This is a genomic window from Clostridium sp. YIM B02500 (assembly GCF_022324665.1).
In the GTDB taxonomy this organism is placed as follows: Bacteria; Bacillota; Clostridia; order Clostridiales; family Clostridiaceae; genus Clostridium; species Clostridium beijerinckii.
Genome location: NZ_JAKGTE010000014.1, coordinates 1 through 57,671 on the forward strand (window position 1 = coordinate 1; position 57,671 = coordinate 57,671).

46 protein-coding genes, 1 tRNA gene and 2 riboswitches (1 of these 49 running past the window's edge) are annotated in these 57,671 nt (G+C 29.0%); of the genes, 39 read left to right on the forward strand and 8 right to left on the reverse strand.

Features of this window, described 5'->3' with window-relative positions; genetic code table 11:
* Positions 1-143 precede the first annotated feature (143 nt).
* The gene (locus L1S46_RS13020) at positions 144-608 is read right to left on the reverse strand and encodes a peroxiredoxin (protein ID WP_238860553.1); all 465 of its coding nucleotides are present in this window, start codon (positions 606-608) and stop codon (positions 144-146) included.
* A gap of 232 nt (positions 609-840) precedes the next feature.
* Positions 841-954, forward strand: a riboswitch (SAM riboswitch).
* Between the two features lie 199 nt (positions 955-1,153).
* Here L1S46_RS13020 and L1S46_RS13025 point away from each other — a divergent pair.
* A complete protein-coding gene (locus L1S46_RS13025) occupies positions 1,154-2,443 on the forward strand; it encodes an O-acetylhomoserine aminocarboxypropyltransferase/cysteine synthase family protein (RefSeq protein ID WP_017211732.1) in 1,290 nt (429 codons plus the stop codon).
* 208 nt (positions 2,444-2,651) lie between these two features.
* Here the strand turns inward: L1S46_RS13025 and L1S46_RS13030 are convergent, their stop codons facing one another.
* Both L1S46_RS13030 and L1S46_RS13035 read right to left on the reverse strand, forming a co-directional pair.
* A complete protein-coding gene (locus tag L1S46_RS13030; RefSeq protein WP_011968111.1) occupies positions 2,652-3,422 on the reverse strand; it encodes a response regulator in 771 nt (256 codons plus the stop codon).
* On the reverse strand, positions 3,400-5,277 hold the full coding sequence (locus L1S46_RS13035; protein ID WP_238900228.1) for a sensor histidine kinase: 1,878 nt from the start codon (positions 5,275-5,277) through the stop codon (positions 3,400-3,402). The genes L1S46_RS13030 and L1S46_RS13035 overlap by 23 nt, the downstream gene beginning before the upstream one ends.
* Before the next feature lie 171 nt (positions 5,278-5,448).
* Between L1S46_RS13035 and L1S46_RS13040 the strand changes: the two genes are divergently transcribed.
* The 19 genes from L1S46_RS13040 to L1S46_RS13130 all read left to right on the forward strand — a co-directional run bounded on the left by L1S46_RS13040 (position 5,449) and on the right by L1S46_RS13130 (position 27,075).
* Positions 5,449-6,777: an ABC transporter substrate-binding protein gene (locus tag L1S46_RS13040; protein WP_026885528.1), complete on the forward strand. Its 1,329-nt coding sequence runs from the start codon at positions 5,449-5,451 to the stop codon at positions 6,775-6,777.
* A 66-nt stretch (positions 6,778-6,843) separates the two neighbouring features.
* A complete protein-coding gene (locus L1S46_RS13045) occupies positions 6,844-7,722 on the forward strand; it encodes a sugar ABC transporter permease (RefSeq protein ID WP_011968114.1) in 879 nt (292 codons plus the stop codon).
* Positions 7,722-8,549, forward strand: a complete 828-nt coding sequence (locus tag L1S46_RS13050; RefSeq protein ID WP_011968115.1) for a carbohydrate ABC transporter permease — start codon at positions 7,722-7,724, stop codon at positions 8,547-8,549. Before L1S46_RS13045 ends, L1S46_RS13050 begins: the two co-directional genes overlap by 1 nt.
* A 129-nt stretch (positions 8,550-8,678) precedes the next feature.
* Complete coding sequence (gene yicI / locus L1S46_RS13055; protein ID WP_238900229.1) at positions 8,679-11,036, forward strand: alpha-xylosidase; 2,358 nt, start codon at positions 8,679-8,681, stop codon at positions 11,034-11,036.
* A gap of 178 nt (positions 11,037-11,214) precedes the next feature.
* A complete protein-coding gene (locus L1S46_RS13060; protein ID WP_238900230.1) occupies positions 11,215-12,990 on the forward strand; it encodes a M3 family oligoendopeptidase in 1,776 nt (591 codons plus the stop codon).
* 88 nt (positions 12,991-13,078) lie between these two features.
* Complete coding sequence (locus L1S46_RS13065) at positions 13,079-13,837, forward strand: EFR1 family ferrodoxin (protein ID WP_238900231.1); 759 nt, start codon at positions 13,079-13,081, stop codon at positions 13,835-13,837.
* A gap of 196 nt (positions 13,838-14,033) precedes the next feature.
* Positions 14,034-14,801, forward strand: a complete 768-nt coding sequence (locus L1S46_RS13070) for a hypothetical protein (protein WP_238900232.1) — start codon at positions 14,034-14,036, stop codon at positions 14,799-14,801.
* Positions 14,802-15,071: 270 nt separating this feature from the next.
* Positions 15,072-15,380 carry a thioredoxin gene (trxA, locus tag L1S46_RS13075; RefSeq protein ID WP_011968120.1) on the forward strand — a complete coding sequence of 103 codons (309 nt, stop codon included), beginning with the start codon at positions 15,072-15,074 and terminating at the stop codon, positions 15,378-15,380.
* A gap of 132 nt (positions 15,381-15,512) precedes the next feature.
* Entirely contained in the window at positions 15,513-15,992 is a 480-nt protein-coding gene (locus L1S46_RS13080) for a glutathione peroxidase (protein ID WP_238900233.1), read from the forward strand.
* Between the two features lie 126 nt (positions 15,993-16,118).
* The gene (locus L1S46_RS13085; protein WP_017211742.1) at positions 16,119-16,985 is read left to right on the forward strand and encodes an NAD(P)/FAD-dependent oxidoreductase; all 867 of its coding nucleotides are present in this window, start codon (positions 16,119-16,121) and stop codon (positions 16,983-16,985) included.
* A gap of 174 nt (positions 16,986-17,159) precedes the next feature.
* Positions 17,160-17,600: a MarR family transcriptional regulator gene (locus tag L1S46_RS13090; protein ID WP_011968123.1), complete on the forward strand. Its 441-nt coding sequence runs from the start codon at positions 17,160-17,162 to the stop codon at positions 17,598-17,600.
* 54 nt (positions 17,601-17,654) lie between these two features.
* On the forward strand, positions 17,655-18,335 hold the full coding sequence (locus L1S46_RS13095; protein WP_011968124.1) for a Crp/Fnr family transcriptional regulator: 681 nt from the start codon (positions 17,655-17,657) through the stop codon (positions 18,333-18,335).
* A gap of 146 nt (positions 18,336-18,481) precedes the next feature.
* Positions 18,482-19,174: a Crp/Fnr family transcriptional regulator gene (locus tag L1S46_RS13100; RefSeq protein WP_238900234.1), complete on the forward strand. Its 693-nt coding sequence runs from the start codon at positions 18,482-18,484 to the stop codon at positions 19,172-19,174.
* Between the two features lie 80 nt (positions 19,175-19,254).
* Positions 19,255-20,022, forward strand: coding sequence for a formate/nitrite transporter family protein (locus L1S46_RS13105; RefSeq protein ID WP_238900235.1), 768 nt, complete (start codon positions 19,255-19,257; stop codon positions 20,020-20,022).
* 12 nt (positions 20,023-20,034) lie between these two features.
* On the forward strand, positions 20,035-21,045 hold the full coding sequence (gene asrA / locus L1S46_RS13110; protein WP_238900236.1) for an anaerobic sulfite reductase subunit AsrA: 1,011 nt from the start codon (positions 20,035-20,037) through the stop codon (positions 21,043-21,045).
* A complete protein-coding gene (asrB, locus tag L1S46_RS13115; RefSeq protein ID WP_238900237.1) occupies positions 21,038-21,832 on the forward strand; it encodes an anaerobic sulfite reductase subunit AsrB in 795 nt (264 codons plus the stop codon). The genes asrA and asrB overlap by 8 nt, the downstream gene beginning before the upstream one ends.
* Positions 21,833-21,844: 12 nt before the next feature.
* The gene (asrC, locus tag L1S46_RS13120) at positions 21,845-22,810 is read left to right on the forward strand and encodes a sulfite reductase subunit C (protein WP_017211747.1); all 966 of its coding nucleotides are present in this window, start codon (positions 21,845-21,847) and stop codon (positions 22,808-22,810) included.
* Positions 22,811-23,301: 491 nt separating this feature from the next.
* Positions 23,302-24,939, forward strand: coding sequence for a hydroxylamine reductase (hcp, locus tag L1S46_RS13125; protein WP_238900238.1), 1,638 nt, complete (start codon positions 23,302-23,304; stop codon positions 24,937-24,939).
* A 297-nt stretch (positions 24,940-25,236) separates the two neighbouring features.
* The gene (locus tag L1S46_RS13130) at positions 25,237-27,075 is read left to right on the forward strand and encodes an APC family permease (RefSeq protein WP_238900239.1); all 1,839 of its coding nucleotides are present in this window, start codon (positions 25,237-25,239) and stop codon (positions 27,073-27,075) included.
* Positions 27,076-27,215: 140 nt separating this feature from the next.
* On the opposite strand, the gene L1S46_RS13135 is transcribed toward L1S46_RS13130, so the two are convergent.
* The 4 genes from L1S46_RS13135 to L1S46_RS13150 all read right to left on the reverse strand — a co-directional run bounded on the left by L1S46_RS13135 (position 27,216) and on the right by L1S46_RS13150 (position 31,167).
* Positions 27,216-28,640: an amino acid permease gene (locus L1S46_RS13135; protein ID WP_238900240.1), complete on the reverse strand. Its 1,425-nt coding sequence runs from the start codon at positions 28,638-28,640 to the stop codon at positions 27,216-27,218.
* Positions 28,641-28,791: 151 nt separating this feature from the next.
* Positions 28,792-28,966, reverse strand: a riboswitch (Lysine riboswitch).
* Between the two features lie 256 nt (positions 28,967-29,222).
* On the reverse strand, positions 29,223-30,026 hold the full coding sequence (locus tag L1S46_RS13140; protein ID WP_017211749.1) for a hypothetical protein: 804 nt from the start codon (positions 30,024-30,026) through the stop codon (positions 29,223-29,225).
* On the reverse strand, positions 30,020-30,724 hold the full coding sequence (locus L1S46_RS13145; protein WP_238900263.1) for an ABC transporter ATP-binding protein: 705 nt from the start codon (positions 30,722-30,724) through the stop codon (positions 30,020-30,022). Before L1S46_RS13145 ends, L1S46_RS13140 begins: the two co-directional genes overlap by 7 nt.
* Positions 30,725-30,798: 74 nt before the next feature.
* Positions 30,799-31,167, reverse strand: coding sequence for a GntR family transcriptional regulator (locus tag L1S46_RS13150; protein WP_011968135.1), 369 nt, complete (start codon positions 31,165-31,167; stop codon positions 30,799-30,801).
* 223 nt (positions 31,168-31,390) lie between these two features.
* On the opposite strand from L1S46_RS13150, the gene nadA reads away from it, so the two are divergent.
* The 8 genes from nadA to L1S46_RS13190 all read left to right on the forward strand — a co-directional run bounded on the left by nadA (position 31,391) and on the right by L1S46_RS13190 (position 38,111).
* Complete coding sequence (gene nadA / locus L1S46_RS13155) at positions 31,391-32,314, forward strand: quinolinate synthase NadA (RefSeq protein WP_343217259.1); 924 nt, start codon at positions 31,391-31,393, stop codon at positions 32,312-32,314.
* Positions 32,315-32,321: 7 nt separating this feature from the next.
* Positions 32,322-33,629 carry an L-aspartate oxidase gene (locus tag L1S46_RS13160; protein WP_238860532.1) on the forward strand — a complete coding sequence of 436 codons (1,308 nt, stop codon included), beginning with the start codon at positions 32,322-32,324 and terminating at the stop codon, positions 33,627-33,629.
* Positions 33,604-34,449 carry a carboxylating nicotinate-nucleotide diphosphorylase gene (nadC, locus tag L1S46_RS13165; RefSeq protein ID WP_238860530.1) on the forward strand — a complete coding sequence of 282 codons (846 nt, stop codon included), beginning with the start codon at positions 33,604-33,606 and terminating at the stop codon, positions 34,447-34,449. The genes L1S46_RS13160 and nadC overlap by 26 nt, the downstream gene beginning before the upstream one ends.
* Positions 34,450-34,624: 175 nt before the next feature.
* Positions 34,625-35,359, forward strand: coding sequence for a 4Fe-4S binding protein (locus L1S46_RS13170; protein WP_023974031.1), 735 nt, complete (start codon positions 34,625-34,627; stop codon positions 35,357-35,359).
* Between the two features lie 220 nt (positions 35,360-35,579).
* The gene (locus tag L1S46_RS13175) at positions 35,580-36,014 is read left to right on the forward strand and encodes a universal stress protein (protein WP_011968140.1); all 435 of its coding nucleotides are present in this window, start codon (positions 35,580-35,582) and stop codon (positions 36,012-36,014) included.
* 314 nt (positions 36,015-36,328) lie between these two features.
* Entirely contained in the window at positions 36,329-36,574 is a 246-nt protein-coding gene (locus L1S46_RS13180; RefSeq protein WP_011968141.1) for a TIGR04540 family protein, read from the forward strand.
* A 30-nt stretch (positions 36,575-36,604) separates the two neighbouring features.
* Positions 36,605-37,624: a tryptophan--tRNA ligase gene (gene trpS, locus L1S46_RS13185; RefSeq protein WP_023974030.1), complete on the forward strand. Its 1,020-nt coding sequence runs from the start codon at positions 36,605-36,607 to the stop codon at positions 37,622-37,624.
* Positions 37,625-37,655: 31 nt separating this feature from the next.
* Entirely contained in the window at positions 37,656-38,111 is a 456-nt protein-coding gene (locus L1S46_RS13190; protein WP_077829347.1) for a DUF3284 domain-containing protein, read from the forward strand.
* Positions 38,112-38,164: 53 nt separating this feature from the next.
* On the opposite strand, the gene L1S46_RS13195 is transcribed toward L1S46_RS13190, so the two are convergent.
* Positions 38,165-39,391 carry an aminopeptidase gene (locus L1S46_RS13195; protein ID WP_238900242.1) on the reverse strand — a complete coding sequence of 409 codons (1,227 nt, stop codon included), beginning with the start codon at positions 39,389-39,391 and terminating at the stop codon, positions 38,165-38,167.
* A 313-nt stretch (positions 39,392-39,704) separates the two neighbouring features.
* Here L1S46_RS13195 and polA point away from each other — a divergent pair, with 313 nt between their 5' ends.
* The 11 genes from polA to L1S46_RS13250 all read left to right on the forward strand — a co-directional run.
* Positions 39,705-42,308, forward strand: a complete 2,604-nt coding sequence (polA, locus tag L1S46_RS13200) for a DNA polymerase I (RefSeq protein ID WP_238900243.1) — start codon at positions 39,705-39,707, stop codon at positions 42,306-42,308.
* 36 nt (positions 42,309-42,344) lie between these two features.
* Positions 42,345-42,944, forward strand: coding sequence for a dephospho-CoA kinase (gene coaE, locus L1S46_RS13205; protein ID WP_077829350.1), 600 nt, complete (start codon positions 42,345-42,347; stop codon positions 42,942-42,944).
* Positions 42,945-42,958: 14 nt separating this feature from the next.
* On the forward strand, positions 42,959-43,594 hold the full coding sequence (locus L1S46_RS13210; protein WP_077829351.1) for a lytic transglycosylase domain-containing protein: 636 nt from the start codon (positions 42,959-42,961) through the stop codon (positions 43,592-43,594).
* 97 nt (positions 43,595-43,691) lie between these two features.
* Positions 43,692-43,777, forward strand: a tRNA-Leu gene (locus L1S46_RS13215).
* Positions 43,778-44,173: 396 nt separating this feature from the next.
* Positions 44,174-45,883 (forward strand): methyl-accepting chemotaxis protein, encoded by a 1,710-nt coding sequence (locus L1S46_RS13220; RefSeq protein WP_238900244.1) that lies wholly within the window; start codon positions 44,174-44,176, stop codon positions 45,881-45,883.
* Positions 45,884-46,170: 287 nt separating this feature from the next.
* Positions 46,171-48,468, forward strand: a complete 2,298-nt coding sequence (locus tag L1S46_RS13225; RefSeq protein ID WP_238860520.1) for a YhgE/Pip domain-containing protein — start codon at positions 46,171-46,173, stop codon at positions 48,466-48,468.
* A 34-nt stretch (positions 48,469-48,502) separates the two neighbouring features.
* Positions 48,503-50,794, forward strand: coding sequence for a YhgE/Pip domain-containing protein (locus tag L1S46_RS13230; protein ID WP_238860518.1), 2,292 nt, complete (start codon positions 48,503-48,505; stop codon positions 50,792-50,794).
* A gap of 170 nt (positions 50,795-50,964) precedes the next feature.
* Complete coding sequence (locus tag L1S46_RS13235) at positions 50,965-52,875, forward strand: PAS domain-containing sensor histidine kinase (RefSeq protein WP_238900245.1); 1,911 nt, start codon at positions 50,965-50,967, stop codon at positions 52,873-52,875.
* Positions 52,876-52,877: 2 nt separating this feature from the next.
* Positions 52,878-54,893, forward strand: coding sequence for a HAMP domain-containing sensor histidine kinase (locus L1S46_RS13240; protein ID WP_238900246.1), 2,016 nt, complete (start codon positions 52,878-52,880; stop codon positions 54,891-54,893).
* Positions 54,894-55,071: 178 nt separating this feature from the next.
* The gene (locus tag L1S46_RS13245) at positions 55,072-55,572 is read left to right on the forward strand and encodes a TspO/MBR family protein (protein ID WP_238900247.1); all 501 of its coding nucleotides are present in this window, start codon (positions 55,072-55,074) and stop codon (positions 55,570-55,572) included.
* 311 nt (positions 55,573-55,883) lie between these two features.
* Positions 55,884-57,671 carry the 5' portion of an AAA family ATPase gene (locus tag L1S46_RS13250; protein ID WP_238900248.1) on the forward strand. It continues 519 nt past the right edge of the window, so the window shows 1,788 of its 2,307 coding nt (coding positions 1-1,788); it begins with the start codon at positions 55,884-55,886; its stop codon lies off the right edge, out of view.

Below are 57,671 nucleotides of genomic sequence, written 5' to 3' on the forward strand. Positions count from 1 at the left end.
GAAAGTTAAGGTCTATAGCGCCGATGGTACTGCATGGGAGACTGTGTGGCAGAGTAGGACGTTGCGAGGTAAGCAAAAAAAGATAGTTGTAATAACTATCTTTTTTTATTTATTATCATACAATATTTTAAATAATTAAATTATTATATAGAACATTTTAATTGTTCTATATGTCCTGTAACTTTAACTTTCCTATAAATCTTTGATATAATCCCATTTTCATCTATTACGAATGTACTTCTTTCAATACCTATGGATTTCTTCCCAAACATATTTTTTTCCTTTAATACGCCGTAGAGATTACATACCTCCTCTTTTTCATCTGAAAGAAGAATGAAGGGCAATTCATATTTTGCAATAAATTTATCATGAGACGCTAGAGAATCTCTGCTTATACCTAAAATAACAGCATTTTTCATTTCAAAATCATCCAAACCATTTTTAAAATCTTGTGCTTCTTGTGAACAGCCAGGAGTATTATCTTTAGGGTAAAAGTACAAGATGACTTTTTTATTTAAATAATCACTTAATTTATGTTCTTTTTTATCAGATCCTACTAATGTGAAATCAGGAGCTTTCATTCCTTCTTCTAAAGTTAAACTTTCCATTTTATTACCTCCATGTCTTTTATAATAATTATTATCTATCAAGATTAAATATTTGTAAAGTAGAAAAGAAACATTGCGACTGGGTTTATTTAGAATATATGACTGTGAATTCTAGATAAAATAACTAATTAATAAAAAATACATACAAAATTTAAAATACTGTTGACATATATAGCAATAAAATGTATACTTTATATCATAGTAAACAACTAAGAATAATATAATATAATAATTTTTATCAAGAAAGGCGGAGGGACTGGCCCTATGATGCCTAGCAACCTGAATTAAAAATCTATTTTAATTTAAGGTGCTAATTCCTGCAGATATTTTATCTGAAAGATAAGAATGTACATATTTTTTTGCTACTTTCTTATCTAGAAAGTAGCTCTTTTATTATCTAAATGTCTAATTATTTGTATATTTCTCTAGGGTCGTGATAAAAATCAAATTCAAATCTAAATATAATATCTAGAAAATTAGGGTAACGTACAAATCATAGTAAATATATTAAAAATAAAAATTATATAAAATGGGGGCAACAAATTATGAGTAATCAAGAAAGAAAATTAAAATTTGAAACACTTCAACTTCATGTAGGGCAAGAACAACCTGATTCAGCAACAGATTCTAGAGCAGTACCAATTTACCAAACAACTTCATATGTATTTAAAAATTCTGCACATGCAGCAGCAAGATTTGGATTAGCTGATGCTGGAAATATATATGGTCGTTTAACAAATTCAACACAAGATGTTTTTGAAAAACGTGTTGCAGCTTTGGAAGGCGGAGTGGCAGCTCTTGCGGTAGCATCTGGAGCAGCAGCAATAACATATGCATTGCAAAATATAACTAAAGCTGGTGATCACATAGTTGCAGAAAAAACTATATATGGAGGATCTTATAATTTGTTAGCACATACGTTTCCTACAAACGGTGTTACAACAACATTTGTAGATCCATCTGACCTATCAAATTTTGAAAATGCAATTCAAGATAATACTAAAGCAATTTTAATTGAATCACTTGGAAATCCGAACTCAAATATTTTAGATGTTAAAGCATTAGCAGAAATTGCACATAAGCATAAAATACCACTAATAGTGGACAATACATTTGGAACACCATACTTATTTAGACCGATTGAACATGGGGCAGATATAGTTGTTCATTCGGCAACTAAATTTATTGGTGGACATGGTACATCACTAGGTGGAGTTATTGTGGACTCAGGAAAGTTTGACTGGATAGGTTCAGGAAAGTTCCCACAATTATCAGAAGCAGATCCAAGTTATCATGGAATTAAGTTCGCAGAAGCAGTTGGGGCTGCCGCATATGTGACAAGAATTCGTGCTATTTTATTAAGAGATACGGGTGCATGCATAAGTCCATTTAATGCATTTATATTATTACAAGGTTTAGAAACTCTTTCACTTAGAGTTGAACGTCATGTTGAGAATGCTTTAAAAGTTGTAGAATTTTTAAAGAATCATCCAAAGGTTGAAAGTGTTAATCATCCATCGCTACCAGAGAGCGCTGATAATGCTTTATATAAAAAATATTTTCCTAAGGGAGCAGGTTCTATATTCACATTCGAAATTAAAGGTGGAGCAAAGGAAGCACAGGAATTTATTGATAAACTACAAATATTCTCACTACTTGCAAATGTAGCTGATGTTAAATCATTAGTAATTCACCCAGCGAGTACAACACATTCTCAAATGAATGAAACTGAACTAGCAGAGTCAGGAATTAAACCAAATACAATCCGTCTTTCAATAGGAACAGAACATATTGATGATATAATTTATGACTTATCTCAAGCATTTGAAAGTTAGGAGTCATTTAGTTAATAAAGAAAATAATTATTCAGCTTAGTTCTAAGAAAAAGTTTTGATAGATTAAAAGTTTTTGGTTAGTTACTTAAGAGGCAGAAGGCAAACAGTCAATATGAGAGTTTGCCTTCTATTTTTCTTTGGAGTGATAAATTCATGATAGTAATTAATATGGTGTAAAACACAATATTATGAGAACAATATAGAATTATTAGTTATAATTTAAATGTTTTATTCTATAGTCGCTAGGATACACACCTACATTAGATTTAAATACTCTGCTAAAATAGAAGGCATCTTTATAACCAATCAATTCACCAACCTTTTTTATTTCCAAGTCAGGCTGATTAATTAAAAGCTGTTTGGCTTCATTAATGCGAATTCTAGTGATATATTTTATCGGAGTTACTCCGGTATATTTCTTAAAAATCTTACTTATATATTCACTTGTAAATCCAAATTTCTCAGAAATTTCGGTTATTGATGTCACAGAGGCATAGTTATTAAGCAAGTAATTTTCAAGTAACTGGCTTAGGCTTTCAGGCTTTAGACTGTGGTGATCAATTGAAAATGAAGAGAATTCTTTACTTTCGGACTCAAGCATAACAAGAATGCTTTGTAAAGCAGTGCTAAGTTCTTCTATTTTTACTGGTTTTAATAAAAAATCTTTTACACCATATTTTAATGCAGTCTGAGCATATTTAAAATCATTGTATCCACTTAATACCATAGTCTTTATATGAGGATGATTTTTGTAGAGATATTTAATTAATTCTAATCCATCGTATTGAGGCATTCTTATATCAGTAATAACTAGAGATGGACATTGCTGTTCTATGAGAGGAATGGCAATTTCTCCATTGCTAGCTTCACCTACTAATTCAAAAGGAATGGATAAAGAATTAATTTTTTTTATTATATTCTGTCTTATAAGATGTTCATCTTCAACAACAATAAGTTTATAGGTGTGTGTATTGTTCATAAAAATCCTCCTTATTTAGATGTATGGGCCCACCGATTATAAAAATTGTTCTATTTTTTTGAGAATTATCAATTGAAAATATAGCTTCAGTACCATATAAAAGTTGTAATCTTAGATATACATTTTTAAGTCCCATTCCGCCAATCCTTAATGATTTTAGTTCTTTAGTTCTGTTTAAATTATAGAGATTAGATAATAATTTCTCTTTATCTTGATCACTTAAACAACCACCATTATCTTCGATATATATAAGCCACTTTTGATCATTTGTTATAGAAGATTTGATATCTAAAATCCAAGGTGGTGAGGAGCTAAAGCCATATTTAAAAGCATTTTCTACTATAGGTTGTATTATTAGTTTAGGAATTAAAATGTTCTTTGTTGATTCATGAATATTTGAAGTATAAATAAAATCACTTCCATATCGCATTTTCATACATTCAATATATTTTTCCGTATATGATATTTCTAAAGATAAATGAACAGCAGTTTCATCGCATGTTGTAATATAACGGAAATAATCACACAATGCATGACATATATTAATTATTTCGCTATTCATATCTTCTTCAGCCATGATACTTATATTTGTTAAACTATTATATAAAAAGTGTGGATTAATAAGAGATTGGGTCGCTTGTAGTTTTGCACGAGTTTCTTCTGATTTTAATAATAAAATTTCATGAGAAGAATCTCTTAATTTTTCATACATATCACAAAACGATTGATAGAGCTCGGAAATTTCAAGTATATTACTATTAATTGGAACTAATAGAGTTTCATTTTCATTTAATACTCTGTCTATAGTGACCATCTTTGTAGAATTAGTTAAAGTACTTAAAGGTTGAGTTAATCTACTTGAAATTATAAAACATAAAAATAGTGTAAAAATGATTGAAATTATAGCTATAATAATAAAACCTTCTTTAAAGGAGTGCAATGATCTGAAAACAACTTCCTTAGGTTCAACGGCAATGATTGTCCAATTATATGAATCGACTTTTTGATACGACATCAGGACATCATGCTTACTATCTATATTAATAAAATACCCAACTGATGGACTTAAATTGTGTTCTTGTATAGTATTAGTATAATTTATATTATCTTCTGGGGCAGATGAATAGGGGTAAACTAACTCATTATGTTCATTATATATATAGAATGATGTTGAAGGATTTTTTTGCTTTAATTCTGAAATTAGAGAGAATACAGTGTTGCAATCTTGTACTACTTCAACAATACCTTCTGGTTCATTATTTCGATTAAAGAATACACGTGAAAGTGAAAGATAATGATGGTTTGACATATTTTCAATTTTAGTAGGAGAGTATGATAATTTATCAGTAAGAAAAATATTTTTTTCACCATTTTTATCTAATGTACCCTTATACCAAGGTACAGTATTCAAATCTACATTTATTACTCCTTGAAAGAAACCTGATCCTATACATATTCCATTTTGTGTATAAAGATTAACTTGACTGGCTGATTGAAAGGGACCGATTATAGCAGTAATAATATCATATATAGCTAAAACGTTTTCTCTAGATTGAGTAAAATGTTCGAGATTTATTGTATCTGTGTTATTATGTGTAAAACTAGTAAAATTCTTTTTTATAGCATTCGAGTAGACAATATTCATGGATATTGTGGACATATTATTTAATTCGGTTGATACTGATTTATGAATAGAGGCACTGATAGTTTCAGATTTGGTTTTGGCTGTTTTATAAATATTATCACTATAAAAGTAATAAAAACAAAGAAAGAATAAAAGCAATAATAAGGCTACTAGTAACCCATAAATAGAAAATAAGTATGTCTTTTGAGAATAACGTAATTTATAATTCATTATAATCCTCCTTTCCAAAACACATTATATAATAATGTTCAAAAAAGTGCAAAACGGAGTTCTTTTTTATCTATGTCTAATTAATATACTTAGTGATATTATAAGCATGTAGCCAATGTAAAGCATATCAGAAATATGCACCAAATATTTATATTAATGGGGGTATAGTTAATGAGTAAACGTTTATTAAAATTAGTCAGTACGGTTTGTATGACAGTACTGATAGGGAGTGCTTTTGTAGGGTGTGGAAGCAGCAGTGGAGATGGAAGTAAAAGTGCATCGGGAAGTGGAGATTCAGTTACATTAACATTTGGATCTCATCAATCTGGTCTTCCAACATCTGGAGTTGTACAGGATTTGGCAAAAGATTTTGAAAAAGAAACAGGAATTAAAATTGATTTTCAAATTTCTCCGGATGCTCAATGGCGTGATTTACTTAAAGTGAAATTGGATTCGGGTGAGGCTCCAGATATTTTCTGCGCGGATGCCGATCCTTTAAATCTAGTAACAAGAGTTAATCCTGAAAAATATGTATTAGATGTATCAAGTGAAGAATGGGTAAAGAGAATGGACCCAAATGTTCTTCCTTCAATCTCATACAATAGCAAAGTTTATGGTATCACTTTTCCAGGTAAAAAAATGTATTTCTATGTTTACAATAAAGAGATATTTGAAAAATTAGGCTTGAAAATACCAACTAATTATCAAGAATTCAAAAATGTATGTCAAAAAATAAAAGATTCAGGAGTTACTCCAATTTATGAAGGAACTCAAAATGGATGGCATCAAGTACTTCCATTATTTGAAACAGGAGCAATGTATCAACAAAAGCATCCAGACTTATATAATAAGCTTAATAAAAATGAAGTTGATTTAGATTCTATACCTGAATTACAAACTATAATCAATGAATTAAAAGAATGTGCTGATTTAGGTTTTTATGGAGATAATTACTTAAGTAATTCAGTAGAAAATGCAAAAGAAGCAATGGCAAAAGGAAAAGCTGCAATGTTTATAGCAGAATCAGCATGGAGAAATGAAGTGAAATCGGATTTTCCTGATTTTGACGTTAATAAGTTAGGTATATTTGCAATGCCTTGGGGAGATAACCAAACAATTGGTGTGAATCCTGCAAGTAATGCATATTTTATAAATAAAAATGGAAAGCATGTAGAAGAAGCAAAGAAATTCTTTGATTTCCTAGCAAGACCTGAGAATTTACAAAAACGTTTAGATGGACAACCAGGATTATCGGAATTATGCTGGCCTGAAGTAAAATCAAAATATTCAAAAGAGGACCAAGCGTACATTGATTCATTGCAAAAAGGAATGGTTATGCAAGCTGGCGTTAAATATATTGACAGCCAATGGATGGATATTGGAAAAGACTTAGAGGCTATGTATAGTGGTTCATCAACTCCAAAGCAAGTATTAGAAACAATTATGAATAGAAGAACAGAACAAGCTAAATTACAAAAAGATCCTGATTGGGATAAATAATTACGGTTATATGAAAATAAGGTTTCTCCTTTTGAAACCTTATTTTATTAGAATGGAGGGATTTAAATGGACAGAAAAAAATTATATCCGTGGTACTTTACAAGCGGGGCTCTATTAATATTTTTCTTACTTTGCTTTTTACCAGGAATTATAGGTATATTTTATTCATTTACAGATTGGAACAATTTTACAGACAAGATCAATTTTATAGGATTCAAAAATTATGCTGAAGTATTTAAGGGGAAACCGGAATACCGTGCATATTTGTGGAATACGGTATTATTTACTACAGTTACAACAATCATGAAAACTGTAGTTGGCCTAGCTTTAGCTCTACTATTAACACAAAAATTTATCAAACTAAAAAACTTTCATAGAATGGTTATCTTTTCTCCTCAAGTAATGTCTTATTTAGTAGTAGGACTTGTTTTCAAAAGTATGCTACATCCAGATACAGGATTTGTAAATAATTTTCTTAAATCTGTAGGAATGGATTTCTTGGCTATGAATTGGCTGACTGATTTAAAAATTGTTTTTGCAACTGTCATGTCTGTAGATACTTGGAAAGGTATGGGGTACATAATGGTTGTAATTATTGCAGGATTGATGTCTATTTCTCCTGATTATTATGAGGCGGCAAATATTGATGGTGCTAGTTTCTGGCAAAAGTTTCGTTTAATAACCTTGCCATTATTAAAACCAATTATTATAAATGTAACAATATTAAATGTAACATATGGATTTAGAGTATTTGATATGATTTATTCATTGACAAATGGAGGGCCAGGTAATGCAACAGGGGTAATTAACACAGCAGTGTATAAGGAATTTTCTAAAGGAAATTATGCAATGGGTACCACATTATCGAGTATATTATTCTTTGGATTATTGCTATTAGTATATTTCATTATTAAATCCATGGAAAATAAGGAGGTAGATGCATAATGGTCACTTTAAAGAAGTCAATTGGAAGTGTAGCAGCCAATATAGTAACAATTTTTATAAGTTTATTAGTACTAATACCAATGGTAGTTTTATTTCTTAATTCTTTTAAGACTCAAGGTGAATCCAATAAAATGTCCCTTTCTCTGCCTAAAGAATGGGTATTTGCAAACTATAAAACAGTAATCGAACAGGGAAAATTGGTCTCATCGTTTTTAAACAGCCTTTTATATGCTACTTGTAGTGTTTTAATAATTGTAATTGTAGTAGCAGCAGCAGCGTTTGTTATTGCAAGAAATCGTAAAGGTATTAATAATTTTATATATTACTTTATCCTTTCTGGTATAGCTATACCTATTAACAACGTTGCGTTAATGAAAGTTTTGCAAGCATTAAATCTTGTAAATACCAGGTTAGGTATTATTCTTGTTTATGCAGCAATTAATATTCCTCTTAGCTTGTTTTTATCATATGGATTTATCTCAACAATTCCTAGAGAGATTGATGAAGCAGCTGTTATTGATGGGTGTGGACCAATTAGATTATTTATAAAAATAATACTTCCATTATTAAAACCGATTATTTCAACTTTATTTGTTTTGAATTTTATGGTTGTTTGGAATGACTTTACAATGCCTTTATATTATTTAAATAATTCTGCAAAATGGCCGATGACATTAGCTGTTTATAATTTCTTCGGAGCATTTGAAAATTCATGGAATTTAGTTAGTGCCGATATAATATTAACATTGTTACCTGTATTAATTATATTTATATTAGGGCAAAAATATATAGTTGGTGGTGTTTCAGCAGGATCTGTAAAAGGCTAATAGAACAGGAATGTTATAGTTAGATAATTTAGCATAGTTTAAATAGAAAGAATAAATAAAATAATAGAATTTATAAAGTTCCTAAAGACAAAAGCTTATTTAGGAAACAGAGTAGGAGAGTGTATTAATATGAAATTTAGCAATGGATGTTGGCTGGACAAGCCAGGATATCAGATATTTAGCCCTCAAGAAGTTTATAGTACTAAAATAGAAGAGGATGTTTTAACTCTTTATACACCATGTAATAAGATAAACCAACGAGGAGATACATTAAAAGGGCCAGTTATAACATATAAAATCTCTTCTCCAATGAAAAATGTAATAAGAGTTAGGGCATATCATTTTATGGGACAACAAAAAAAGTCTCCAAACTTTGAAATTTATAAAGATGAAGAAGTTAATAGTTTAATAGAAGAAAATGAAAAAAATATAATATTTAAATCAGGAGATCTTAAAGCTGTAATAGATAAAGATGTATTTCAAATTAGCTTTTATAAAAGGGATAAAAAGCTAACGTCTAGTATGCCAAGAGGACTAGCATATGTTAATACTGCTGAAGAAAGAGTCTTTATGAAGGTTCCAGAAGAAGGAGTCTTCATGAAGGAAGAATTACAATTATCCGTAGGGGAATTGGTTTATGGACTTGGAGAAAGGTTTACCCCTCTAGTAAAGAATGGTCAAAGCATAGATATATGGAATGAAGATGGAGGAACAAGTACAGAGCAGTCATATAAAAACATACCATTTTATATGACTAATAAAGGATATGGGGTATTTGTAAATCATCCTGAAAGGGTATCTTTTGAAGTTGGTTCAGAAAAAGTCACTAAAGTTCAATTTAGCGTTCCAGGAGAATATTTAGATTACTTTATAATTGGTGGAGAATCAATGAAAGAAGTAGTTGAAAATTATACAACACTAACAGGTAAACCAGCACTTCCACCAGCGTGGTCATTTGGATTATGGTTAACAACATCTTTCACTACAAATTATGATGAAGAAACGGTTAATAGTTTTGTTTATGGCATGGCAGATAGAGATCTGCCACTTAGAGTATTTCATTTTGATTGCTTTTGGATGAAAGATTTTAATTGGTGTAATTTTGAATGGGATAGCAGAGTATTTCCAGATCCAAAGGGAATGCTTACAAGATTAAAGGAAAAAGGATTAAAAATATGTGTTTGGATAAATCCATATATTGCTCAAGAGTCAAAGTTATTTGATGAAGGCATGGAACACGGATATTTGATAAAGAAACCTAATGGTGATGTGTGGCAATGGGATTTATGGCAGCCTGCAATGGGAATTGTAGATTTTACAAATCCAGATGCATGCAAATGGTATTCAGGTAAGCTTAAAGAATTAATTGATATGGGAGTAGACTGCTTTAAGACTGATTTTGGTGAACGTATACCAACAGAGGTTGAATATTTCGATGGATCAGATCCATATAAAATGCACAACTATTATACTCAAATATATAATAAGGTAGTATTTGAAACTTTAAAAGAAAATTTAGGAGATGATGAGGCAGCAGTATTTGCAAGATCAGCGACTGTTGGAGGACAACAATTTCCAGTACATTGGGGAGGAGACTGTGAAGCGAACTATGAATCAATGGCAGAAAGTTTAAGAGGTGGATTATCTCTCTGCATGTCAGGTTTTGGATTCTGGAGCCATGATATAGGCGGTTTTGAGAGTACTGCAACAGCTGATGTATATAAGAGATGGGTTGCCTTTGGATTATTATCTTCCCATAGTAGGTTACATGGAAGCAGCTCGTATAGAGTACCATGGCTTTATGATGAAGAAGCTTGTGATGTAGTTAGATTTTTTACTAAGCTTAAATGTAGCATAATGCCATATTTATATAACATAGCTAATGATGCATCAAAAAGAGGTATACCAGCTATGAGAGCTATGATGTTAGAATTCCAAGATGATTTAGCTTGTAATTACTTGGATAAACAATATATGCTTGGAGATTCTATCTTAGTTGCACCTATATTTAATGAAGAGGGAGAAGCAAATTATTATTTACCAGAAGGAATGTGGACTAACTTCATAAGTGGGAAGAAATATGATGGGGGAAGATGGATCAGAGAAAGACATGATTACTTAAGTGTACCTATGATGGTTAAAGAAAATAGTTTAATTGCTGTTGGAAATGAAAGTTCTAAGCCGGACTACAATTATAGAGATAATGTATCGATTTTGGCCTATGAATTGAAAGAAAATCAGAAAACAGCCACAAGTGTTGTAGACATGAAAGGTAATAAAGTTCTTGAAGTGGAAGTCACCAAAAATGAAAAAAATATTATTATTGAATCTATAGGCACTGAAGGAGAGTGGTCTTTAGTACTTAGGAAACTTTCTAATATAGAAAATGTTGATAATGGAGTACTTATTCATCAAGGAGAGGATACAATAATTAAATTTACAGATGGAAATTGCAAATGTAATTGTAAATTAGAATTTACCAGATAACAATTTTAATATAAAGCACATATAGTATCAGTGAAAATCTAGAAGGTAAACTAAAATTATTATTAGTTAACTTCTAGATTTTTATTATATAATGAATATTTTATAGCCTATAATTGATATTATAATGGTATATAATAAAATTAGGAAAAATATAAATACAGACTTGGAGTGAATATTTATGGAACTAAATTGGAGCCTAAAGGAAATATATCCGTCATTTGATGGCGATGAATTTAAACAAGACTTAAATAAATTAACAGATATTATTGAAGAAATCAATAAATGGGCATTAGAAGCTACTAAAAATAAAGATAACTTAGTAGAAAAATTAGAGGAATATATAAATAAATTTACAAAAGTAACAGACTTATCTAGTAGAATTAGTATTTTTATAAATCTAAGCTTAAGCGTAAATACAAAGGATAAGAATGCATTGAGGTATTCAGATATTTTAGAAAAGAAATTAACAAATTTAATTGGAAGTTCAGTTAAATTTGAAAGATATATTAGCAGTATAGAAGGCCTGGATGAAATAATAAGTAAGTCTAAGCTACTTAAGGAACATGAATTTATGTTAAAAAATATAGTTGAGCAAAGTCAATATTTGCTCAGCGATAAGGAAGAAAGTATAATTGCTAATATGAAAAATACAGGCTCAAATGCCTGGGCGAAACTTAAGGATAATTTGATTTCCACATTATTAGTAGAAATTGAAGAAGATAATGAAATTAAGCATATACCATTAACAATGGTTTTAAATATGGCCTATGATAAGGATGCAACTGTAAGAAAAAAAGCATATGAAGCAGAAATAAAATCTTATAAAAAAGTAGAAGAAGGTGTAGCTGCGGCATTAAATGGAATAAAGGGTGAAGTTTTAACAGTTTGTGATTTTAGGGGATATAAATCTCCACTTGAAAAGACACTCATAGATTCAAGAATGAGTGAAGAGTCTTTAGAGGCAATGTTTTTAGCTATGAAAGAAAGTCTTCCGGTATTTAGGAAATACTTGAGAAGAAAAGGTGAAATGTTAGGTCATAAAAACGGACTACCATTTTATGATTTATATGCACCTGTTTGCGAAGCAGATATGAAGTTTACATACGAAGAAGGTACTAAATTTGTTGAAAAAAACTTCAGAACATTTAGTGACAACTTAGGAGATTTTGCAAGGAAAGCAATTGATAATCATTGGATAGATGTAAAACCAAAGGAAGGAAAAGTAGGTGGAGCTTTTTGCGAGAATCTACATTTCAATGGAGAGAGTAGAATACTCCTAAACTATGGCGATAATTTTGGAGATGTAGTAACTCTCGCCCATGAATTAGGTCATGGTTTTCACGGAGAGTGTTTAAATAATGAGACTACGTTAAATTCAGATTATCCAATGCCGATAGCAGAGACCGCATCTACATTTTGTGAAACAATAATAAAAAAGGCAGCAATAAAAGATGTTTCTAAGAATGAAGCTTTAGCAATCCTTGAAACTGAAATTAGCGATTGCACACAAGTTATTGTTGATATATACTCTAGATTCCTATTTGAAAAATCATTTTTCGAAGCTAGAAAAGGAAGTTCTTTAAGTGTTGAGGAAATAAATGATCTTATGCTGGACGCTCAAAGAGAAGCATATGGAGATGGATTAGATCCTGATTTTTTACATCCATATATGTGGACTTGGAAACCTCATTATTATGATGCCGAGTATAATTATTATAATTTTCCTTATGCGTTTGGATTATTATTTGCAAAAGGATTATATGCTGAATATTTAAAAAAAGGAAAAACTTTTTCGAAGGAGTATGAAAAATTACTTTCAATTACAGGAAAAAATAAAATAGCTGATGTAGCAAGAGTTATGGGCATAGATATAAATGATACAGAATTCTGGAGAAATTCTTTAAAAACTATAGAAGAGGATATAGAAGAATTTATAGATCTTAGTAATAAATAAGAAAAATTTTTATGGAATTATTCATCAAATAAATATATTTTTATTTGATGAATAATAGGTATAGTAGGGGTTAGAGGAGTAATTTTAAATGAAGATATTTTATAATACATCCACTGGTAATTCGTTGTATGTAGCAAAAATAGTAAAAGAAAGTTTTAAAAATTGTGAATTGGTATCTATGAGTAAGGCATTAAAAGAAAACAAGCTTGAAATTTGCGAAGATATTATTGGATTTATATATCCAATCCACTGTTCAGGACTACCAATTGTGGTTAATGAATTTATCTCAAAGTTAAAGATAAATAAAGATGCATATATCTTTGCAATTGGAGTTTCAGGAGGAGGAGGAGCAAATACTAGCTTTGTTCAAATTAATAAATTATTAGAAAGTAATGTTAAAATAAGTAATTATTGTACCATTAGGTATATTTCTAATTATATACGAGCAGGTAGAAATCCTACTAAAGCTAGAGCTGAGGAAACTATAAAAGAAAATGAAAGTAAGATAGTGAATTTTATAGAGTCAGTTAAGAGAAGAGATGCTAAAGAAATTAACTTTAAAGCTGGAATTGGAAATTTAGCATATAAGATATGGAAAGATTTTTATAGAAATAAAGATAGAAACTTTAATGTAAATGAGAAATGCATTAGTTGCAATATGTGCAAGAAAGTTTGCCCGGTAGATAATATCGTGATGGAAAATAATAGACCAAAATGGTTAGGAAAATGCACAGACTGTATGGCTTGTATAAATATATGCCCTAAAGAAGCAATAAATATAGGAAAGTCTACAATTAAAAAGAACAGATATTTAAATCCATATATAAAGAGAGAGGAATTAATATAGAGATATAAGATAAAAAAATAATCTTGATAAAAATATCTTGAGTATAGAATAAGGGATATACTTTATATCCTTTGGATCACATTAAATATTATAAAGGACAAAAAAATAATATAAAAAAATCCTAAAAATGATAACATAAATGTAATAATATGGTAAAATATTTATATAAATAATATATGAATGGGGTTGTCAAGTAATGGGTTTTTTTAAAAAAGATGATATTCAAGAAAAAGAAGTTCAAGTAACTAATGAAACTAAAATTGAGAATTTAGAGATTGATAAAAGAATTTCTAAAAAGAAAAATTTATCTCTTTTTGATGTAGATACGATTCAGTATGTAATTAAAAATTTTCCATCCATGTCCATTGAAATTCAAAGTGGTCTGAGCAACTTGGCAAGCATACTAGAAAATACCATAGACCACATTGAAGATAAGTCAAATGAAATAATTAAAAAAGATAGGAATTTCAAATTAAGTAAAGCTTATAGAGATACATCTATAGCTATATATAGCGTTGTTGAAAACATAAATGAATATGTTAAGTGGATGCAAGATGAATATGAGAAAAATATACAATCTGATAAAGAAAGTATTTGTAAGATAAGAAAAGATTTAGTAGAAATTAAGAAAGAAGCATCTATAGATAAAGAAAAACAAGAATTAAAAAATACCTTAATTAATGAAGAAGCTATAGAAATATATAAGGATTTTTCATTAAAAGAACCTAAAGCAATAAAGTTGGATGATAATATTATAGATGTTGAAGATTGGGATGACTTACTTGTTAAAACAGCTGAGGTACTTACAAAACAATATAAAAAAAATAAAAATATTAATAAGACTATGAAATCAATTAAACCAGTTGAAAAAAAATCTCCACAAAATTCTTTTAGGGATACTGTTATAGATATGCTAACAGAGTATAAGATAAATTTTGATGAATTTAAAGTTATAGTGAAGTAAGATATTTAGAGTAATTCTTGTATTTCAAATAACTCAGCTTACGTGCAAAGAAATATTTGCATTTTAAGCTGATTTTTTATATAGTTAAATAATAATAAAAATATTGACAATGAATATTATAAAAAGTACAATATGATTATAAAAGATTGAGTTAAATTTAATTTATAAAAATTTAATTTTTTTATGAATAGTAAATATAAAAAAGTTTAAAATAGCTAGAGATATGTTTAAAAAAGCTTTAGTTTAATTTATAAGATGGAGGAATGAAGTATGAAAATAGTAGATACTAACGAATTTAAAAATGAAATAGAGAGTGGAGTTACAGTTGTAGATTTCTTTGCAACTTGGTGTGGACCTTGTAAAATGTTATCTCCAGTGCTTGAAGGATTATCAGGCGAAATGGAAGGAAAGGCTAAATTTATTAAAGTTGATATAGATCAAAGTTTAGACTTAGCAAATGAGTTTCAAATTTCAAGCGTTCCAACAATGATAATATTCAAAGATGGACAAAAAGCAGAGCAACTTATAGGATTTTTACCAAAAGAAAAAATTCAACAAGCAATTGAAAGTAATCTATAAAATATTTTCTACATTAAAAAACATAGTGCAATATTAAAATGTACTATGTTTTAATTTTAAATAAATAAGTTGAGTAAAATTAAATTTTATAAAGTTTACTTTTTAAGCATAATTATGTAAGGAGAGATAATCATGAATTTTTATAGTTTTTCTGCAAATAAAATGAATGGTCAAGAAGTAAAAATGGAAGAATATAAAGGAAAAGTAGTCTTAATAGTAAATACTGCGAGTAAGTGCGGATTTACACCACAATTTGAAGAGTTAGAAGATATTTATAAGGAATATAAAGATCAGGGATTGGAAATATTAGGTTTTCCATGCAATCAGTTTGCCAAACAAGATCCATCTAGCAATGAGGAAATAAATTCGTTTTGCAAATTAAATTATGGAGTTACTTTTACTATGTTTGAGAAAATTGATGTAAATGGAACTAGCGCACATCCGCTATATGAATTCTTGAAAAATAAAAAAAGAGGACTCTTTAATAAGGATATAAAATGGAATTTTACTAAGTTTTTAGTTAATAAAGATGGAGAAGTTATATGGCGATATTCTCCAACAACAAAGCCATCAAAAATTAAAGAAGATATTATAAATTTGTTAAATGCTTAAATTATTGCATTTTTGAAATAGACATTAAGTGGTGCAGAAGATATATTATAATTATATAGTTTAAATAAGATAGTTTATAATAGAAATAGGTTTATAATTAAATATACGTAAATGGAGGAAAAAAAGATGAGCGAAAGATATGATATAGCAATAATAGGAAGTGGACCTGCAGGTTTGTCAGCTGCATTGAATGCAAGAATAAGAAAAAAGAATTTTATAATATTTGGGAATAAGGAACTTACTAGTAAGCTTGCAAAAGCTCATGAAATAAATAATTATCTAGGCTTTTATAAAAAAAGCGGTAAAGAATTGCAAGAAGAGTTTAATAAACATTTAGAAGAAATGGATATAAATATAACTGAAGAGAGAATCAATAATGTATATGCAATGGGAGACTATTTTGCTTTAATGGTAAATGAAAAAATGTATGAAGCTACATCAGTAATATTAGCCACAGGTGTTGAATACGGAAAATTATTTGATGGAGAAGAAAGACTTCTTGGAAAAGGAGTAGGATATTGTGCAACTTGTGATGCTCCACTATATAGAGGAAAGGTAGTTACAATAGTTTCTTATAATAAGCATGAGGAAGAAGAGGCTAATTTTATTGCATCAATAGCATCTAAAGTAAATTATATTCCTATGTATAAGGAAAAAGTTGAGGTAGATCCTTCTATAGAAATTATAAATGATACACCAGTTGGAATTATAGGAGGAGATAAAGTAAGCAAGCTGAAGCTAAAGAATTCAGAAATTGAAACAGATGGTATTTTTATACTTAGAGATAGCATTTCTCCAGGACAATTGGTACCAGGATTAAAGATAGTTGATAACCATATTGAGGTAGATAGATTAATGAGAACGAGTATTAAAGGATGTTTCGCAGCTGGCGATATTGTTGGAAAGCCATATCAATATATAAAGTCAGCTGGAGAAGGCAATATAGCAGCTTTATCGGCAGTAAGTTATGTGGATTCTGTTTCTAAAAAATAGTAAAGTTATAGAAATAAGATATGTTATCTATAATATTGAGCATAAGTAAGCTTTATGTATTGGACGAAAAGTGCTATATTAAAATTGACATGCCAAAGCAAAAAAGTTAAACTTACTTTGGTTTGTTAAAATTAAATTTATATAAATGATATGGCGGTTATAGGAGAATGAATTATGAATAAATCAAAAAAATATGAAAGTATCAAATTAGACAATCAAGTTTGCTTTTCTTTATATGCAGCATCAAGGGAAATAATAAAATTATATAAACCAATTCTGGATAAATTCAATCTAACATATACACAATATATCGCGATGCTGGTATTATGGGAAGATGAAAAGAGTACGGTTAAGGATATAGGACGAAGATTGCACTTAGATTCTGGTACATTGACGCCACTATTAAAGAAGATTGAAGGAATGGGATTAATAACAAGATATAGAGACACAAATGATGATAGAGTAGTAATTATTGAATTAACTGAAAAAGGAAGACTTCTAAAGGATGACATATTAGAAGTACCACGTCAAATAGTATGTAAAGCTAACATAACAACTGAAAGTGCTATTGAATTAAAAAGAAATTTAGATGAATTATTAAAATCTTTAGAGTAACTTTGACTGATTTTGTCTGGGCCCTGATTAGATATTTTTTGGAGGAATTTCTATATGGAAGATGTACTTAATAAATTAAAGGGGAATGAATTTTTTCAAGATTTAAGTGTTGAGGAAATTAGGGATCTTATTTCAAATATTGGATATAATTTAAGATCATATAAAAAGGGAGAAATTATTGCTAATGAAGAAGATGAATGCAATAGTTTAGGTTTTGTTTTAGAGGGGATAGTCGAAATTCAAAGAATATACCTTAGCGGAAAACAAATAATTCTAAAGAGACTAAGTAATGGAGATGTATTTGGTGAGGCATTAGTATTCTCAAAGAAATCAAAATATCCATCTACAGTTATAGCTTTTAGTGACTGTAATATACTTTATATAAGCAGAGCAGACATACTAAAATTATGTACAAGTGATGAAAGAGTATTAGGGAACTTTATGTCTTCATTGAGTAATAAGATATTTATGTTAAATTCAAAGATAAAAAGTATAGCGTTTAAAAGCATCAAACATAAAGTTATAAACTACATATTAGAACAGGCAAAGAGCCAAAAAAGTGAAATAGTTAAACTGAAAGAAAATAAAGAAGAAATTGCATCTTCACTAGGTATTCCTAGACCATCTTTATCAAGAGAATTAATGAATCTTAGAGATCTAAATTATATTGAGTTTGATAGAAATATAATTAAAATTTTAAATATTGAAGAGTTAGAAGCAGAATTATTTGATTAAAATGATATATATTGATATTTCATAAGGCAGAGGTATACGTAGAAATCATTAATATAAAATAATTTTATTATAATAGAATAATTAGGTTAGCTTACTATCGCAAATATTATTTTACTAAGTTTATAGTAAGTAATTAGGAGTTATTTATGAAAAATATTTCTGAAGAACAGTTAGAGGAGTTAGAAATTTTTAATGGTGTTTCTAAATCATCTCTAATCAAGCTTAAGGATTTTGGAGAAGTTAAAAAGTATAAGCCTGGAAATCATCTTTTTAGAGATAAAGAAGAAGTATCTACTTTATATGTAGTATTAAGCGGAAGTATATCTCTATATAAATTAAATGAGAATGGAAATAAACGTGTTATATTCATTTTGGGTAGAGGTAAAATGATTAATGATGTTATTATACAAGATTTACCGTCGTCTATAAATTGTGAGATATTTGAAGAGTCTTATATATTAAGTTATGACAAATATACATTTTTAAAGATTATGGAGGATGATTTTATCCTTACCAAGAATGTTATGTTCTCATTAGCTATGAAAGTAAGAAGATTGTATAGGCAGCTAAAGAATGCAACAGGTGTAGTAAGAATGGAAAAGAAACTTGCGGCAAAACTTTGGAAACTTAGCAGAGATTATGGAGTTAAGTGTGAGGATGGAGTAACTATTAATATGAATATAAGTGTAACATATCTAGCAGATTTACTTGGCTCAAAAAGAGAAACTGTATCCAGATCACTAAAAGTACTTTTGGACAATAAATTAATTAAGTATGAGAATAGAAAAATTAAAGTAATTGATCAAGATAAATTATCAAAATTTTTTAAAGCACCGTGATTTATATCACGGTGCTTTATTTATTAATAACTTATAATTAATTTATAGGTAAGCGTATATATGAAAGGGGAATTTATAGTATGTTTTGTGAAGAATTTAACAGTGTAATTATGGCAGCTAAGGCAAAAGTTAATTTATTAAAGACAAATAAACTAGGATATTTCATAAGTTCAATGCTTGCAGGTCTTTATGTGGGTATGGGAATTATGCTTATATTCACAATAGGAGGATTATTAGGTGGTAGTGGATCACCTGCTACAAAAATAGTCATGGGAGTATCCTTTGGAGTTGCCCTTAGTTTAGTAATTATGGCAGGATCAGAACTTTTTACAGGAAACAACTTTATTATGACAGCTGCTTCTTTAAGAAAAGAAGTAAAGTGGACAGACACTATTAACATATGGATAGTTTGTTTTATAGGAAATTTAGTTGCTTCTATTATTGCAGGATATTTATTTTATGCTACAGGACTTACAGCTGGACCCGTTGGAGAATTTATTGCAAAAACATCAGCAGCTAAAATGAGTGTACCATTTCTACCATTATTAGTACGTGGGATTTTTTGTAATATACTAGTCTGCTTAGCTACATGGTGTAGTTTTAAATTAAAAAGTGAATCAGCTAAGCTTATTATGATATTTTGGTGTTTATTTGCATTTATAACAGCAGGTTTTGAACATAGTGTTGCCAATATGACTCTTTTGACAATAGGATTACTTAATCCGGGAGCTGCAAGTGTAAGCATTATGGGTTATGTGTATAACATAGGTGTAGTAACACTTGGAAATATGATTGGTGGAGCAGTATTTCTAGCATTACCTTATTATATAATTTCAAAAAAGAAGTAAAGGAGTAAGCTGATGGGATATAAATTAAGCAAAAATGATATTAATAAAGTATTCGAAGATTTATCAAAAGAATATGTAGTATATGCACCAAAATTATTTGAAGGTGAAGGTAGTTTCTCTGATACTGATAGAGTACGTTATGGTGAAATAAAGACAATAGATGATATAGTTTTTGATCAAAAGGCCCAATATTCATATAAAGAAGTATTACTTCCTATATCTCAAACACTTTTCTATTTCACAGAAGATTCAATAAAGGAAGCAGATGATCCTAAAAAAGGTGCTATCATTTTCTTAAGAAGCTGTGATTTACATGCGGTAAAACGTATGGATGACATTTACTTAAGAAATGGACAAGAAGATTATTATTATAAGAGAATAAGAGAAAATGCAAAATTTATTTTAATGGGATGTGAAAACTCATTTGAAAATTGTTTTTGTGTAAGTATGGAAACAAATAAAAATGATGAATATAATGCATACTTAAAAGTAAATGGTGATAATGTATACGTAGATGTTAAAGATGAGGAGTTAAAAAAGCTATTTAAGGTTGATGAAACTTTAGATGTTAAACCAGACTTTGTAACGGAAAATAGTGTAAAGGTTTCGATACCAGATAATCTTTCTTTAGATGTTATGAAATCAGATATGTGGAAAGAGTACAGTGCTCGTTGTATTGCTTGCGGAAGATGTAATTTTGTTTGTCCTACATGTACTTGCTTTACAATGCAGGATGTCTTCTATACTGATAATGGTAAAGCAGGTGAAAGACGAAGAGTATGGGCATCTTGCCATGTAGATGGATATACAAATATGGCTGGAGGACATAGTTTTAGGTTAGATAAAGGACAACGTATGCGTTTTAAAGTACTACACAAAGTATATGACTATAAAAAGAAATGGGGATATCATATGTGTGTGGGATGTGGAAGATGTGATGATATCTGCCCAGAATATATATCATTCTCTAACTGTGTGAACAAATTAAAAGATGGTATGAAAGAGGTGGCAGACAATGAGTAAAAATGAATATATTCCTTTTTTATCAGAAATTAAAGAAGTAATTAAACATACAGAAATAGAATATACTTTTCGAATGGAGTTTAATGGTGATGTAAAACCAGGACAGTTCTTTGAAGTTTCATTACCAAAGTTTGGTGAAGCACCTATTTCAGTAAGTGGTATTGGAGAGGGCACTGTAGACTTAACTATAAGACGTGTTGGAAAAGTAACTAATGAAATATTTAATAATTATGTTGGCGATAAATTATTTCTAAGAGGACCTTATGGTAATGGCTTTGATATTGAAAATTACAAAGGAAAAGAATTAATAGTTGTTGCAGGGGGAACAGGTCTTTCTCCAGTAAGAGGAGTTGTAGATTACTTTGCAAAAAATGCAGGTGAAGCAGAAAGCTTTACTCTAATTGCAGGATTTAAATCTCCTAATGACGTTTTATTCAAAGATGATATTAAAATGTGGAAAAGTAATATAAATCTTATTCTAACTGTTGATAATGCAGAAGAAGGATACAATGGCAATGTTGGAATGGTAACAAAATATATTCCTGATTTACTAATAAAGTATATTAATAATGCAGCGGTTATTGTAGTAGGACCTCCTATTATGATGAAGTTTACTGTTGCAGAGTTTTTAAAACGTGGTATAGATGAAAATAATATTTGGATTTCACAAGAAAGAAAAATGTGTTGTGGAATCGGAAAGTGTGGACATTGTAAAATAGATGATACTTATATTTGTTTAGATGGTCCTGTTTTCAATTATTCAAAAGGCAAATTCTTAATAGATTAGGAGGGGTTAGTTGTGGATTTAAATACAAAGGCAATCAAGAAAAATGCTTTTAGAGTCACTAAAAAAAGAGGGATAACTGCCTCTAGAATTAGAGTTCCTGGGGGGCATTTAGATGCGGAATTATTAGGAATGATACAAGAAATATCACAAAAGTATGGTGATGGAACTGTTCATATAACAACACGTCAAGGTTTTGAAGTACCAGGTATAAGCTTTGAGGATATGGATAAAGTAAATGAATTGTTACAACCAATTATTGAAAAATTAGAAATAAATCAAGAAATACCAGGCAAAGGATATACTGCTGCAGGAACTAGAAATGTATCAGCATGTGTTGGAAACAATGTTTGTCCGTTTGCTAATTATAATACAACTAATTTTGCAAAGAAAATAGAAAAAGCTATTTTCCCAAATGATTTACATTTTAAAATCGCATTAACAGGATGTCCTAATGATTGTATTAAAGCAAGAACACATGACTTTGGGATAATTGGAATGACAGAACCACAATATAATATTGATAGATGTGTAAGTTGCATGGCATGTGTGAAAGCTTGTAAGAAAAAATCAGTAGGAGCACTTGAAGCTATTAACTATAAAATCGTAAGAAATAAAGAAAAATGTATTGGTTGTGGTGAATGTGCAAATGCATGTCCTACAGGAGCATGGACAAGAAGCAAAGAAAAATATTATAAGTTAGTTCTTATGGGAAGATCAGGTAAGAAGAACCCTCGTCTTGCAGAAGATTTCTTAATTTGGGCTGATGAGCAAAGTATAATTAAAATAATATTAAATACTTATAAATTTGTTGAAGAATATATAGACAAAGATGCTCCAGGTGGAAAAGAGCATATTGGTTATATAATTGATAGAGTTGGATTTGAAGAATATAAAAAGTGGGCATTAAAGGATGTAGAATTCCCAGAAAAAACTATCATCAAAGAACGTATCTATTGGAGTGGAATACATTTCTGCTAGAATTAAATGTATCACAAAGAACTTAAAATGAGGAAACGAACAATCGAAATAGAATACATATATGTTCCTCAGGACTATGAAAAATCTCGCTGATAATATCTAAATGGAAGGTTGCATCACTTCTGCATGCTCCTGTGGCAAGCACAGGACAAGCAAAAGTGAAACAACCTGCCATTAAGATATTCCAACAGCTTATTTTTCAATGCCTGCTCCACATATATGTATTCTATTTCTTTGTATTGCTATCATTTAAAGTAATTACCATAACTTTAATTTATGGTGACTTAGAGTATATATGGATTCTAGGTTATTTTTATGTATTTATAAAAATAATTTTAAAAGATTTCTGAGTCGTAACAAATGAAACAGAGTATTTTATAATTTCAATGTAAAATAGATTCATAAGGTGATTTGAGGGAATGTACCTAACTGATATAGAAATTTATAAAAATTTATTTGATAAAAATTAATTGTGTGGAGGAGATTTCAATATGGATAATAAAATGTTTTGTTTTCAATGTCAAGAAGCAGCAGGATGTACAGGATGTACTGTAAAAGGTGTGTGTGGTAAGACTCCAGACCTTGCTAAAATGCAGGATTTATTAATATACGTGACTAGAGGTTTATCAGAAGTTGCAACAAAAGCTAGAGAAGAAGGTATCGTTGTATCACAAGCTATTAATACTACAGTAACAATGAATCTTTTCACTACTATAACTAATGCTAACTTTGATAAAGAAGTATTTTATGGAAGAGTAAAAGATACCTTAAAAATAAAAGAAGAATTATTAGGAAAATTAGCTAACAAAGAAAGCTTAAGTGCAGCTGCGTTATATAATGCAGAAACAAGAGAAGAAATGGAAGCTAAAGCAGAGACTGTTGGTGTATTAGCTACTGAAAATGAAGACATCAGAAGTTTAAGAGAACTTATTACTTATGGATTAAAAGGTTTATCTGCATACATGAAACATGCAAATGCTTTAGGATATGAAGATGAAAATATATGTGCATTTATGCAAAAAGCATTATCATTAACTGCTAATAACAACGTAACAATAGATGAATATATAGCATTAACTTTAGAAACAGGAAAAGTTGGTGTTGATGGGATGGCTTTATTAGATAAGGCTAATACAGAAAGCTATGGTAACCCAGAAATAACAAAAGTTAATATTGGTGTTGGAACAAATCCAGGAATATTAATTTCTGGACATGATCTTAAAGATTTAGAACAATTATTGATTCAAACAGAAGGAACAGGAGTAGATGTTTATACTCACTCAGAAATGTTGCCAGCTCACTACTATCCACATTTAAAGAAATACTCACACTTAGTAGGTAACTACGGAAATGCATGGTGGAAACAACCAGAAGAATTTGAAAGCTTTAATGGACCAATACTTATGACTACAAACTGTATAGTTCCTCCAAGAGATAGTTACAAAGGAAGATTATATACTACTGGATCAGCAGGTTATGAAGGATGTACTCATATTGCAGCTGATGAAAATGGAAAGAAAGATTTCTCTGTAATTATTGAACAAGCTAAGAGATGTGCAGTACCTACTCAAATTGAAGAAGGAGAAATCGTTGGTGGATTTGCTCATAACCAAGTATTAGCTTTAGCCGATAAAGTAGTTGATGCAGTAAAAACTGGAGCAATTAAGAAATTTTTCGTTATGGCAGGTTGCGATGGTAGACAAAAAGCTAGATCATACTACACAGACTTTGCAGCAGCTCTTCCAAAAGATACTGTTATATTAACAGCTGGTTGTGCAAAATATAAATACAACAAGTTAGATTTAGGAGACATAGGTGGAATTCCAAGAGTTTTAGATGCAGGACAATGTAATGATTCATACTCATTAGCAGTAATTGCATTAAAACTTAAAGAAGTATTCGGTCTTGAAGATATAAATGAATTACCAATAGCATTTAATATTGCATGGTATGAACAAAAAGCAGTAATAGTATTATTATCTCTATTACACTTAGGAGTAAAGAATATTCACTTAGGACCAACTCTTCCTGCATTCCTTTCACCAAATGTAGCTAATGTTTTAGTAGAAAACTTTGGTATAGGTGGAATTACAAATGTTGAAGATGATATGGCAATGTTCTTAAGATAAATTAATATAAGATAAATAATAGAAGAAGATAGCTGGTATGAAACTAGTTATCTTCTTTCTTTTTATTTAGAATACAGTAAGTAGTAAAGACAAAATCGTACTGTCGAAAAATATTTAAAAATAAAGTTGTATTGAAAACGTATTTATAAAAATAAATATATTTACATCAATAATATATAGATATATAATCTGTATGTTGTAATAGCAGGTAATAAAAAGGGAGGAGAAAATCCTTTTTATTACCTGTTGTATAAAGTTGAAATTGCATAGTAATTTTTACAATATGGGGGAAGAATTATGTTTAAAAAAATTCAATCATTATTGATTGGAAGAGCTCTTAAAACTAACGAATTAGCTGAAGAAAAATTTAGTGTTATCTGGGGGCTGCCAATATTATCAAGTGATGCTATTTCATCGGTAGCTTATGCAAGTGAAGAAATACTATTAGTTCTTATACCTATTCTTGGTATGCGTGCATATGGATCCATGATAGAAATAGCAATAGCAATTACAGTTTTATTAGGAATAATAGTGTTTTCATATAGACAAATAATCGATAATTTTCCTCATGGGGGCGGATCGTATATTGTTGCGAGCGAAAATATAGGTAAGCTTCCAGGATTGGTGGCAGCGTCATCATTAATAATTGATTATTTATTAACTGTTGCAGTTAGTACCTGTGCAGGAGCAGCTGCAATAACATCAGCGATTCCAGCCTTGTTGCTGTATCAACCGTTAATAGCTATTTTTGTAATAGGGTTAATAACATTAGGGAATCTTAGAGGAATAAGGGATTCATCTAAGTTATTTGGAATACCAACATATTTATTTATATTATCAATAATAATAATGATAATAACAGGAGTATTCAAAGTATTAGTGTTGAAAGAAAGTCCAGAGCAATTATATGTAGTTCCACAAGCAGCTGGAGATTTAACTTTGTTATTATTCCTAAAGGCCTTTTCTTCAGGATGTACTGCTTTGACAGGTATCGAAGCGGTAAGTGATGGAATACCTAATTTTAAAAATCCAGCTCAGAAGAATGCGAAAATAGTATTAGGAACATTAGCTTGTATTGTTTTTATTATATTTGGTGGGATATCATACCTCTCAACAATGTACAAAGCAGTTCCAGGTCAAGATATTACAGTAATAGCACAAATAGCGATCCAAGTTTTTGGACAAAACAGTTTAATGTTTTTCATAGTACAAGCTACGACAGCTATTATTCTTACACTTGCAGCTAATACTGCATTTTCAGATTTGCCTCTACTGTTATCAATATTAGCTAAGGATGGATATGTTCCAAGACAACTTGGGAAAAGGGGGACTAGATTAAGTTTTTCAAATGGAATAGTATTATTATTTCTAGTATCCTCACTTTTAGTTTATATTGCAGATGGTAGTACTCATATGTTGTTATCTTTATATGCAGTTGGTGTATTTATATCATTCACATTATCACAATTTGGAATGTTTAGAAAATGGACTAAGAGCAAGGAAGGGCATTGGAGACATAAAGCGTTTATAAATGGGTTAGGGGCAGCTGTTACAGCAGCAACATGCATAATAATAGGTGTAGAGAAGTTTAAGCATGGAGCATGGATTGTGCTTGTATGCATACCGATACTTGTAACAGGAATGTTAAGAGTTAGAAGACACTATACTAAAGTTAGAGAGAACTTAAAAATAGAAACAGGTTTAGAGAGTTTAATTGTAAGAGAAGCAATAACAAAACATGTTATTGTGCCAGTTCAAACAATTAATAAATCTTTCATTAAGAGTTTAAATTGCGCTTTAACTCTTGGGGAGAACATAGAAGTTTATCATGTTAGTACAGATGAAGAAGTCACAAAGAAACTAATAGAAAAGTATAATAAGCTTGGGATAGCAGCTCAATTGGTCATAGAAAATGCGCCATACAGAAATGTTAACGAAAAACTTTTAGCGTATGTGGAAGAAAAACATAAGCACTTAAAGAAGCACGAAGTAATAACAATAGTAATGCCTCAATTTATTATACATAAATGGTGGCATCAGACACTTCATAATCAAACATCAATACTTTTAAGAAGATCTATACTTAAGATGAGAAATGTAGTTATTGTAACTGTGCCTTATATAATTAATGAATAGGATCATATAATATAGAAAGGAGAGTACCTCAAAAATATTTGAGGTACTCTCCTTATTTTCAGAGAAATATAATATTTAAAGCTAAAATAGAAAGTACAAGTAAAAGTTAAACTTAAAAAGCATAATATTACTTTGTGTTACTATTTATCAGAAAAGTCTAAATCAACTTTATCTAAAGGAATAACTTTAGTCTTATTCTTTATTTTATAACCTACGTATAAGATTAAGAATAATGGAAGTCCTATATAAGCTGCAATTAATCCATTCCAATCAATAGCCTCAGGAGTAATGTATGAATATCCTTGACCTATTATTATAATAATACACATTAATAATGCTAATATCGGACCAAATGGATATAAACTAGCTCTATATTTTAACTCATTTAAATCTCTTCCTTGATAAATATATGCTTTTCTAAATCGATAGTGACATATTGCGATACCTACCCAAGCTATAAATCCAGCAAGACCAGATGCTGCAACTAGCCAAACATAAACAGTGCTCTCTGCATATAGACCTGTTAAAAAGCAAGCAGAAGCTATTAATGTAGTTAAAAGTACAGCATTTATAGGCACACCTCTTTTATTTATTTTAGCAAAAGCTTTAGGAGCCATGCCTTCTTTAGCCATTGCATAAAGCATTCTACTTGATGCATACATACCAGAGTTACCAGCAGATAGTACAGAAGTTAATATGATTGCATTAATCAATGAAGCAGCACCTGCAATACCAGCTTTTTCAAATACCATTGTAAATGGGCTTGTATCAAGACCAGCCTCAGTAAATGGTATTATTGCTCCTAATACAATAATTGTACCTAAGTAAAATATTAATATTCTCCAGAATATTGATTTTATAGCTTTTGGAATATTCTTCTCAGAATCTTCACTTTCACCTGCAGCAATCCCAATAAGTTCAGTGCCTTGGAATGAAAAACCTGCGATTAAGAAAATAGAAAATATTGATTTGATTCCTCCATGAAAAGGTCCATCTTCAATTGTGAAATTGTGAAATCCTACTTTATCTCCACCCATTATTCCTACAATCATTAAAACACCAATTACTATGAATATAAGAACGGTAACCACCTTAATACCAGCAAACCAGTATTCTGATTCTCCATATGCTCTAGATGATAAAATATTTAAGCCTACTATAATTACTAAAAATAAAATACTCCAATATAGGGCATTTACATCTGGAAACCAGTATTTCATCAACAGAGCACCGGCAACCATTTCGGCCGCAATTGTTATAGCCCAGTTGTACCAGTAGTTCCAGCCAAGGGCAAATCCAAGAGCTGGATCAATAAATTTATTAGCATATGAGCTAAATGAACCAGATATTGGCATATGAGTTGCCATTTCTCCTAAGCTTGTCATTAAAAAGTATACCATTATACCTACTAGTGCATAAGCTACTAATGCACCACCAGGACCAGCTTGGTGGAGAGTATCACCCATTGCAAGGAATATACCGGTACCAATAGATCCGCCTATGGCTATCATGTTTAAGTGTCTTGCTTTTAAACTTCTCTTTAATTCGTGATTTTCTTCACTCATTTTTCTATCCTCCATTATGGTTTTAAATTTCCATAAGCAAGTAACTAAGATAATATAAAAATTAAAACAATAAAAAAAGCCATGAGAGCATACTCATGACATAAATACGAAAGTTACACATTTTAAAAATATGACGAATATCGACATTTACATTAAAAATAGCTCTCCACAAAATAAGTTGTGGCAGTCTTGTATATATTTTACACAAGCCCAGCAAATAGTATTAAAGCAATCAGCTATTTACTTCGGCGAAAGTTCCTTTCTTATTACTTCAATGAGCTTACCTCCATAATAATACTCTTAAATTTCGCGCCTCTATCTTAGTTATTTACCTATTAAGTTATATGTAATTATGTAATAAAATGAGGAATAAGTCAATATAAAATATTTAACAATTTATAAAAATGCATAGAAAATGACTAAAAAATTTGCATATTAAAAGCGATTATCGAAAATTATTTCAATAGTCGCTTTTTTAATATTTATAAATAAATATACTATCTTGGTAAGGATTAGTGTTTGTATTTAGCTTTTTATACAAGTTGGCACCATACTAAGATTATATATTTAAAATAGCATTTTTTATTCTAAATTTAATTTATTTTTTAATATATAGCTTGTTATTATGAAATAAACTATTATGAAGATTATATTAAATACTGTGATAGATATTAAAAATAAATTAATAGGCCAAAGAGATTCAATATTTCTTAGTAAATCAGGCAGTCTAGAGGATGAAAAAGCTATCCCAATAGATGAGGATATTGCACCTGCAATTAAATTTAATATTATGAATGCCCCGAAAGATGAAAGAATTCTATGCTTACTAAATATATGCCCAATTGATATAGAAGCATAAATCATACTAATAAATTTTACAAACTGAAATATCATAGCAATTAATAATTCTATAATAATTACATAAATTTGTATTCCTATTTTAGCATAACCTTCTGAAAGAGCCCTAAAAGTTTCAGAAAAGAATTGACCAAAAGCCCTAGGGTCAAATGCCATAATAATTATTGAAAGTATGGCTACAATTCCACTTATTATAGTCCAAAAAGTGGCAATTGAAAGTTTGCTTGTAATGTTTGTGATGGTGCTCACTGGAAGGGTGTTCATTAAATATCCTTCATCACCAAGCAGATTTTTATAAAATCTTTGGATAATTATGAAAAAGGTGACTATGAATACAGCAGCCATAGTACATCCGTATCCAAAGATGCTTAGTATAAATGGGATTGAACCAAATCCTTGAAGTTTATGGGATAGACCAGTTCCGATAAAAATTTTATTAATGATAGCAAATGCTAATAATACTAAATATAGCGGTATAAGGGTTCTGCCAGTTGCTTTTACCTCATACTTCATTAATTTTCCTAACATCTAAATACCTCCCTAAATAGAGCATCAACACTCTTGCCTTCATTTTCTCTTATTTCATCAACACTTTTAGTTAAGAATATATTTCCATATGATATAAATACTACATCATCTAATATTCTTTCAATGTCAGAAATAAGGTGAGTAGATATAATTATAGTGGCATTTTCATTGTAATTAGTGATTATTGTATTTAAAATATAATCTCTGGCAGCAGGATCAACACCTGCGATAGGTTCATCTAATAAATATAAATCGGCCTCTCTACTCATAACTAAAATAAGTTGTACTTTCTCTTTTGTACCTTTTGACATAGTTTTTAATTTATCGTTGGGATTAATGTTGAGTTTTGATAACATATTGTAAGCTTTCTCAGGATTGAAATTATCGTAGAAGTCTTGAAAAAAGCTAATAATGTCTGAAACTCTCATCCAGTCATTAAGATAAGTCCTTTCTGGAAGATATGAAACAATTTTTTTTGTTTCAATTCCAGGTTTATTTCCTGATATTAATATTTCTCCATTTGATGGAGTTAAAAGACCATTTGCCAACTTTATTAGTGTGCTTTTACCACTGCCATTTGGACCTAAAAGTCCGACAATTCTGCCACGATTGATTTTTAGATTTATCCCTTTTAATGCCTCAGTATTAGAATAGGTTTTAAATAAATTTTTACATTCTAAAATAGGGACATTATTCATATTGTTATTTGTAAAAGTAGACATTGTATCACTTTCGCTAGAGTTATACAATGTTTTATTATCAGCATTATCCATTATTTCATCTCCTTTGATATAATTTCTATAAGTTGGATTGTCTCTTGATTGGTATAACCGATTTTTTCCATATTGTGAAGAAATTTTTCAATTTGATCTCTTGCTAAACCATTTCTTATATTTTTAATCATATTAACGTCCTCCGTAATAAATCTACCACTAGTTCTTTGAGAAAATACTAAACCAGTTCTCTCAAGTTCTGTTAATGCTTTCTGCATTGTATTAGGATTAACAGCTGCATCACCTGCCATATCTCTAACTGATGGCAATTTTTCACCAGCTTTGTATATGCCAGAAACGATTCTAAGTTGTATTTGTTCCATTAGCTGCATGTAAATTGGTCTATCGTCATTAAAATCCCATGACATAGTCTCACTCCTTCGTAAATTGTACTACTGTATTGTTGTACTAAGTTGTTAATACAATAATACAACTATAACTTTTAGCTGTCAAGAAAAATAAAATGATTTTTTGTAGGTTAAATAAGGCAATGAAATCTGTTGAATATTAAAAATTGTGGTGTTATAATTATTTTCAATGGTGTATATACACCTGTAAAATTAATTAAAAGAGGTGTAAATAAACATGGCGATGGATTTAGCAAAAGAAATATTAAAGTTAAAGAGAGAAAAGAATGCTCTTATTCTTGCACACTATTACCAACCAGGAATTATACAAGACTTAGCAGATTATGTAGGAGATTCTTATTATTTAAGTGAAATAGCTAGAGATTGCAAAGAGGAAGTTATAATGTTTTGCGGGGTTAGATTTATGGCAGAGAGTGCAAAAGTTTTATCACCGAATAAGACTGTTTTAATGCCATGTCCTAGTGCAGGATGTTCTATGGCAGATATGGCAAGCGGCAAGGCTTTATTAGAACTAAAGGAAAAGCATCCAGATGCTTATGTAGTTTGCTATATAAATTCAACGTGTAATGTGAAAGCTCATTGTGATGTAGCTGTGACTTCTTCAAGTGCATTGAAAATATTAAAGAAGATACCTAATAAAAAGATTATGTTTTTACCTGATAGGAATCTAGGTGAATATATATCGGAGTTTTTCCCGGAAAAAGAGTTCATATTATGGGATGGATTTTGTAGGTGCCATAATAAGGTAAGCAGAGAAGATATATTGATTCAAAAAGAAAAGCATATAAATGCAAAAGTATTAGTCCATCCTGAATGCACAAAGGAAATCAGAGATATTGCAGATTATATAGGGAGTACAAGTGGAATAATAGATTATGCGACTAAAGATGAAGGAACCGATTTTATAATAGCGACAGAAGAAGGGATTTTACATGAATTAAAGAAAAAGAATCCTAATAAAAATTTCTTTATACCAGGAGATAAAATATGTTGCCAAGACATGAAAAAGACAACCCTTGAAAATTTATATGATGCCTTATTGAATATGAAAAATGAAATGATTATAGAAGAAAATGTTAGAAAAAAGGCGTTAAAATCGTTAGAAAATATGCATTTACTTGCATCGCAAGATGTTAGAAGTAATTAGGAAAAATATGAATAAGTTTGTTGATGTTCTAATAATAGGTTCAGGGGTATCAGGTCTTTATTGTGGATTAAATTTAAGGAAAGATTTAAATGTCTTGATTGTATGCAAAGATAAGATTACTTGTAGTAACACTTATCTGGCACAAGGGGGAATATCTGTTGCAAAAGGTGTTGAGGATATTCCACTATATATAGAGGATACTTTAAAAGCAGGAAGATATAAAAATGATTTGGAGGCTGTTGAAACTTTAATTAATGAATCTATGGTTAACGTAGAATCATTGATTGAAATGGGAATTGCTTTTGATAGAAATGAAGATGGAAGTTTAAACTTTACAAAAGAAGGCGCTCATTCTGTAAATAGGATAGTCCATACAAAGGATAATACAGGAGAAAGTGCTGCAAAAATTTTAATTGATAAAGTGAAAAAGAGAGAAAATATAAGTGTTTATGAAAATACTCATTTTGTAGATATTATAGAAAAAGAAAATAATTGCATTGGAGCCATGTTAATAAGAGAAGATGAGCAAATAAATGTTTATGCAAAAGCTGTTGTATTGGCAACTGGAGGCATAGGTGGATTATTTAATAATTCAACTAATCAGAGAATATTGACAGGAGATGGAATAGCATCAGCAATAAGACACGGTATAGAATTAAAGGATATGGATTATATTCAAATTCATCCGACAGCATTTTATGAAGAAGGTGAAAATAAGAGGAAATTTTTGATATCAGAATCTCTAAGAGGGGAAGGTGGAATTCTTACAAATATAAAAGGGGAAAGATTCATAAATGAGCTTTTGCCGAGGGATGTGGTATCAGAAGCAGTATATAATCAGATAAAAGAGACAGAAGTACCTTATGTAAATTTAGATATAAGGTTTTTGGGAAAAGATTATATAATAAATAGATTTTCAACTATTTATGAGGAATGCTTAAAAAGAGGAACAGATATAACAAAAGAATTTATTAAGGTTTCTCCAGCTCAGCATTTTTTTATGGGAGGAATAAAAGTAGATTTGGATTCTAAAACATCTATGAAAAGCCTATATGCAGTTGGAGAGACAAGCTGTACAGGAGTACATGGTGCTAACAGACTCGCAAGTAATTCATTACTTGAAGGACTTGTATTTTCAAGAAGAGCTGCAATATCAATTAACAACATTGTGGATTATTTGGAAATTAAGGTTTTTCCTGTGGAGAGATTAGAAAAATCATGGGATGAATTACAAGAAGAAAATAAAGAGATAACTGTGAGAACTATAAAAGAAAAGGGTGGAAAGTTAGATGATAAATTATTTAGTTATAGATAAAATAATAAAAGATGCACTTATTGAAGATTGTCCAAGCGATGACATAACCACAAATTCAATCATAGGAGAAGAAAATATCTCTACAGTAGAATTAATTTGCAAGGAAGAAGGCATAGTTGCAGGCCTTGAAGTATTTAGAAGAGTATTTGATTTATTAGGAAATGTGGAGATCGAATTTTATAAGCGTGATGGAGATAATGCACATGTAAAAGACAGAGTTGCTTTTCTAAAAGGTAATACGAGAAGCTTATTAGTTGGGGAAAGGATTGCTCTAAATTTACTTCAAAGGATGAGTGGAATAGCTACATTAACGAATAGATTTATACAAGAAATAAAACACACAAATGCAAAATTATTAGATACAAGAAAAACAACACCAAATTTAAGGATATTAGAGAAATATTCTGTAAAGATTGGAGGTGGATGTAATCATAGATTTAATTTATCTGATGGTATAATGATTAAAGACAATCATATTAGTGCGGCTGGTGGAATAAAAAGGGCTATAGAGCTAACTAGAAAGAATTCTTCATTTGTTAGAAAAATAGAGGTAGAAACTGAAAATTTAGAAATGGTACAGGAAGCACTTTTAGCAGGCGCAGATATAATAATGCTTGACAATATGAATCTAGAGATAGCTAAAGAAGCAGTTGAAATAATAGGAAAAAGAGCCATAATAGAGTTCTCAGGAAACGTTGAACTTAATAATATTAAAGAAATAGCTGAAATAGGTGTTGATTACATATCTGTAGGAGCATTAACACACTCAGCTAAAATATTGGACTTCAGTTTAAAAAACTTAACATTGTTAGAAAATTAAAAATTGATAATTAATATTTCTGTATCAAATGAAACGGATTTTACATGAACATTCTATTATAATAATTCTATAAGTTAATTGATTTATTTAAATGCTATATTTCAATTATTAATGTATGGTCAAAAATTAATGATTAGTGAATTTAAATGAGTGTGAGATTTAGGAGGAGAATTTTATGATAAGAAGAGTTATTAAAATAGATGAAGAGAAATGTAACGGATGTGGTGTTTGCGCAAGTGCCTGTCATGAAGGAGCTATAGGTATAGTAGATGGAAAGGCAAAATTATTAAGGGATGATTATTGTGACGGGCTTGGAGATTGTCTTCCTTCATGTGAAACTAATGCTATTTCTTTCGAAGAGAGAGAAGCAGCTGCTTATGATGAAGAAGCTGTAAAGATAAACATGGAGAAAAGAAATACTGAGCAAAAGAAATTAGAGTTAAACAAGAATCAAACAATTCAATTTGGATGCCCAGGTTCACAATCTAGAATGTTAAGCCATAAGAAGATTGAAGTGAAGGATGCGAGAACTGAGGGTGAGATAGTATCACAATTGAATCAATGGCCTGTGCAGATTAAACTTGTTTCTCCCAATGCAGCATATTTTAATAATGCTAATTTACTTATAGCAGCAGATTGTACAGCCTATGCATATGGAGATTTTCATAATAAGTTTATTAGAAACAAAATTACATTAATAGGATGTCCAAAACTAGATGAGGGAGATTATTCAGAAAAACTAACGACAATTTTGAAGATGAATGATATAAAAAGTGTTACTGTTGTAAGAATGGAAGTTCCATGTTGTGGTGGAATAGAAAATGCTGTGAAAAATGCATTAAAGGCAAGTGATAAAATGATTCCTTGGCAAGTAGTAACTATTTCGACTAATGGAGAAATTATCGAATAAAAATATAAATGAAATAAGGGTATATCTGCATATATAAAAAGTTTTATATGTAGATATGCCCTATAAATTTATAAAAATGATTATTTCAGGGTATACTTAAATTAGAAATGGGAATTTATACAGATAAGTAAAAAATTATATATTCATTAAGGTGAAATAGAGGATATTATTGCTAATGTGTAGAATACTATAATATCGAGATATTTAAGGGGGAGTATATATGAATAAAAGGAAAGTGTTAATACCAATAGACGGAACAGAAAGAAGTATGCATTCTTTAGAATTTGTAAAAGAAATATTTCCCGATAAAGATTCAATTGAAATTATAATAATGAATGTTAAAGAATTAGTACTGATAAATGAAATGATAGTTGCTGATGAGATAAAATTTGCACAAGAATTGGGTGAAGAAATATTACAAGCAGCTAAAGAAAAAATGAAAGATTATAAGACAGAAACTTATTTTACTTTTGGATATCCAGGAGATGAAATAATAAAGAAAGCAAATGAAGAAAATATAGGAGTAATCGTTATGACTAAATCTACTAAAAGAGGTTTAAATCGAATGATTGGCTCAGTAACTACTAATGTTGTCAAACGTGCCAAATGTATTGTAATGATAGTGCCTAATGATTTTTCAATTAGTATTAAATAAGCAAGTTAATCAGTAGGTTTGAAAATTAGAATTTTATAGGCTATCTTAAAAATTGCATTTTAAGGTAGTCTTTATTTTTGAATATAGAATTTTACTATGTATAATGATATAATAAAGCGAAACTTATTTGTTATAATATAAGTATTTATGGAACATTAAGTTAAAGATTTATATTAAATAATAATTTTAAGGTGGAATTTATTTTAACTTATATTAATACATGCGGTTAGTTCATAATTTTCAGATAAGGGATGAGAATTTTGAATTGATATAAATTATATAAAAATTATTTTGTTATATTTAAGGAGTAAGAAATGAGAGCAGTTTATAGAAATCCAAGAGAATTAGCAACATGTTTAAAGGACATTGTGGATACATATTATGATGACCTAATTTCATATGAAAAGATGGAAGAAAGAATTATGAAGATAGTTGATGCTAATAGAGAAGCTATATATAAAGAAAAAAATATGTCAGTTAAGATAGCTAATGTCTTAGGAGATAAAAGAGTAGATGTAATTAATAAAGTAGTTGAAAGTAAAACTAAGTCAGAAGTTTAATGAGTTTTGCGGTTTAGGAGTGAATTTGGAATGGGTAAGAAAGTAATATTAACAGGAGATAGACCAACAGGTAAATTACATATAGGACACTATATAGGTTCTTTAAAAAATAGAGTTGTACTTCAAGAATCAGGCTTATATGAAAGTTTTATAATGATTGCAGATCAGCAGGCTTTAACAGATAATGCAAGAAATCCTGAAAAGATAAGAAATAGTTTAACGGAAGTTGCACTCGATTATTTAGCAGTTGGAATTGATCCAAGCAAATCAAATATATTTGTACAATCACAGATACCAGAACTAAATGAATTAACAATGCATTACTTAAATCTTGTTACTTTATCAAGGTTAGAAAGAAATCCAACAGTTAAGCAAGAAATAAAACAGAAAAATTTTGAAAATAGTATTCCGGCAGGGTTTCTTATTTATCCAGTAAGTCAAGCGGCTGATATTACAGCATTTAAAGCAGACACAGTACCAGTTGGAGAAGATCAACTGCCTATGATTGAGCAAACAAGGGAAATCGTTAGAAGTTTTAACTCTATATATGGAGAAGTTCTAGTTGAGCCAGAAGCAGTACTTCCAAGTTCTAATGCAGGAAGATTACCTGGAACGGATGGAAAAGCTAAAATGAGTAAGTCAATAGGAAATTGTATTTATCTATCTGATGATGCTGATACAATTAAGAAAAAAGTAATGTCAATGTATACAGATCCTAATCATATAAGAGTAGAAGATCCAGGGCAAATAGAAGGAAATACTGTATTTACTTATCTGGATGTATTTGCAACTGATAAAAATGCTGTTGAAGAAATGAAAGAGCATTATAAACGTGGTGGTCTTGGTGATGTAAAAGTAAAAAAATACTTGAATGAAATTTTACAGGCTGAATTGGAACCAATAAGAAATAGAAGAATTGAGTTTGAAAAAGATATAGATGCAGTATATAAAATGCTAAAGGATGGTAGTAACAAGGCTAGAGAAGTGGCAGCTAATACTCTTAGAGAAGTTCGAGAAGCAATAGGGATAGAATATTTTACTGGAAAATAATAAAGTAAATTCATTAGAGGGGGAATTCAAAATGAAAGCTATTGGAATATTAAATTATCCAGTAGAAGATGTGTTCCATATTTTTATAAAAAATGCAAAGAAAGATTTTTCGGATTTTAACGAAGAAGATGCGACAGGATGTAAGATTCAAAAGAGTATAAATACTGGTAGACCTAATCCAGTAGAATGTACAGTTGAAATAACAGGATATACAAAAAATGAAAAATATCAAATTACTACCTCAACTGATTTTACAACATGTGTATCCACATATAATTTCAAAGGGCAAAAAGATGGCACAACCAAATTAGTATTTGAAGAAGAACAGTCAACAGATAAATTTTTTGGATATATGTCATTATGGATTCAAAGATTTATGGCTAGGCGCGCCTTTAAGGCAAAGTATAATAATATTGTAGATGCTCTCAATAATGAATTGAAGACATATGCTAATAATAAAGAACGAAGCAAGCCTAAAAATAAATAATAAAAATACAGGGTTGTAAAATCAATCCTGTATTTTTATTTTATTAAAAAATATTAAAACCAATTACCATTATTAAAAATTTTAATTTCTTCACCAGCTGGTGTAATACCAGTTATATTTGTATCTTTAGTTCCTATCATAAAATCAACATGTATCAACGATACATTTGAACCAGATAGAATTGATTCTTCTCTTGTCATTTTTTCTCCTTTCTTTATACAGCAAGGATATGAAGAACCAAGAGCCAAATGGCATGAAGCATTTTCGTCATATAATGTATTATAAAAAATTATATTTGAATTTGAAATTGGAGAATTATATGGAACTAAGGCAACCTCACCTAGATATCTTGAACCTTCGTCTGTATTAAGAAGCTCAGTTAAAATATCTAATCCAGTTTCAGCAGAACAAGCTACAACTTTACCATTTTTAAATGTTAAGGAAAAATTGTTTATTAAATTTCCACAATAGCTTAAAGGCTTTGAGCTAAAAACAATTCCGTTTACGTCATCCAATTTAGGGGTAGTATAAACTTCTTCTGTAGGCATATTAGCAATAAATCTCAGACCATCTTGTGTTATATCCTCACCCCCGCACCAAATATGATCTTGAACTAATCCTATTTTTAAGTCAGTTCCAAGAGAATTTGTAAAATGAAGATATTTAAATTTATAGGAATTTAATTCTAATACCTTATCATGAAGAAGGTTAGTGTGTTTATTCCATGCATCTATAGGATTCTGTTCTTTAAGTCTCATAACAGTAAAAATTGCATCCCATAATTTTTCAATTGCTTCACATGAGTTAGATTCACTAAAGACTTTTTTTGCCCAGTTTTCAGTTGGAATTGAAACTATGCACCAAGCATTTTTGTTGGAAGTACATGCGCTATGATATTTCTCTAAGGCTGTACGTCTGCCTTTTTGGTATGCCGATATTTTATCCGAATCTACATCTTTGAAAATATCTGGATCAGATGCGGAAATACTCAAAAATGCTGCATTATTTTCTACGTAATAGTCATATTTATCTTTTTCAAATTTTGGCGTAATAGAAAGAATTTCCTTTGAAGAATTATTAAATCGTATCTTATTGAATTTTTCATCATTATAATTTATAACTACATCAGAAGCACCAGATTTATAGGCTTCATCCGCAAGTAGCCTTGCAAAGTTACTACACTCAATAGGGCTATTTATAACTAAAAGTCCATCTTTTTGTATATTTACACCTTTGATAATAGCAAGTTTAGCATATTTAGATAAAAGGTTATCTAACAATTATATCACCTCATTACATAATAGATTTTTATAGTACTGGTTAATTTAAAATACTTTGCATTTGGAATTACGGTCTATAATTAACATTATAACAATTTTTGCAAGTTATCTACTATAGTAAAATAAAGAATATACAAAATAAGAATTATTACTAATAATTATGGAAATAATATGAGATAAATTCATTACACAACAAGATACATATATACTTTAAGTTATACAATATAGTATAATGAGTTTAAATAATGACTTGAAGTAGATAATAATATTTCTAGTTGAGTAAATTTTTATGTTAAATTTCAGGAGGTTTCTAATGAAAAAATTATTGGTTTTAGACTCAAATTCACTTATGAATAGGGCTTTTTATGCTTTGCCTCCTCTTACAAATAGTGATGGAATAAATACTAATGCCATTTATGGTTTTATAAATATGCTACTTAAAATGAAGGATGAAATTAATCCAGATAGTATAATTGCTACTTTTGATTTGAAAGCACCAACTTTTAGACATAAAGAGTATTCTGAATATAAAGCAGGTAGGAATAAGATGCCGCCAGAACTTGCGGAACAATTCCCGATTATTAAAGAACTATTTAAGTTAATGGGAATTAAGATATTTGAAGTTGAAGGCTTTGAGGCAGATGATTTGATTGGAACAGTATCAAAATTTGCTGAGGACAATAATACAGAAGTATTTGTAGTTACAGGAGATCGTGATGCACTTCAACTAGCATCAGAAAAAACTAAAATTATAATTACTAAGAAAGGTGTCAGTGAAACTGCTGTTTATGATAAAGAAAGCTTTATGGATGAGTTTGAAGTGACTCCAGAGCAATTTATAGATGTAAAAGGATTAATGGGAGATAAGTCAGATAATATACCAGGCGTTCCAGGAGTGGGAGAAAAGACTGCTTTTAAGCTTATAAAGGAATATGGATCTGTTGAAGAAGTTATTAAAAATATAGATAAAATTTCCGGGAAAAAACTTAAGGAAAATTTAGAAAATAATGTTGAACAAGCAATATTTTCTAAGAAATTAGCTACAATTATGAGAGAAGTTCCAATCGAATTAAATTTAGAAGATATAAGTTCTAGTAATAAAGAAAATATATTAGAAATTAAGAAGATGCTCATTAAACTTGAGATGAAGTCAATATTATCTAAATTTAATGATGACACAGTTCAGGAAGAATCTAACATTGAAGTGAGAAATATTACTACAATTGAAGATATGAAAGCATTATTCTCAGAGATGAGAAATAGAATTTATATAGATTATACTTTAACTGATGCATCTAGATATTCTAAATTAAAACTTGAATATTTAATATTCGGAGAAGAAAATAAGGGTACTATTATAGATTTCAAAGACATAAGTTCTAAGGATAGTGAAGAAGCTTTAAAAGTTTTAAAAAATCTTATGGAAGATGATAATGTTAAAAAAGTTATTCATGATGGAAAAAACTTTGTTACATTTTTAAATAAAAATCAAATTGAAATAAAGGGATTTGATTTTGATACTGCGATAGCAGCTTATTTAATTGATTCATCAAAGAGTAAATATGAAATTCTAGAACTTGTTAATCATTATATTGGTGATAATCCTAACAATGAAGACAGCAATATTAAAGCAATTCTTTGCAGTTACTTACCTATGGTTTATGAAAAATTAAAAGAAAATCTTCATAAGGAAAATATGGATCAACTTTATTATGAAGTGGAGCATCCATTAATTTATGTGCTTTCATCCATGGAGAGTATTGGATTTAACATAAATCAAGGTATGTTAGATGAGCTACAGACTAAGTTTAAAAAAGAAATTGATAAAACACAAAAAGAAATATATGAATTAGCGGATGAGGAATTTAATATTAGTTCTCCTAAGCAACTAGGAAAGATATTATTTGAAAAATTGGATTTGCCAGTCATTAAGAAAACAAAAACTGGATATTCAACTAACCAAGAAGTTTTAGAGAAGCTAATGAATAAGCATGATATAATACCTAAAATAATGTATTATAGGCAAATTACAAAGATAAATTCTACATATGTAGAAGGTTTAAAAAATGTGGTTGATGAAGATGGGCGTATCCATTCAAACTTCAATCAAACTGTGACTACAACAGGAAGACTATCAAGCACAGAACCTAATTTGCAAAATATTCCTATAAAATATGAAATGGGTAGAGAAATAAGAAAAGTATTTATACCAATGGAAGAAACTGATATACTGGTTTCATGTGACTATTCGCAAATAGAATTAAGGGTATTGGCTCATATTGCTGGAGATGAAAATATGATAGATGCATTTGAGCATCATAGTGATATTCACACAAAGACTGCTTCGGAAGTATTTAAAGTCCCAGTAGGAGAGGTTACTTCTCTTATGAGAAGTAGAGCAAAAGCAGTTAATTTTGGGATAGTGTATGGGATAAGTGCGTTTAGTCTTGCAGAAGATTTAAAGATCACAAAGAAAGAGGCAGAAGAATACATGTCTATATATTTAGAAAGATATCCTAAGATAAAAGAATATCTTGAAAATGTTGTAGAGGAAGCTAAAGAAAAGGGATATGTATTGACAATTTTAAATAGAAGAAGATTTATTCCTGAGATAAAATCTTCCAATAAGATAGTTAAGGCTTTAGGTGATAGATTGGCAATGAATGCACCAATTCAAGGAAGTGCAGCTGATATAATAAAGCTTGCAATGGTAAATGTTTATAACAGATTAAATGAAAAAGAGTTAAAAAGTGAATTAATCCTTCAGGTACACGATGAACTTATTTTAAATGTAAAAAAAGACGAATTTGAAGAAGTTAAAAATTTAGTTGCTTATGAAATGGAAAATGCAATTAAGTTAAAAGTAGCACTTGATGTGGATGTTAATTTTGGAGATACATGGTACGATGCCAAATAATGTATTGTGGAATTAAAAAAAGGTGGTTTTTATAAAATGGTTAAGATTGGTTTAACAGGTGGAATCGGCACCGGAAAAAGCACTGTATCAAATATTTTAAGTAAAGAAGAACTAAAAATAATAGATGCAGATGCTATAGCTAAAGAAGTACTTGAAAATAATCCAAAGATATTAGAAATGGTTCGGGCACAATTTGGAGCAGGTTTCTTTGACTGGAGAGGTGAATTTAGAAGGAAAGAATTTGGAAACCACATATTCAGATTTCCTAAACAAAGAATAAAATATGAAAGTATAATTATGCCGTATATTAAACAATCAATTGAAGAAAAGATAAAATTGTACGAACAAAAGAATGAAAAAATAGTAATAATAGATGCTCCTACTTTAATTGAAAATAATATGCATGAGGAAATGGATTATATTGTACTTGTATATGCGGATAATTCAGTTCAAATTCAAAGAGTTATGAATAGAGATAAATTAACTAAAGTTGAAACTGTTAGTAGAATAAATTCTCAAATGTCTATGGAAGAAAAAAAAGAGTTTGCGAATATTATTATTGACAATAATACTGATTTAATTGAATTGCAGAAGCAAGTTTATGATTTTATTGATTTTATAAAACTAATATGCTAAGTAAGGAGAATATAATGAAGTTTCTAAGAAAAACCTTTTGTGCAATAGTATTCTTAGTAGTAATTGTAGCAGCAATTGGCATAGGTTCGAGATATATTATAAAAGAAAAGTTTTTTCCTTATAAGTACCAGCAGTATGTTGATATGTACAGTTCGCAGTATAATCTAGATCCATTGCTAGTACTAGCAGTTATAAAAACTGAAAGTAAATTTGATGATGATGCGCATTCACATAAAAATGCAGTAGGTCTTATGCAAATAACGGTTGATACTGGACAATGGGCAGCGAAAGAAATGGGATATAATACATTCACTAAAGAAGACCTATATAATGAAGAATATAATATTAAAATGGGATGCTGGTACCTTAGGCGTTTGAATGATACTTTTGATAAAGATATGGATCTAACAATTGCAGCATACAATGCAGGACCAACTAATGTGCAATCATGGCTTGATAATAGAAAATACTCTTCAGATGGAAAAAGTGTAGATTATATACCTTTTGGAGAAACAAAAAAATATGTTGATAAGGTAAACACATATTATCATATATATCAATATCTTTATGATAAAAAAGACGATTATTTTGAGGCAGATAAGGTAGTTGATCTAATGAAAAGCTTCCTAAATGTACATTTCTTAAGTTAATTATTAGTCTCTGCCTAATAATTAACTTAAATATTTTATGAAAATTACTTGAATTTTAAATAAGAATAGATTATCATTAAATGAGTAATTTATATTTGCAGGTGTGGTGGAATGGCAGACACGCTATCTTGAGGGGGTAGTGTTCACATGGACGTACGGGTTCAAGTCCCGTCACCTGCACCAAAATTTGAATAAATTTCGTTGAGTTTGCTATTTTAGTAACTTGGCGAAGGTCTTATATATAACACATATTTAGTTATGAAGAATAGCTACATATGTGTTATTTTTTTGAAAAAACGTGTATTAGGATACATAATATATTTTTTATTTTAAAATCTTACCATTGTTTATAATATTATTACATGACTAATTAAACCTCTAAAATTACAAATAATAGAATTGAATTCAAGAAAGTTTTTAATGTTAATTAAGGAAACGACAATATAATTATTGTAATCATAGTTAAAAATTAAATTTTAATGAAATTAAAAAGGTTTTTGTAAAAAACATCGAATAAGTATTTATACAAAATAAATTTATTGGATATTTATTATGTAATTAAAGGGGGAGTGGGTTTTAATGTTTAAATCGATTAAAGGTAAATTAGTGTCACTTATATCTATGCTTATTATTTCAATGGTTCTTTTAAGTTTATATTCAATTAATAACTTAAGTGTGATCAATACAGTTTCAGCTAATATGTCTACAGAATTAATTCCTGGGTTAATTCAATCAGGAAATATAAATACGATGACATCTGATTTTAGAATACTGGAATATGAACATATAATATCAAATGACAAAAATGAAATGGCTCAAAAAGAAAAAGATATGGAAGCGAAGAATAGTGAAATCCAAAGCAGTATGCAACAATATGAAAAAACATTTTATGATGATAAAGATAAGCAATTATTTGAGACAGCTAAAAATGATTGGAACCAATATTTGAAGGTGCATGAGAAAGTTATAAGCTTGAGTAGAGATTTAAGAACTGATGAAGCTATGGAAATTATGAATGGAGAAGCAAAGAAATATTTTAGCTCAGCATCAGAATCATTGAATGAATTGTCTAAGTATAATCAAGAAATGGGAGCGGATTTTTCTAAGCAGGGTAGTGATATATACCAAAAAGTAAAGAATATATCGATAATAATTATTTCAGTATTAATTATTCTTTCAATAATTATTTCATTTATGATTATTAAAGGAATAGTAGCATCACTAAAAAGTTTAAAGAATGAGCTAGATGCACTTGCAGAAAAAGGTGGGGATCTAACTCAAGAAATTAAAGTTAAATCTAAGGATGAAATTGCTGGACTTGCAAATAGTTTAAATAAATTTATATCAAACTTAAGATTAATAATTAGTGAAGTCAATGAGAGTACTGAAAATGTTATACATATAAATAATGATATAAATAGTAAGATAGATAATCTATCAAGCACAATAGAAGAGGTTTCAAGTAGTACAGAGGGTATTGCTGCGGGAATGGAAGAAACGGCTGCATCATCAGAGGAGATGTTAGCAACATCTCATGAAATTGAAAAAGCTGTGGAGGGAATCTCGGAAAAAATTCAAGATGGATTAATATCAGTTGAAGGAATACAAAAGAGTGCAGATGATGTTAAGAAAAATACAATCGAGTCACAAGAAAAAGCTAAGGCGATATTTTTAGAGACAAAAGAAGGTCTTGAAAAAGCTATTGAAAACTCTCATATTGTAGCTAGAATTAGTATATTATCTGAATCTATAATCGAGATTGCCGCACAAACAGATTTGTTGGCATTGAATGCTGCTATTGAAGCTGCTAGAGCAGGGGATGCAGGAAAAGGATTTGCAGTTGTTGCAGAAGAGGTAAGAAAACTTGCAGAAGAATCTAAGAATGTAGTTAATGAAATAAAGAATGTTACTGATAAAGTTACAGAATCTGTAGGCGATTTATCAAGCAATTCAAGTAAGCTTTTGAAATTTATTTCAAATAACGTAGATAATGATTATAAATCTATGATGGAAGTCGCAGATAAATATAGCAAGGATGCAGAATTTGTTAATAGTTTAGTTTCGGACTTTAGCTCAACTTCAGAGGAACTTTTGGCATCCATACAGGATATTTTAAAAACAATAGATCAAGTTGCAGAAGCTTCCACAGATGGAGCGGAAGGAACTACTGAAATAGCAGAAAAGGTAGTCGAAATAAATGAGAAAACTAATAAAATAATATTAAATATAAATGAATCTAAAGAGAGTACAAGTAAATTAATTAAAAAAATATCTACATTTAAATTTTAATAAAAGTAATTGCTAATTTCAGATTCTGATACATAGAAGGAAGAGATAAGAATTGATTAACTATTAGTAATTTTATAGCCTTTAGCATAATAGCTAAGGGCATTTTCTTTATTTTTTTATCATACATCTCATCTTAATTGAATAGGTAAATGTATAATAGTTAATTTCTCCAGAATAGAAATAAAGTTTTAAGTACGGAAAATAATTATTGGAGAAAAAATGACTCTTGGTCATTTTTGTGTGATATAATCTATACAAAGAAATATTTTCTGACAGGAGCATTGAATATGAAGAATATAATAAATATTTTTAAACGGGATATGAAGAATATATTTACTAATTGGGTGGCAGCGCTTGTTGTAGTAGTTTTAATGATAATACCATCTTTATATTCATTAATAAATATTGAGGCATCCTGGGATCCATATTCTAATACGAAGGGAATAGAAGTTGCAATTGTTAATGAAGATAAGGGAACGGTATACAAAGAACATAGTATAAATTTAGGCGATGAATTAGTTGATAAGCTCAAGGAAAATGATCAATTAGGATGGGTATTTGTAGACAAAGAAACTGCCAAAAATGGTTTAACAAATGAAAAGTATTATGCAATGATTGAAATACCACAAGATTTTTCAGAGGATGTTACGACTGTAGTTAAGAAAGACGTTACAAAACCTAAGTTAATATATACTGTAAATGAGAAGAAAAATGTTATTGCATCTAAAATAACTGATGCAGGTGTAAAAAGTGTCAAAACTCAATTAGATGAGAATATAGCAAAGAGTATATCGGGAATAATGTTCAGATTATGTGATGAGGTTGGTATAGATATACAAAATAACAGATCTGAGCTTAGAAATATAATAGATTCAGTATATAAATTAGATGATAATATGCCTGAAATTGAAAAAATGCTAGATGAAGCAATTAATGGAACAATAAGTGCTTCTGAGTTAATGATAAAAACAAATGAGCTTATACCAACTGCAGCAGACACTGTTGATGAAACTGCTGAATTTTTAAATAATACACAAAGTTTTCTAAATGAAACACAAGGAGATTTGCAGAATGAATCTCCAAAAGTTAAAGAAGACCTTATTGAATGTGAAAATACGCTCGATATTATAGGGACAGAGCTTAAAAATGTTGATGAAAATATATCACCAGAAGTAGAAAAAAAAGCATTGTTACAGATATTAGATACGTCTAAAGCAATTAGGACTAGTGCTAGCGATGCTAAATCTAGATTGAAGAACATAAAAAAAGCTATTGATAAGATTAGCGAAATAGAAATTCCTAAACCTTCAATTGACAACTCACTACAAAGCTATGATGAAATAAAAAAGCTTCAGCAAGTTTTTGATAAACAAGCAGATGTAATTGAAAATCAAAGAGATTTGTTAAAGCAAGAGAGTAGGACAATTTCTAAAATTATAGATAGGTTAGATAATATAGATAATAATCTTGATAAATTAATTGATAGAACTAATAAAGATATTGATAAATTAAATAGTGGAGATAAAATATTGGACACGCAGGATCTTACAGATACTAGAAAAGTATTAGATGATTTGCATAATTTAGTTTCTGATATAACAGATAATTATGATTCAGAAATTGTACCAACAATTAATAAGGGGTTTGACTCAATGAGCGAGATAATTGATACTGGGTTAAACTTATCGGCTCAAGGAAAAAAAACTTTGCCAGATGTTCAAGAGATGTTGAATACTTTCAAGAATACAGCAGATTTATCTAATGATGAATTAAAAAAATTAAAAGAGAAGTTCCCAGATATAAGAGACAATGTACATGAGCTTGCGCAGAGACTTAAGAAAATAGATAACAAGAAAGATATTGATGAATTATTAGATATGATAACAAATGATTGGAACGCTCAAAGTGATTTTTTATCTAGTCCTGTAGAAATTCAGGATAATAGATTATTCCCATGGCCTAATTATGGATCTACAGTAACGCCATTTTATACAGTTCTTTGCTTATGGATTGGGGGATATGTATTATCAGTCCTAATTGGAACAGAGTCACATTCTATAGAAAATGATAAAGAATTAAATAAGTACGAGAAATATTTTGGAAGGCTATCGTTATTTTTATTTATAGGAATAGGCCAAGCTTTAGTAGCTAGCCTAGGAGCATTATTTATATTGCATTCTTATTCAGTTCATCCAGTAATGTTTGTCTTCTATTGTATATTTATAAGTGTTGTATTTAATTGCATAATTTATACAGCTGTTAGTCTTTTTGGGTATGGAGGAATAGTCATAGGTGTGGTATTGCTTGTTATACAAGTTGCTGGAACTAGTGGCAATTTCCCAATAGAAGTTAATCCGGCAGGATATCAAAAGCTATTTCCATTTCTTCCATTTACCTATGCAATAAGTGGGGTTAGACAAATTATGGCAGGAGTAATATATTCAATATTATTTAAAGATAGCATTATATTATTTATGTTTATGATAGGATCAATTATTATTGGAGTTTTGGCTAAAGAACCGATAAATGCAAAAAGAATAAATATTGTTGAAAAATTAAAAGAAAGTTCAATAATGAGTAGTTAAAATAATCTATATTGCAATACTAGGGGAATTAATTATGAAGAATATATTTAGAATATATAAAAGAGATATTAATAAAATACGTACTAACTGGGTAGCAAGACTTATGATTATGGTAATGATAATTATTCCATCTATGTACTCATTGATAAATATAAAAGCTTCATGGGACCCTTATTCCAATACAGCTGGAATTAAGATTGCTATTATTAATGAGGATAAAGGTACTGTATTTAAGGACAAGAATATAAATTTAGGAGAAGATTTAGTTGATAAACTTAAGGAAAATGATAAATTAGGATGGGTTTTTACAGATAAGGAAAATGGGGAGCAAGGTTTGCTACTAGAAAAGTATTATGCAACAATTGAAATTCCAGAAAACTTTTCTGAAGACATTACAACATTGTTAGAAAAAAATATTAATAAACCAAAGTTAATATACACAGTAAATGAAAAGAAAAATGCGATTGCTCCCAAGATGACAGATTCAGGTATAAAAACAGTAAAAAATGAGTTAGACGAAAATGTAATTAAGACAGTCTCAGGAATATTGTTTAGGATATGTAACGAAAGAGGAGTTGATATACAGGACAACAGGCCTAAGCTTAGAAAAATAGTTGATAACATATATGAGTTAGATGATAATGTGTCAGAAATCGAAACACTTTTAGATGATGCAAGCAACGGAACAGCTAATTTGAAAAATGTGTTAACTAAAACTAATGATATGCTTCCAACAATATCTAATGCTATTGATTCATCAAGTGATTTTTTAAATAATAGTAAATCGGTTTTAGATGATACTCAGGGAAAACTATCAGATATTTCTCCAACAGTAAAGCAGGACCTAATAAAATCAGAAAATGTACTCGATAATTCAAGTGTAGAACTTAAAAATCTAGATGAGAATGTATTACCAGAAGTATCTAAAAAGGTGTTATTAAATGTAAGGGATTCTGCTATTGCAACAGAAGAGACGATTAATAATGTTAAATATAGACTTAGAAATATAAAGAAACTCATTGATAAATTAAGTGATATAGAAATCAAAATACCTTCATTTGGTGATAATGTTCCGAATATAGATTCGATAAAATTAATTACAGACAAACTAGATAAACAATTAAATTCAGTAAAAAATATGCAAGATGATTTGAAAGATATAAGTAAAGTGATTTCAGATAATATTGATAAGCTAGATACGATTGAAGATAAATTACAAATAGTAGCTGATAAATCGGATGAAGAAATTAAGAAAATAGATAATGATGAATTAAATGTGCAAACACTTAAGGATATTATAAAAGTTGTAGATGAAGTACATAGTTTGGTGGCAGATATTACAGACAACTATGATTCAGAAATTGTACCAGGAGTAGAAAAGAGCATTAATTCAACTAGAAAGGTTTTAGATGATAGCTTATCTATTATTGATGAAGGGAGAAATACATTACCAGAAGTAGAAAAATTGCTAAGTGTTTCACAGGATGCAACCAACTTAACTAACGATGAATTAACTAGTTTAAAAAGCAGGTTACCAGACGCTAAAAATAAGATTCATGAATTGTCAGATAAAATCAAGGACATGGATGAAGAAGATAAAATTGATGAATTATTAGACATGATGACAAGCAATTGGGAAAATCAAAGTGATTTTGTAGCGAGTCCAGTTGAAATAGAAGATAATAGATTATTTCCATGGCCTAATTACGGCACAGCTACGACTCCATTTTATACAGTACTTTGCTTATGGGTTGGGGGATTGTTGGCATCGGCTTTATTATCGCTGGAAGCACCTAAATTTGATGATGGAACAAAAATTAAACCATATGAAATGTATTTAGGAAAACTATTATTATTTTTGACAGTTGGAGTATGCCAAGCATTAGTTGCAAGTATAGGTAGCTTAATTATGCTAAAGGTTTATGCAGTTCATCCTATAATGTATATTTTTTATAGTATATTTGTAAGTATTATATTTGTAATTGTTATATATACTGCAGCAAGTATACTAGATGATGTAGGGAAAGCCGCAATTGTTATAATATTAGTACTTCAGATGGCAGGAGCAAGTGGTAACTTTCCGATTGAAGTTGCACCAGTATTTTTTCAAAAATTGTTTCCTTTTTTGCCTTTTACATATGCAATTAGTGGTATGAGACAGATTATGGCGGGAATAGTGTATTCAATATTGATTAAAGACATAGCAGTTTTGTCTATATACATGTTTGTTTCATTAATTGCTGGAATATTATTAAAAGGATTTATGAACAGTATTACAAATAATTTTATGGAGAAATTAAAAAAGAGTGGAATATTGAGACATTAGTAGTTGTTAAAATAAAATTATTATTAATTGGAATAAATAGTCAACACAACTGATTGCTGGCTATTTTTTTCTGCAAAAAATTAATTGTATACATTTATTTATAAAAGTAAGGTGGCATAATAGAAGAAAATGATATAATAAGGTTATAGTTTCATAAAATAGGGGGAAAAATGGAAAAGTATAAAAGACTATCAAATGATTTTGTTATGAGTAAATCTATAATCATATATATTTATATGATAAGTATATTTTTATATTTTATATTAAAATTTATTGTTAATGATGCTAGTGTACATATACCTTTAATTTTTAGAATTTATTACATAACCCTAAGTATAATTTTATTTGTATTATTAAAGCAAGTGAGAAGATTTTACAAAAGATATGTTTCGAAGATAATAATAATATTTTTCTCATTAATGATATTTATATCATCGTTTGGATTTATAATGAAGATTTATGATGCAAATAGCTTAATAGAAATTAAAAATTATATAAATTTAAGCAGAGAGAGCATATTACTAATAGAAACTTTTGCTAGTTATGTATTAACTGAATATTATTTGGAAAGAAGAAAATTAAAGATAGAAAGTTACGGAATATTAATTTTAATTATTACATGTACTTTACTGAGTTATTTTTCTAATTTGACTATACTCTTTGTGAAAATTATATATACGGTTATTGAGATACCAGCATTTATAAAAATAGTTATGAACTTAAAAAAATCAAACTACTTAAGGGAACATGGATGGAGTATCATAAAAGTTTACATATCCTCAACGGTTCTGATATTTTTAATTAATATATATGCATTTAACAATAGCCAATATATAAAAGATGCATTAATTGAAGTTATACATTTTGCAAACTTTACAATGCTTTGGAATTTTATTATATCTAGGTTGGTTAAAGATCCATATAAGGCCTTATCACGTTCATTGAATGATAAAAATGGGGAACTAGATGAACTAAATCATGAAATAGAATTAGGAAATGCTAAGTTAGAGAGTTCAATAAATTTATTAAGAAGTAAAGAGTATTTATATTCAACATTATTTAGGTTCATGCCTCATCCAATTATAATTCTGAATGCAGATAATGATAGAATATTATTTGTGAATAAACAATTTTTAAAGATTTCGGGAATCTCAAAAAAAAGAGAAATAATAAATAAAAAAATAAGCAATTATATTGATTTTGTAAATAATAATGCAGAAAATAAAGATTATGATGCAATTCTTTATATAGGAAATCAAAAAAAATTTATAAAGGCAGAATTTTTGCCTTATTATGAAAATGTATCATGGAAATTGCTATTGATTAAAGATAGAACTTCTAAAGTTCTTGTGGATGAAATAAGGAAAGAAGTTGAGAATAAACAAATTGAAGAAAGTATTAGGAGAGAATTTCTTTCAAATATAAGTCATGATTTGAAAACTCCGATAAATGTAATATATTCGGCAATGCAGGTAGAAAAAATATATGTTGAAAAAGAAGACTTTGATATATTAAAGAAATATAATGATATATCTAAGCAAAACTGTATCTCTTTAATTAAATTAACCAACAATTTAATAGATAATTCAAAGATAAATTCCCATTATTTGACGCCAAGATTAGAGAATATGAACATAGTTGAGGTCATAGAGGACAATGTGATGTCATTAGTAGAATATGTGAAGTTAAATAATATAAATTTAATTTTTGATACTAATACTGAAGAGTGTTACTTGGATATTGATCGTGAATTTATGTATAGAATAATTCTAAATTTAGTTTCTAATGCTGTGAAATTTACTAAAGATGGTGGACAAATATGCGTGGTGGTAAACGAATTTGATGATAAGGTCAATATATCTGTAAAAGATAATGGAATTGGAATAGATGAAGAATTTATATACGAAGCATTTAATAGATATTCAATTGGAGGAAATTGTAATCCTGACCGAAAAAGTGGGACAGGCATAGGGCTTTTTGTAGTAAAACAATTAATTGAACTACAAGGCGGAAAAATCGAAATAAAAAGAAATAATAATTTAGGGACAACTGTAAGTATTGAATTTAGGAAAGGGATATAGAGATGTATAATGGTTTCTTAGCATTGGACAAAATAAAGATAAAAATTAGAAACATTCAGAAGTATGCATTTTTAACGGTACTAATAATTTTATGCTCTATTCTTACTGATAATGTTAATTTTTATTTGCTATTGAATAATATAATTGCAATATCTATGATTTTGGCGTTTATTTATGTGTATATAATAAGGGGGAAGTTTGTCGGTAAAGGTTTTGTAGCAAGATTCAAAGTGATATATTTAATACCTATTATGATACTAGCTATAAATGTTACTGAGATAATAATGTTATTTAAGGATATTCCTAAAAGTTACTTCATACTTTTTTATAGCATGCACGCTACTTTAGAATATTGCATAATAAAAATAGGACTCCTGGTTAAAAATAATAATAGAAAGAGTCTTGTAATATGTATATCCGAAATAGTAATTATCATAATGCTTGGTATTGGCTTTAATGGAGGAAATGGAATACATAATCCTTATGAACTATCATTTTTTATATGGAGCATTACTATAAGTGTTTTGTTAAGCATAGGTTTGTGCATATCTACAGCACAAGATATGTTATCTAAAAGAAAACAATTTACCATTGCTGAATTTAGACAAATAATATTTTATATTTTTTCTATATTATTTAATTATTTGGGATTTATATGTCTTTATATGAGCTATGTGAAAGTTTCTGAATTTATATTAATTGTTAAATGTATTACTTTATATAAATTTTATGATTACATAATAAGTAAAGTAGTGGATAGTTCATTAAAAGAACTTAATAATAATATAGGCAATGCAACTAAAACAAAGAAAGAACTTAACTCTATATTAAGGAAAAGGAATTCTATATTAAATGAAATAAGTGTAATGATCAAAAAGAGTGGAGATAGGAATAATGAACTAATTGATTCTATTTATGGAGGTGTATTTCTATTTTACTTAGATAGACTTCGACACATAAATAAGAGGACATTAAAAACTTTAAACATAACTAATGATGAGATCTTAGGAATAGAAATAAATGATTTTATAAAAATGTATTTTGATATAACGCTTGAAGATATTAAGAAAGCGGGCAATTATATCCCATGCATAAAAATGAAACATACTGATTTCGAAGTTGAAATATTTTTGGCTTCCATAGATGAGATAAGCAAGATTCTTTACATACATGATATAAGTGAAATTAAAGAAAATAAAAAGATGAGAGAAATTCTTGAAGAATATTTGCAAGAGGATGAAATAAAAAAAGAATTTTTCTCTAATATTTCTCATGAACTAAAAACGCCTATAAATCTTATATTTTCTGCATTGCAGGTCAATCAAATTTATTTTAATGAAAATAATCTAGATGGAGTAAATAAGAATAGAAAGATCATAAAACAAAATTGTTTAAGGCTAATAAGGACTATTAATAATTTTATAGATGCTAATAAAATTTCAGAGGGATATCTAATTCCGAATTTAAAAATACATAATATAGTTAACATCGTAGAAGAGGTTTCGATGGCGTCTAATAAGTACATAAAATTAATAAATAATACTTTGACATTTGATGCACAGGAAGAAGAAATCTATGTTAAGTGTGATAAGGAAATGATAACAAGAATTATGTTGAATATTCTTTCTAATTCTGTTAAATATGGAAAGCAAGGGGGGAGAATAAATGTGAGTGTAGAGCTTGATAAGTATAACAAAATTGCTATAAAAGTTAAAAATGATGGCTTGAAAATTGATAAAGAAACCATTCCGTATATTTTTGATAAATTCACTAAACTGAATAAAACTTTTAATAGACTAAAAGAAGGAAGCGGTTTAGGTTTATTTTTAACTAAAGCCTTAGTTGAACTTCAAGAAGGAACTATACGGCTCACATCAAATAATAGAGGAAATGAATTCACCATAATTATGCCTATGGCTGAGCAATCGTATGAAGATAAATTCAATAATGAAGATTGGGAAACAAATTTATTAGAAGAAAAGATAGATATAGAGTTTTCAGATATATATATTGAGTAGAATTAACTTAATAGGAAATTAAAGAAGTAAGTAGACATGAATTTAATAAATTTGTAGGTACTAAAAATAATTACAATTTGAATAAATAGTTTTATTAATTAATCATAGTTTTACATAAATAAACATATATTAAATTAGTTATGTTAAACTAATTACTTAAATTTGAGGTGTATAATTTATGTCAGAAAAGTCAGGGAATAAAAAAAAGATAAGAATTATTCCATTGTTTGCATCAATAATTATTCCACTTTTAATAGGGTGGCTTTCAACATTATTAGTTCCTAATATGAGATCAATATATGAAAGCTTAATTAAGCCACCTTTTTCACCACCTGTAATGGTTTTTCCGATTGTGTGGACTATACTTTATATAATTATGGGAATATGCTCATATAAAGTATATATTTTGAAATATGAGAATGTAGATGTAAGCTCTGCAATATTTGTTTACGCTATACAACTATTATTAAATTTTTTATGGACTATAATTTTCTTTGGGTTTAAGCTTTATGCGTTATCATTTCTAGAACTTATTATTTTGATTATCTTTGTAATTTTAACTATAAAGAGGTTTTATGAAAAGATTGGAAATAAGGCATTTCTATTAATTCCTTATTTGGCTTGGTTAATATATGCGGGAGTGTTGAATTTTTTTATTTGGATGTTAAATGAAATGTAAGGAGCTTATATTCCATGTAATTAATACTTTTAAGATGGTTGCTAAGATTAATATCTAGGTAATCATTTTTTTTATTTACTGCTATATTTTTATTGCATGATTTGAAAGGGACAGATGTGTAAAAAACTTCTAGCTTCACAGTTGCCTGTGATTTTATTCTGATTTTTAATATTATTTATGTTTTAGTTTATAAAAAAATATATCTATTTTGCCATTTAAAGAATATTAATATTATATACTATCAATTTAGGGAGGGGTCTGCTTTGAAATATTTTAATTAAGTATATAATAGATTCAAAGTGGGATAAGATATGAAGAAAGAATTAACTCCAAATGAAATTATTTTTTGTACTTCGTGTACAGATAGCATTAAAAAAAGTAATATTAATAGAGTACCTGAATTTACATCTACTTTAAATAAAATTAAAAAGAGCTTGAGTGTTGAAAAAGAAGGATACAATATATATTACGTAGATTCATTTTCAAAAGAGAAACTAGAGAATCTAATAGAGTGTGTTGAAAATATATATGAAAAGCTTCCTGCACCAAAAGACATTTGCTATGTAACATCACAAGAACAACTAAATCCTACTGCATTGTTTTTACCAAATGGTAAAGGAAATATATTAAAAGAAATGATTGATGATATAAAAGAGAAATACTTTGAATGCATAGTAGAGTTTTATAGTAGTTCTTCAGATGAGGAAAAGGAAGATATTATTGAAGAAATAAGTGAAAAAAGGAATAATTATATAACAAAACTTATGGATTCAGCAAAAAATAAGAATTTTGATGTTAAAGCAACTAGCGGAGGATTTGTGTTTATTCCTTTGAAAGATGAAGGCAATGAGATGACTCAAAATGAATATGACAGTCTCGAAAGTAACACTCAAGAAAGTATCGAAAAACAAGCATCAAAATTAAAAAAAGAAGCAGAAGAAATTCTAGAGACATTAAAAGATATTGAAATAAAATCGATTAAGAAACTTAAAAGTATATACAAAGATTTTTTGAAAAAGAATATGCAGAGTCATAAGGATGATTTATTATTACAATTTATTTCCCAGGATGATGTTTATAAATATCTTCTTCAAATGTATGATGATATAGAAGAAAGAGTAGTTGAGTGTTATACTATTAATTTGGAAGATGATGAAGATTGTCTAAAAGATATATTCTCTAATTATAATGTAAATGTAATTGTTGATAATTCCGCCATAGATCATCCGAGAGTTATCTATGATGAAGATCCTACTATTGGAAACTTAATTGGTACCATTGAATATAGAAACAATAACGGGGGATATAGTACAGATATATCTTTGATTTCTTCTGGTAGTTTGTTAAAGGCTAATGAAGGATGTCTTATATTAAGATTAAGTTCGTTAATAAGTAGTGGTGTAAGCTACTACTATCTAAAGAAATCATTAATTCATGGCAAAATAAACTATAATTATACGAAGAGCTATTTAGAAATGATATCTCTCGCAGGATTAAAGCCAGAGTCAATTCCTATTAATTTGAAGGTTATTTTAATAGGAGACTATGAGAGTTTTCAGATATTATATGATAATGATGAAGATTTTAAACAAATATTCCCAATCAGGATAGAAGCGGATACCGAATTAAAATATAATGATATTACTAAAAATTCTATTGAAGGATTAATAAAAGAAAAGATAAAAAAAGATAACTTATTGAATATAACAGATGATGCTCTTAAGGAAATGATTAAATTTCTTGCTAGGGTCGCAGGTCAAAGAAATAAAATATCTATAGATGATTATTATATAAATAAATTACTGCATCTATCCAATAATAATGCAAAAGAAGATAAAAGAAAAAATATAGAAAAGCAAGATATAATTGATGTAGCATATGAAGATGAAAAGATTTTGGAAGATATAATGGATAATTATAAAAGTAAAAAAATATTGATAACAGTAAACGGAAGAAAAACAGGAATAATCAATGGGCTTTCTGTAGTTGGAAATGGATCCTATAGTTTTGGTAAGCCTATGAGGATAACATGCTTATCAAATATAGGAGATGGAAGGATAATAGATGTTCATAAAGAATGCAAAATGAGTGGAAATATC

What these genes read in the sequence shown, in the direction of transcription:
- nadC (WP_238860530.1), top strand. Translation starts at nt 33,604, where the DNA reads ATGATAAATTATTTAGTTATAGATAAAATAATAAAAGATGCACTTATT.
- trxA (WP_011968120.1), top strand. Translation starts at nt 15,072, where the DNA reads ATGAAAATAGTAGATACTAACGAATTTAAAAATGAAATAGAGAGTGGA.
- L1S46_RS13160 (WP_238860532.1), top strand. Translation starts at nt 32,322, where the DNA reads ATGAATAAGTTTGTTGATGTTCTAATAATAGGTTCAGGGGTATCAGGT.
- L1S46_RS13035 (WP_238900228.1), bottom strand. Translation starts at nt 5,277, where the DNA reads ATGAATTATAAATTACGTTATTCTCAAAAGACATACTTATTTTCTATT.
- L1S46_RS13170 (WP_023974031.1), top strand. Translation starts at nt 34,625, where the DNA reads ATGATAAGAAGAGTTATTAAAATAGATGAAGAGAAATGTAACGGATGT.
- asrA (WP_238900236.1), top strand. Translation starts at nt 20,035, where the DNA reads ATGGGATATAAATTAAGCAAAAATGATATTAATAAAGTATTCGAAGAT.
- L1S46_RS13095 (WP_011968124.1), top strand. Translation starts at nt 17,655, where the DNA reads ATGGAAGATGTACTTAATAAATTAAAGGGGAATGAATTTTTTCAAGAT.
- L1S46_RS13050 (WP_011968115.1), top strand. Translation starts at nt 7,722, where the DNA reads ATGGTCACTTTAAAGAAGTCAATTGGAAGTGTAGCAGCCAATATAGTA.
- L1S46_RS13225 (WP_238860520.1), top strand. Translation starts at nt 46,171, where the DNA reads ATGAAGAATATAATAAATATTTTTAAACGGGATATGAAGAATATATTT.
- L1S46_RS13130 (WP_238900239.1), top strand. Translation starts at nt 25,237, where the DNA reads ATGTTTAAAAAAATTCAATCATTATTGATTGGAAGAGCTCTTAAAACT.
- L1S46_RS13190 (WP_077829347.1), top strand. Translation starts at nt 37,656, where the DNA reads ATGAAAGCTATTGGAATATTAAATTATCCAGTAGAAGATGTGTTCCAT.
- trpS (WP_023974030.1), top strand. Translation starts at nt 36,605, where the DNA reads ATGGGTAAGAAAGTAATATTAACAGGAGATAGACCAACAGGTAAATTA.
- L1S46_RS13180 (WP_011968141.1), top strand. Translation starts at nt 36,329, where the DNA reads ATGAGAGCAGTTTATAGAAATCCAAGAGAATTAGCAACATGTTTAAAG.
- L1S46_RS13080 (WP_238900233.1), top strand. Translation starts at nt 15,513, where the DNA reads ATGAATTTTTATAGTTTTTCTGCAAATAAAATGAATGGTCAAGAAGTA.
- L1S46_RS13030 (WP_011968111.1), bottom strand. Translation starts at nt 3,422, where the DNA reads ATGAACAATACACACACCTATAAACTTATTGTTGTTGAAGATGAACAT.
- L1S46_RS13065 (WP_238900231.1), top strand. Translation starts at nt 13,079, where the DNA reads ATGAAGATATTTTATAATACATCCACTGGTAATTCGTTGTATGTAGCA.
- L1S46_RS13210 (WP_077829351.1), top strand. Translation starts at nt 42,959, where the DNA reads ATGAAGTTTCTAAGAAAAACCTTTTGTGCAATAGTATTCTTAGTAGTA.
- asrB (WP_238900237.1), top strand. Translation starts at nt 21,038, where the DNA reads ATGAGTAAAAATGAATATATTCCTTTTTTATCAGAAATTAAAGAAGTA.
- L1S46_RS13060 (WP_238900230.1), top strand. Translation starts at nt 11,215, where the DNA reads ATGGAACTAAATTGGAGCCTAAAGGAAATATATCCGTCATTTGATGGC.
- L1S46_RS13135 (WP_238900240.1), bottom strand. Translation starts at nt 28,640, where the DNA reads ATGAGTGAAGAAAATCACGAATTAAAGAGAAGTTTAAAAGCAAGACAC.
- nadA (WP_343217259.1), top strand. Translation starts at nt 31,391, where the DNA reads ATGGATTTAGCAAAAGAAATATTAAAGTTAAAGAGAGAAAAGAATGCT.
- L1S46_RS13230 (WP_238860518.1), top strand. Translation starts at nt 48,503, where the DNA reads ATGAAGAATATATTTAGAATATATAAAAGAGATATTAATAAAATACGT.
- L1S46_RS13220 (WP_238900244.1), top strand. Translation starts at nt 44,174, where the DNA reads ATGTTTAAATCGATTAAAGGTAAATTAGTGTCACTTATATCTATGCTT.
- L1S46_RS13085 (WP_017211742.1), top strand. Translation starts at nt 16,119, where the DNA reads ATGAGCGAAAGATATGATATAGCAATAATAGGAAGTGGACCTGCAGGT.
- L1S46_RS13020 (WP_238860553.1), bottom strand. Translation starts at nt 608, where the DNA reads ATGGAAAGTTTAACTTTAGAAGAAGGAATGAAAGCTCCTGATTTCACA.
- L1S46_RS13240 (WP_238900246.1), top strand. Translation starts at nt 52,878, where the DNA reads ATGTATAATGGTTTCTTAGCATTGGACAAAATAAAGATAAAAATTAGA.
- L1S46_RS13105 (WP_238900235.1), top strand. Translation starts at nt 19,255, where the DNA reads ATGTTTTGTGAAGAATTTAACAGTGTAATTATGGCAGCTAAGGCAAAA.
- L1S46_RS13140 (WP_017211749.1), bottom strand. Translation starts at nt 30,026, where the DNA reads ATGTTAGGAAAATTAATGAAGTATGAGGTAAAAGCAACTGGCAGAACC.
- L1S46_RS13145 (WP_238900263.1), bottom strand. Translation starts at nt 30,724, where the DNA reads ATGAATAATGTCCCTATTTTAGAATGTAAAAATTTATTTAAAACCTAT.
- coaE (WP_077829350.1), top strand. Translation starts at nt 42,345, where the DNA reads ATGGTTAAGATTGGTTTAACAGGTGGAATCGGCACCGGAAAAAGCACT.
- L1S46_RS13025 (WP_017211732.1), top strand. Translation starts at nt 1,154, where the DNA reads ATGAGTAATCAAGAAAGAAAATTAAAATTTGAAACACTTCAACTTCAT.
- L1S46_RS13100 (WP_238900234.1), top strand. Translation starts at nt 18,482, where the DNA reads ATGAAAAATATTTCTGAAGAACAGTTAGAGGAGTTAGAAATTTTTAAT.
- polA (WP_238900243.1), top strand. Translation starts at nt 39,705, where the DNA reads ATGAAAAAATTATTGGTTTTAGACTCAAATTCACTTATGAATAGGGCT.
- yicI (WP_238900229.1), top strand. Translation starts at nt 8,679, where the DNA reads ATGAAATTTAGCAATGGATGTTGGCTGGACAAGCCAGGATATCAGATA.
- L1S46_RS13150 (WP_011968135.1), bottom strand. Translation starts at nt 31,167, where the DNA reads ATGTCATGGGATTTTAATGACGATAGACCAATTTACATGCAGCTAATG.
- hcp (WP_238900238.1), top strand. Translation starts at nt 23,302, where the DNA reads ATGGATAATAAAATGTTTTGTTTTCAATGTCAAGAAGCAGCAGGATGT.
- L1S46_RS13175 (WP_011968140.1), top strand. Translation starts at nt 35,580, where the DNA reads ATGAATAAAAGGAAAGTGTTAATACCAATAGACGGAACAGAAAGAAGT.
- L1S46_RS13235 (WP_238900245.1), top strand. Translation starts at nt 50,965, where the DNA reads ATGGAAAAGTATAAAAGACTATCAAATGATTTTGTTATGAGTAAATCT.
- L1S46_RS13070 (WP_238900232.1), top strand. Translation starts at nt 14,034, where the DNA reads ATGGGTTTTTTTAAAAAAGATGATATTCAAGAAAAAGAAGTTCAAGTA.
- L1S46_RS13045 (WP_011968114.1), top strand. Translation starts at nt 6,844, where the DNA reads ATGGACAGAAAAAAATTATATCCGTGGTACTTTACAAGCGGGGCTCTA.
- L1S46_RS13245 (WP_238900247.1), top strand. Translation starts at nt 55,072, where the DNA reads ATGTCAGAAAAGTCAGGGAATAAAAAAAAGATAAGAATTATTCCATTG.
- L1S46_RS13090 (WP_011968123.1), top strand. Translation starts at nt 17,160, where the DNA reads ATGAATAAATCAAAAAAATATGAAAGTATCAAATTAGACAATCAAGTT.
- L1S46_RS13040 (WP_026885528.1), top strand. Translation starts at nt 5,449, where the DNA reads ATGAGTAAACGTTTATTAAAATTAGTCAGTACGGTTTGTATGACAGTA.